The following is a 52,861-nucleotide window of genomic DNA, read 5'->3' as shown; positions in this document are numbered from 1 at the left end:
CCGCCACCCCGCCCCCCGCCGCCGCGCCCCCGATGCCGGCCACGCCCCCGCCCGGCGCCGGCAAGATCAACCTCGACAAGGGCCGCGTCAGCCTCCAGAAGAACCAGACCGTGTCCCTGGTCAAGGGCGGCCGGCCGCTGCTCTCCCAAGTCAAGATGGGCCTCGGCTGGGAGCCGGCCTACCGGGGCCGCGACATCGACCTCGACGCCTCCGTCATCGCCTACGGGGCCCAGCGCAACCACATCGACAGCTGCTACTTCGGCAAGCTGTCGATCCTCAACGGCGCGATCAAGCACTCCGGGGACAACCTCACCGGCGAGGGCGGCGGTGACGACGAGGTCATCGTCGTCGACCTCGGTCGCATCCCCCAGGACGTCTCCGGCCTCGTCTTCACCGTCAACTCCTTCTCCGGCCAGAAGTTCACCGAGGTCGCCAAGGCGTACTGCCGCCTCATCGACGCCGCCAGCGGCGAGGAACTGGTCCGCTTCGACCTGACCGGCGCGGAGGCGCAGACGGGGGTGATGATGGCTAAATTGATCAAGCAGTTCTCCGGGGAGTGGGAGATGACCGCGATGGGCGAGTTCGTGAAGGCACGGACGGTTCGGAACATGGTGAAGCCGGCGAGTCAGGCGCTGTAGCGGACGGGCGGAGCGGCTCCTGCGGGGCGGGCGGGCCGGGGCGGGGAGCTCGGGGTGCCGCCCGCCGGACCCCACCTTGCCGTGGCAGAAGCGGCTCGGCGCGGATGGCGTCCCGGGACAGGGGGCGGCTCCGGCCGGACGGCCCTGCTGGAGGTCGCACACCATGTGACGGCCGTGCCGTTTCCCCTGTTGGCCTTCGCCGCCGAGCGGGGAGGGGCGGTTGGAGCCGCTGCGCGCGGGAGAGCCGTCTCGGGGCCGGAGCACCTCAGGAGACCGGGGGCACGTGTCGGCAGGTGCCTCATGGGCGAGGGCCGTATGGCGGTCGGTGTCTCACCCGCGGAGCCTCACCGGCGTTGGGAGCGGAACGCCGTCCCTCATCCGTGTCGGGCGGGCGCCGTCTCCGTCCGCAGGCCGGCCGTCCCGCCCCGCAGCAACGGGAGGGAGGTCGCCAGCCATACGGCCGCGAGTGCCACCAACACCGGCTGATAGTCGACCAGTTCGACCAGTGCCGCCCCCGCCCCGAGCCCGATCACGTTCGGCGCGAACACGAGCGTGTTCGCCGTGGCGACCGTCCGCCCCAGCAACTCGTCCGGCGTCTCCCGCTGCACGGCCGTCAACGCCGCGATCAGCACGCAGGGCAGGCCGGCGCCGATCAGCGCGCTGGACACGAGCGCGACGGCGTCGTACGGAAGAGCCCGCAGGGCCACCGCGACGGCCGTCACCCCGATGCCCCACGCCGCGAACCGCCGCTCCCCGAGCCGGCGCAGCAGCCGCCCCGACAAGAGCCCGACCGTCACGGACCCGGCGCCCTGTACGGCGTACAGCGCCCCGGCGAACGCGGGGGAGTGCCCGAGGCCGTCGATCACCGCGTAGAGCAGCGCCCCGTTCACGCCCGCGCACAGCATGGTGACGCCTCCGGCGAGGACGAGGGGCCGCAGTCGGGGGTGGGCCCAGAGGTGGCGGGCGCCGGCGAGGGCGGGAGAGAGGAGCCGTCGAAGCCGCTGCGAACGCCCCGGCGTGGCCCTTTCAACACCCTCGTCCTCCACGGCTTCCCCTTCGGACAGCCCTTCCACGGCCCGCCCCGCAGCAGGGAGCCGCCCGGCACCAGGCCGCGCCGACACCGCCGGCCGCCCCTGCACCTGTCCCGCGTGCTCCGGCTGGCCGCTCGCGAGGTGTTCCGGTGTGGCGTCTCCTGGCTCTCCGGTTTCGGTGTGTTCCGACGTCGCAGCCTCTGGTCGTCCGGTCCTGGGGTGTTCCGGTGTGGCGTCTCCCGGCTGTCCGGTTCCGGGATACTCCGGCGCAGCCCCTGGCCGTCCGGCGCCGAGGCGTTCCGGCGCGGCTTCCTCGCGCACTGCCCGCCTCGCGCCTCCGGCTGGCTCAGCCTGCGGCTGTTCTGTTCCTGGCGTCGCGTCCTTCTCCGTTGCCCGCCTCGCGCCTCCGGCTGGCTCAGCCTGCGGCTGCTCTGTTCCCGGTGCCGCGTCCCTCTCCGCTGTTCGGCCCGCGCCCCCGGCCCGCTCAGCCTCCGGCTGCCCCGTTCCCGGTGCCGCGTCCCTCTCCGTCGTTCGCCTCGCGCCCCCCGCCCGCTCGTCCTCCGGTCGGCCTGTCGCCGATGCCTCACTCGCCCCCGTCCCCCGCACCCGCAGCCCCGCGTAGACCCCCGCCGCCAGCACGAACGTCCCCGCGTCCAGCAGTACCACCGCAGGTCCGCCGTACAGCGTGTACAGCCCGGCGCCGGCCAGTGGTGAGACCAGTTTCATGCCCTCGGTGATCGCCATGCGCAGGCCGTTGAAGTCGGGGAGGAGGTGGGCCGGGAGGGTGGTGGCGACGAGGGCGGCTTCGGCGGCGTCGTTGACGACGCCGGTCGCGCCGTAGAGGAAGAGGACCGTGAGGACGAGCCAGACGAGGCCGGGGGAGTCGACGGGGAGGAGGACGGGGAGGAGAGCGGCGAGGAAGAGGCTGGAGGTGATGAGGAGGGGTTTGCGGGGGAAACGGTCGGCGAGGGCGCCGAGGAGAGGGCCCGCGAGGGTCGGCAGCCACATCGCGAGCATGCAGAGCGCGGCGAGCCCGTCGGAGCCGGTGAGGTCCTTGACCCAGACGCCGGAGACGAGCCAGAGCGCGGAGGTCCCGAACCCGGAGATCACGACGCCGGTGAGGTAGAGGGCCGCGTCACGGTCGCGCAGGACGGCCCAGGTGCTTGTCGTCATGCCTGGTCATCGTGGGTCTAAGGGGGTGGGTACGACATCGGGTGAAAGCCTTAGGTATGACGCCGGGGACAGCGCCGCGTCTGAGTACCCCGCGAAATCCCGGCAGATCCCCCCGATCCCCGGACGCCCCACCGCCCTCGCCCGTACCCTCCGACCCATGCCCCTGAGCCTCACCGTCCTCGGCACCGCCTCCCCCTACCCCGGGCCGGATCGCCCCTGTTCGGGCTACCTGCTGCGCGGCGGCGGCGCGGAGGTGTGGATCGACGCGGGACCCGGAACGTTCGCGGAGTTGCAGCGGCACACGGACCCCAGGAAGCTGACGGCGATCTGGCTGTCGCACCTGCACGCCGACCACAGCGCCGACCTCCTCTCGGCGGTGTACGCGTTCGCGTTCGGCGGCATGACCCCGGCCGCCCCCATCCCCGTGTACGCGCCCCGCGACTGCGCCCTGCGCGTGGCCGGCTTCCTCGGCAAGGCGGACGTCCGCTTCCTCAGCGGGATCCTCGACTTCCGGCCCCTGTACGACGGCCTCCTCGTCCGGCACTGGAACCTCCGCCTCGCCGCCCGCGCGGTCCGGCACGACACGGAGGCGTACGGGCTGCGCGCGGAGTGCCAGGGCAGCGTCCTCGCGTACTCGGGGGACACGGCGCCGTGCGACGCGCTCACCGAACTCGCCTCAGGGGCCGACGTGTTGCTGTGCGAGGCGGACCTGGACCGGCATCGCGAAGGCGAACAGGCGCACATGACACCGGAGGACGCGGGGGAGGCGGCGCGCAAGGCGGGTGTACGGGAGCTGGTCGTCACGCACGTCGGACCGGGCCTGACCAGGCAGACGGCGACGGGCCGCGCGGCGCTGGCCTTCGACGGGCCGACCCGGATGGCACGGGAGGGCGACACGCTCCGCTTCTGAACCCCCCCGACTCCCTTGTGCCAGAAGCATTGACGAACCACTCGCCCCCTTCCTACCTTCGACGCGTCGTACTTCGTACGTCATATATGAGACGCGATGTGCGAGATCCGCTCAGTCGAGATCCGAGAGGCGTACATGACCTCTGTGCCCACGCCGATCCCCTCCCGGACGCAGTACGTCCTGGAAGAGATCAAACGCCGCATCCTCACCGGCCGTCTGACGCCGGGTCAGGCACTGGTGGAGGCCGAACTCGCCGCACATTTCGGGGTGTCGAAGACCCCGGTGCGCGAGGCGCTCAAGACCCTGGCCGGCACCGGACTCGTCGTGATGAGCCAGTACAAGGGCGTCACGGTACGGATGGTGGACGCGGACATGGCGCGCGAGGTCTACGACGTACGGCTCCTGCTGGAACCGGAGGCGCTGCGCCGGACGGTGAGCCGGGGCGCCTCCCTCGACGCCGCCCGCGAGGCGCTGACCCGCGCCGACGAGGCCGGCGACACGGCCGAACGCTCCCTCGCCAACCGGGAGTTCCACCGCGCCCTGTACCTGCCGTGCGGCAACCCGCTGCTCGGCCGGATGCTCGACGAGGTCCGTGACCAGGCCGCACTGGTCTCCGCCGTGGCGTGGGCGTCGTCGCCGTCCTGGGAGCGGGAGGCGGGCGAGCACCGGCGGATACTGCGGCTCGCCCTGGCCGGCGACGCGGACGGCGCGGCCCGCGCGCTGCACGCCCACATCGGGTCGTTCGTCGAACGCGCCTTTCCGCAAAGGGAGTCGGACCAGGAAGCGGCGGACGACGGGGGCCGGGCATGAGCGACGTGGCGTTCGAGACCCAGCGCGCGGCCCTGGCCGATGTCGTCGCCGTCCCCGTGACGCCGTTCGCCGAGGACGGCACCCTCGACGGAACCGTCTACCGCGCCTTGCTGCGCCGCCTCCTCGACGGCGGTATCACCACACTCACCCCCAACGGGAACACCGGGGAGTTCTACACGCTCACACCCGAAGAGCGGCGCACGGTAACGGAGTTGACCCTCGACGAGGCCGCCGGCCGCGCCTCGGTGCTCGTCGGCGTCGGCCACGACATCCCGTCGGCCGTCGACGCCGCCCGCCACGCACGGTCGTCCGGCGCCCGGATGGTGATGGTCCATCAGCCGGTGCACCCGTACGTCTCCCAGGACGGCTGGGTCGACTACCACCGTGAAATCGCCGCATCCGTACCGGAGTTGGGTGTCGTCCCGTACATCCGCGACGCGCGGTTGCACGGGGAGCGGCTCGCGCGGCTCGCGGACGACTGCCCGAACGTGATCGGCGTCAAGTACGCCGTCCCGGACGCGGCCCGCTTCGCGGCGTTCGCCCGGGACGCGGGTCTGGAGAGGTTCGCGTGGGTCGCGGGGCTCGCGGAGCCGTACGCGCCCTCGTACTTCTCGGCCGGGGCGACCGGGTTCACCTCGGGGCTCGTGAACGTCGCCCCGGCCGTCTCGCTGAACATGATCGAGGCGCTGCGGTCCGGGGACCACCCGGCCGCGATGAAGGTCTGGGAGCAGATCCGGCGCTTCGAGGAACTGCGCGCCGCGAACGGCTCCGCGAACAACGTCACTGTCGTCAAGGAGGCCCTGGCCTCGCTCGGCCTGTGCCGCCGGGAGGTGCGCCCGCCGAGCCGGACGCTGCCCGAGGACGAGCGCGCCGAGGTCGCCGCCATAGCCGCCGGGTGGTCCCTGTGAACGCACCTCGCAAGACACCGGAAGAGCTGAGAAGCCATCAGTGGTACGGCACCGAGGGCCAGTTACGCACCTGGTCGCACAACGCCCGTATGCACCAGCTCGGTTACGAGTCGCAGGAGTACCGGGGCCGCCCGGTGATCGCCGTCCTCAACACCTGGTCGGACATCAACCCCTGCCACGTCCACCTGCGGGAGCGGGCCGAGGCCGTCAAGCGGGGGGTGTGGCAGGCGGGCGGCTTCCCGCTCGAATTCCCGGTCTCCACCCTCTCGGAGACCTACCAGAAGCCGACCCCGATGCTCTACCGCAACCTCCTCGCCATGGAGACGGAGGAACTGCTGCGGTCCTACCCGGTCGACGCGGCCGTCCTGCTCGGCGGCTGCGACAAGTCGACACCCGCCCTCCTCATGGGCGCCACCTCAGCTGACATACCGTCACTCTTCGTCCCCGCGGGCCCGATGCTGCCCGGACACTGGCGCGGCGAGACCCTCGGGTCCGGCACCGACATGTGGAAATACTGGGACGAGCACCGCGCCGGAAACCTGACGGACTGTGAATTACGGGAATTACAAGGCGGGTTGGCGCGCAGCCCGGGTCACTGCATGACCATGGGGACGGCGTCCACGATGACCGCCGCCGCCGAGGTCCTCGGCATGACGCTGCCGGGCGCCTCCTCGATCCCCGCCGTCGACTCGGCGCACGAGCGGATGGCCGCCGCCTCCGGACGCCGGGCCGTGGAGCTGGCCTGGACGGGCCTCAAGCCCTCGGAGATCGTCACCCGCGAGGCGTTCGAGGACGCCGTCACCACGGTCCTCGGGCTCGGCGGCTCCACCAACGCCGTCATCCACCTCATCGCGATGGCGGGCCGCGCGGGCGTGCGGCTCACGCTGGACGACTTCGACCGCATCGCCCGCACCGTCCCCGTCCTCGCCAACGTCCGTCCCGGCGGCCGGACTTACCTGATGGAGGACTTCTACTTCGCGGGCGGCCTCCCCGCCTTCCTCTCCCGGATCACCGACCTGCTCCACCTGGACAGGCCCACGGTCAACGGCACTCTGGGCAGCCAGCTCGAAGGCGCCGTCGTCCACGACGACGACGTCATCCGCACCCGCGACAACCCGGTCGCCGCCGAGGGCGGAGTCGCCGTCCTGCGCGGCAACCTCTGCCCGGACGGCGCGGTCATCAAGCACATCGCCGCCGAACAGCACCTGTTGAAGCACACCGGCCGCGCGGTCGTCTTCGACGACTACAAGACCATGCAACGCACCATCGACGACCCGGAGTTGGCCATCACCCCGGACAGCGTCCTGGTGCTGCGCGGCTCCGGGCCCAAGGGCGGCCCCGGCATGCCCGAGTACGGCATGCTGCCGATCCCCGACCGCCTGCTCAAGCAGGGCGTCCGCGACATGGTCCGCATCTCCGACGCCCGCATGAGCGGCACGAGTTACGGCGCCTGCGTCCTGCACATCGCGCCCGAGTCGTACGTCGGCGGCCCCCTCGCACTGGTCCGCACCGGCGACACCATCACCCTGGACGTCGCCGCCCGCACCCTCCGACTCGACGTGGACGACGACGAGTTGGCGCTCCGCCGAGCCGACTGGACGCCGCCGCCCACCCGTTACGAGCGCGGCTACGGCGCCCTCTACAACGAGCAGATCACGCAGGCCGACACCGGCTGCGACTTCGAGTTCCTCGCGCGCCCCGGCAAGGTCCAGGACCCGTACGCCGGCTGAACCACCCCGCACGGCACGAACGGGCGGCCGTCCGCCCCGGGGGGAATGCGCTGACCGCGCGCCGCACGTGAACAGGCCCGCCGCACACCGCACTTGAACGGAGAGACAGTCATGGCCCAAGCCGCAGCCGTGGCGAAAACGCCCCCGCCACCCCGGCGGCACCGGGCCTCCGCCACCCCGCGCAGACTCCCGTACCTGCTGATCGCACCGGCGGCCCTGCTGATGCTGGGGTTCATCGCCTACCCCGTGCTCAGCGTCTTCTACTACAGCCTCCAGCACTTCAACCCCACCAAGCCCTGGCGGGACGGCTTCGCCGGACTCGACAACTTCCGGCAGATCTTCACCGACGACCCGCAGTTCTGGGACACGCTGACCTTCAGCGCGAAGTGGGTCTTCGTCGAGGTCGGCCTCCAACTGCTGTTCGGCCTCGCGCTGGCACTGATCGTCAACCAGACGTTCGTGGGGCGGGCGCTCGGCCGCGCGCTGGTCTTCTCCCCGTGGGCCGTCTCCGGTGTGCTGACCTCCGCGATCTGGGTCCTGCTCTACAACTCCCAGACAGGCATCACCCGTTACCTCGCGGACCTGGGCCTCGGCTCCTACGGCACGAGCTGGCTCTCGGACACCTCGACCGTCTTCCCCGCCGCGATCGTCGCCGACCTGTGGCGCGGCGTGCCGTTCTTCGCGATCCTCATCCTCGCCGACCTGCAATCCGTGCCGAAGGACCTGTACGAGGCCGCCGAGGTCGACGGCGCGAGCCGCCTCGAACAGTTCTGGCACATCACGCTGCCGCACCTGAAGGACGCGATCATCCTCTCCACCCTGCTGCGCGCGGTCTGGGAGTTCAACAACGTCGACCTCCTCTACACCCTGACCGGCGGCGGACCCGCGGGCGAGACCACGACCCTCCCGCTCTACATCGCCAACACCAGCGTGGAATCCCACAACTTCGGCTATGCGTCCGCGCTGACCACGGTCGCGTTCGTGATCCTGCTCTTCTGCTCGATGGTCTATCTGCGGCTGAGCAAGTTCGGAGGCGAGTCCAAGTGATCACCGAGGAAACCACCGTGACCGCCCCCACCCCGGCGCACGACGACCCCGAACCCCCGCGCCCCGTCAAACACCGCCGGGCCTGGGACGAAGTCCCCCGCTGGCAGCTCTACCTGCCGCTCTCGGTCTACCTCGTCTTCACGCTGATCCCCTTCTACTGGATCCTCCTCTTCGCACTCCGCCCGGCCGGCTCGACTTCCCTCGTGCCCTGGCCGATCACCTTCGACCACTTCCAAAAGGTGTGGACGGAGCGCGAATTCGGGACCTACTTCGAGAACAGCGTCTACGTCGGCGTCGCCACGCTCCTCGTGACGACCCTCGTCGCCCTCTCCGGCGGCTACGCCCTCGCCCGCTTCGACTTCAGGATCAAGAACGGGTTCATGCTCGCGCTGCTCTGCTCGCAGTTCGTGCCGGGCGCGCTGCTGCTCGTCCCGCTCTTCGAGATCTTCGCCGAACTGAAGATGATCAACTCGCTGGTGAGCGTCATCATCGCCGAGACGGTCTTCCAGTTGCCGCTGTCGATGATTTTGCTCAGCAACTTCATCAAGAACGTGCCTTATTCGCTGGAGGAAGCGGCCTGGGTCGACGGCTGCGACCGTTTCACCGCGTTCCGCATCGTCGTCCTGCCGCTGCTGCGGCCCGGGATCATCGCCGTCGGCTCCTTCGCGTTCGTCCACTCCTGGAACCACTTCCTCTTCGCCCTGATGTTCCTCAGCGACCAGGACAAGCAGACGATCCCCGTCGGCCTCAACACCCTGATGAGCGCCGACAGCGTCGACCTCGGCGCGCTCGCCGCGGGCGGCATCATCGCCGCCGTGCCCGTCGTGATCGTCTTCGCGTTCATCCAGAAGTGGCTCATCACCGGGTTCAGCGCGGGGGCGGTGAAGGGGTGATGCTCCGTCAACTCGTACTGACCGACGCCCTGTTGTCCCTGTCCGCCCTCACCCCTGGACCGACGGCGCCCGCACGGCACACGGGCGCGGAAAGGCTGCCGTGACCCCATGAGCATCGACATCGTCCTCGCCGGGGCACGCGGCCACGGCAGCTGGCACCTCGACAACATCCTCCGCCTCCAGGGCAAGGGCATCGTCCGCCTCACGGGCATCTGCGAACTCACCCCGCTGAGACAGGAGGAGATCCCCGAGGGGTTGGGCACTCTTGAAGCCGCAGCGGGCGCCGGAAGTGGCTCCGTCGCGAGCAGCCCCGCCGGAGAGGCTCACGCCGGGACCAGCCCCGGGGGCCCCGCAGGGAACCGCATCCGGCAGTCCCCCGACCTCGCCGCCCTCCTCGACGCCACCGGCGCCCGGATCGCCGTGATCTGCACCCCCATCCCGACGCACACCGACCTTGCGCTGACCGCCGCCCGCAGAGGCGTCCACCTGCTGCTGGAGAAGCCGCCCGCGCCGTCCCTCGCGGAGTTCCGGAGGATGGCCGACGGGGTCGCCGAGGCGGGCGTCGCCTGTCAGATCGGGTTTCAGTCGCTCGGCTCGCATGCCGTCCCCGCGATCCGGGAGCTGATCGCCGACGGGACGATCGGCGAGGTCACCGGGGTCGGGGGAGCCGGCGCGTGGGCCCGCGCGGAGTCCTACTACCGGCGTGCGCCTTGGGCGGGCAGACGGCGTCTGGGCGGGGTGGACGTCGTCGACGGCGCCCTCACCAACCCGCTCGCCCACGCCGTCGCCACCGCCCTCGCCCTGGACGGCGCCGTCCGCGCCGAGGACGTGGCCCGGGTGGAGACCGAGCTGTTCCACTCCAACGCCATCGAGTCCGACGACACCTCCTGCGTTCGCGTCACCACCTCTCACGGTCGTTCCATCACGGTCGCCGCGACCCTGTGCGCCGAGCGGCCGGGCGAGCCGTACGTCCTCGTCCACGGCAGCCGGGGCCGGATCACCTACTGGTACAAGCAGGACCGCGTCCTCCTCCAGCGCGCCGGGCACGGCCCGGAGGAGTACGAGTACGGCCGTACCGACCTGCTCGAAAACCTCGTCGATCACCTGACAGGCAGCACCACCCTTCTCGTCCCTCCCGACTCCACCGGCGCCTTCATGGCCGTCGTGGAAGCGATCCGCACCGCCCCGGACCCCTCTCCGCTGCCCGAAAGCGCCTGGTACCTCCTGAACGGCGAAGAACGCCGGGTGGTTCCCGGGATCGACGACCTCGTGGACAAGGCCGCCGACTCCCTCGCTCTCTACTCCGAGCTGGGCGCCCCCTGGGCACAGCCGACGGAGGTGAGCCTGTGACGACCGCCCCCGACACCACCGTCCTGCACGGGCGCGCGGGCCCCGCCGTCTTCACCCGCTTCCGGATCAGCTCCCCGCAACTCGTAGGCACAGCCAGCCTGTTGGGAACCCCGCACCGACCCTGCCGGACCACACCACACGAAGAGAGCCGACCGATGACGAACAGAAACCGCAGAAACAACCGGGTGGCCGCAGCCGTCGCCCTGGGGTCCGTGCTCGCCCTCACCGCCACCGCCTGCGGAGACGACGGCAACGGCAGCGGCGCGAAGGGGGCCGAGGGCAGCGGCGCCGGGAAGATCGTCTTCTGGGACAACAACGGCGGCGTCCGCACCGACATCTGGAAGACGATCATCGCCGACTTCGAGAAGGCCAACCCCGACATCGACGTCGAGTACGTCGGGATCGCCGCGACCGAGTACCAGTCCAAGGTGGACACCACGATCCGGGGCGGCGGACTGCCCGACGTCGGCGGGGTCGGCGCGGCCATGCTCGCCGGGTTCGCCGCGCAGGAGGCGCTGGAGCCGCTCGACGGCCGGCTCGCCAAGTCGCCCTTGAACAGCAAGCTCAACAAGGACATGGTCGCTTCCCTCAAGGCCGCCGGCGGTGGCGACGGGACGCTCTACTCCATTCCGACCTCCGCCAACAACGGCGTCCTCTACTACCGGACCGACCTCTTCCAGAAAGCCGGACTCCAGCCGCCCACCACCTGGGACAATTTCTACGCCGCCGCCGAGAAACTCACCGACGCCGGAAAGAACGAATTCGGGTACACCATCCGAGGTGGCGCCGGTTCCATCGCGCAGGCCCTCGACGCGATGTACGGCCAGTCCCAGATCGCCTCTTTCTGGAACGGCGACAAGACCACCCTCAACGATCCGAAGAACGTCACCGCGCTGGAGAAGTACGCCGCGCTGTACAAGAAGGTCACACCCGCCGCCGACCTCAACAACGACTTCACGAAGATGGTCGCGCAGTGGGACTCCGGCACGATCGGGATGCTCAACCACAATCTCGGTTCCTATCAGGACCATGTGAAGGCGTTCGGCGTGGGCAAGTTCCGGGGGATCCCCTCGCCCACCGTCGCCGGTGGAAAGCGGGTTCAGGTCTCCAACCCGGTCGACGGTCTCGGGGTGTTCAAGGCCTCCAAGAACAAGGAGGCCGCCTGGAAGTTCATCGAGTTCGCGGTGTCCGAGGCGGAGAACTCCAAGTTCAACGAGTCCGCCGGGCAGGTGCCGTCCAATACGGAGGCGGCGGGGGATACGTGGGTGCGAAAAGCCGAGCCGACGAAGTTGGCTGCCGCCGCGTTGACGGACGGGTCGACCAGTATTGTGCAGCTGCCGTACTACCTGCCTGACTGGAACACGATCTCCAAGGCGGACAATGAGCCGAACTTCCAGAAGGTGTTGCTGGGGAAGATGAGCGCGAAAGGGTTCCTGGACAAGATGGCCGATGACCTGAACGCGGCTCAGAAGGAATGGAAGCAGCAACGGGGATAAGGGCTGCTGATCGGCGCGGGGTGGCCTGTGCATTGCAGGACACGGGCCACCCCCACCTCCGTCTTCGAAAAGGAGAGCCGCACCATGCACGCACGGAAATGGCATGATCATGACACGTCTATCCTCAACGCCCTCGGGCGCTACGGCACGGTCGGCCCTTCCCGCGTTCGCCCGCCAGTACTTCGCGGACTGCCACATCGAAGGGGACGTCGACGTCGTCTTCGGCCGCGCGACCGCCGTGTCCGACCGCTGCCACTTCCGCACGCTGGGCCGCACCGACCTCACCGGAGCCCCGTACGGCTTCGTCTTCGCGCCCTCGACGGCAGGCGCCAACCCACGCGGATTCCTCGTCACCCGGAGCCGCGTGACCAGCCAAGCACCCGACGCCGCATACAAGTTGGCCCGCCCCTGCGTCCCCAGCTCGGACACCACCGCCCACCCGATGCCGACCGTCCGCCGGAGAACCGGCCTCGACTGACGGACACGGAGGCGGTCGTCCACACTCCGCGTACCTGTCTCGGGGGCCGGCGTCCCCGAGCGCACCACTGAAAGACCCCAACTCCCCACACGACGAAAGGGATCGCACTCCATGTCTCGTCGTACAGCCCTCACCACCGCCGCGGCACTCACCCTCGGCACCGCAGCGGCCCTGGCACTCCCCATCCCCGCCCAGGCCGCGACCGTCGTCGTCGGCAACTCCACCGACCTGGCGAACGCCGTCAAGAACGCCACCGCCGGCACCGTCATCCAGATCCGCGGCGGCACCTACCACCCCACGGCCACACTCCAGTCCACCGCCAACGGCACCTCCTCCTCACCGATCACCCTCACCGCCTACGGCTCGGAGACCGTGAAGATCGACGGCTCCTCGATGGCAGCCGGCTCCTGGATCTTCAAACTGACCGCGTCCTACTGGAACGTCTCCAACATCACGTTCCAGAACGCCAAGGACAGCGCCGTCGTCTGCCAGTCCTGCACCGGCACCAACTGGAACAACATCAAGACCGTCAACGGCGGCGACTCCGGCTTCACCCTCACCGGGGCGAACACCGTCAACAACACCGTGAGGAACCTGGACAGTTACGGCAACTACGACGCCGCCACCCACGGCCAGAACGCCGACGGCGTCGCCGTCAAGTTCGGCTCCGGCACCGGGAATCTGATCACCGGAGCACGTCTCTACAACAACTCGGATGACGGGATCGACCTCTGGTCCTTCTCCTCGCCGGTCACCATCGAGCACACCTGGGCCTTCGGCAACGGCGTCAACCGCTGGGGCGACGCCGCGTTCGAGGGCAACGGCAACGGGTACAAGCTCGGCGGCAACGGGCCCTCCGTCGCCCACGTTGTCAACAACTCGGCGGCCTGGGGCAACGCCGGCAACGGTTTCACCGAGAACAGCAACACCGGCGCGATCACCGTCAACCGCACCACCGCGTACGCCAACAGCAAGTGGGGCTACTACTTCGCGACCGGCTCCGCGAAGCTCGGCAAGAACCTCGCCGTCAGCAACGGCGGCGGCGCGGTCGGCAAGGGGTCGAAGACGACGTCGTCGGGCAACAACTGGGACTCCGGGGTGAGTACACCCCCCTTCCGCTCCACGGACGCGTCCTCGGTGTACAACTCCCGCAGTTCCAGCGGGACTCTGCCGGCGACGACGTTCCTGACGACCGGGTCGACGACCATCGGGGCGACGATGAACTGACGTGCCGCCACACTTCGCCGCCCCCACGAAAGGCATCGAAACTTTCGCGGGGGCGGCAACCTTTTCCGGCCCCGCGACGACTCCTTTCCGACCCCCGTACCAAAGGGGCCCGAGGAAAGGAAACACCCCGTGCGGCTCAGCACCGGACGTCATCGCCGAACCCGTACCCTCTCGATCGCCGCGGCGATTTCCCTCTCGGCCGGAGCCGGGGGATTCTTCCTGGGCCTCTCCGACAACGGCGCCCAGGCGGCGTCCGTGACAGTCACCGTGAACGACGCCACCCAACTCGAAACCGCCGTGAAGAACGCGGTCGCCGGCACCACCATTCTCCTGCGCGGAGGGACATACATTCCGTCCGCCCCTCTCAGGTCGACGGCCGGCGGCACCGCTTCCGCACGGATCACCCTGAAAGCGTACGGAAAGGAAAAGGTGCGCATCGACGGATCGAAACTGCCCGCCGGCTCCTCCCTCGCCGCCATCACCGGCAGCCACTGGACCGTCGAGAACCTCACCTTCCAGAACTCCCCGGGCCAGGGCCTCGTCGTCACCTCCTCCACCGGCGGCGTCTTCAAGAACCTGACCACCGAGGGCAACGGCGACACCGGCCTCACGCTCCGGGGCGACGGCACCGCCGACAACCTCGTACAGAACCTGGACAGCCACGGAAACACCGAGGGAATCGCCGTCAAATTCGGCTCCGGAACCGGAAACAAGGTGACCGGAGCCCGTCTCTACGACAACAAGGGAGACGGGCTCGACCTGTGGCAGTTCTCCTCCCCGGTCACCGTCGAGGAAAGCAGCTCCTACCGCAACCGGAACGGCTTCGAACTCGGCGGCGGGGGAGTCTCCGTGGCACACGAGGTGAACGACAACACCGCCTACGAAAACTCCCGCGACGGCTTCACCGAGGACTCCAACACCGGAGCGATCCGACTGAACCGCAATACTGCCTACGCGAACAAGGGAGCCGCTTTCCACTTTCCCAGCGGAAAGGCCCGCCTCACCGAGAACCGCACATCACGCCAGTAGATCGATGCAGTCGAAAGAAGTCCCCGGGCTCAGAAACGCCTCGCCGCTCGACCCGCTGACGATGTTCAGCGTCAGCACGTTGTCCGTGGACAGCGCGCTCGCCGGGACCGGATAGCTGAACGTGTGGTTGTTGCCCCGGTACGAGCCCGTCGTCAGCGACCGGGTCGACGGCTGGGACGGCGCCGTCGGCACCGCCGAGGTCCAGCCGTTCACCGTCACCCGGGGCCGCCCGCCCGCGAACGCGTCCGTCACCCCGATTCGCAACGTCCGTGCGGCGGAAGCCTGTTCGGCCGTCAGCTTGAAGTGGATCCGCACCCCGTCGTTCACGGCCTTCCACATGTACGCCGGGAACGACCCCGCGTCCCCGGCGCCGATCGTCACGTTCCCCGTCCACTTCGCGGCACGCGCGTCGGAGGGGTGCGCGTACGTCATGAGGGCCGCGTTCTTGAACTCGGACGGCGTGCCGTCCCAGTCCCCGAGCCGCCACAGCGTCCTCGCGGTGGACGGATCGCCGCTGATCGGCAGGGAGTTGAGAGCGTTCGTCGCCCCCGCCGTCACCTTCACGGTCGTCGTGTGGACGGCCAACTCGCCCTTGTAGACGGTCAACGTGTACGTCCCCGGCAGCATCCCCGCGCACGAGAACGCACCGCTCCCGCTCGCGGCCCTCGCCCAGTACTGCGCCTCGGAGTTGGCGAACCCCACGGTGTACGGATGAGCCGAGGACATCCCCTTGAGCCCGACCCCCGCGACCTTCCCCCGCCCCTTCGTGCCGACCCATCCGGTGATCCCGAGCCCGTCGACCCACGACGTGTCGAGGCCCCCGGCGAACAGGGACGACGCCGGCGCGGCACCGCCGGTGAACGCGAGGACGTACGGGCCCTGGAGACCGAAGCGCTCGGGCTCGGTCTGGGCCTGGTTGTAGTGCAGGATCTCGTACAGACCGGCGCCGAGGTCGTTGGAGTGCCGCAGCAACGAGCGGTAGAAGGGGCCGCCGGACGCCTTCTCATGATTGGAACGGACCATCCACAGCGCCGAGTCGGCTCCCTTGAACCCGACGTAGTCGTAGTCGGCGACCCGCTTGCCGGAGTAGTGCTTGGAGTGGGTCGTCCCGTCGCCGCGCCGCCAGACGTCACCCGCCTCGATCACCTTGTCCGACGCCTCGATCCAGGAGTCCGCACCTTCGTTGGGGAAGACACCGGGCTTGAGCCGGACGATGAAACGCGTTGCCGTGAACGACGCGTCGGCCTTGTGCGTCCACAAGTAAACGTTGTCCTGGCCGCTGCGGGCCGCGTACCACTGGGTGACCGGTCCGTGCACCGCCTTGATCAGGATCGTCGACCCCGACTGCCGCACCGTGACGGTCGCGCTGCCGAGGCCCGACTCCACGTGCGAGTGCTTGCCGCCGTACCCCTCGTACTCCTTGCCCTTGTAGACGAGCGAGGTCAGGTCGCCGGTCGTCCTGGACACCCTGAACACCAGGTGCGCACCCGTGTCGACGACGTACTCCTTGCCGTCGTCGGCGTACCCGAACGTCGCGGCGGCGGCCGTCGAGACGAGGCCGAAGGCACCCGCGGTGCCGGCTCCGGCCAGGGCGATGGCGGAGCTGCCGAGGACCCGGCGGCGGGTGAGGGAGGTTCTGCGGTGCGTGCTCAAGGGGGGTGCTCCGGGGGTCAGGGAGGTGGTGCCTCCCTGACGTTGCCGCACGCGGGGAAAAGGTTGCCGCCTTCGCGGAAACTTTTTTCCGTGGTTACCGGGAACTGTCGGCGTTACTGAGAGGTGCCGCCGGAGAAGCCCCCGCCCACCGACCGTCCCTGGCCCTCGGCCGTCCCCGAGATCGCGTACGAGTCGCCCCCGGCGTCCCGCCCGCCCCGGTCGTGGTCGTACTGCCCCGCGAACACCCACTCCCCGGGGTACACGATCCGCCCCTCCTTGAGGACCCACGTGTACACCAGGAACCCGCCCTGCTCGGCGGCCGTGAACGTGAAGTCGTCCTCCGGCAGCGCCCGCCAGGCGCCCGTGTTCGAGACACCGCCGGTCTGCGCGACCTTCAACTGGACGGTGAGCGCGGTGAGTTGCTTCGACGTCTTGAGCGTGACATTGCTCTGCGCCCAGAAGTCGTTGCTGTGCGGATCCACCGAGCCGTCCGACGACAGCGGCCCGTCGGTCCGGCCGCCCGCCGAGGGGGTCCCGCTGCCCGTCGGCGACGGCGAACTCTCCGCCGTGTGCGTCGGGTTCGGGCTCTTCGGTGCCGAAGGACTCGAAGCCGAACCTGAACCGGGTGTCGGCGAAGGCGAGTTCGGCGGACGGCTCGTCGCGTCCGGGGACCTCTCGGGAGAGGGCGAGACCGCGACCGTCTGCTCGGCCGGCGGTTCGCTCTTCACCACCGACGCCACCGCGTATCCGCCGACCGCGAGCATCCCGGCGACCGCCGCCGTCGCGCCCACGATCCGTGCCCAGCCCAGCACCGGGCGTGTCTGGCGATGGCGCTGCGGCTCGGCGTCGGCCATCATGCCGCGCTCCACCCGGGCCAGGATGCGCGCGCGGTCGGGTTCGTGCCGCTCGGTTGCCTCCTGCAGCCGGGCGCGCAGATCGTCGTCCACGTCCCGCCGCATCGTCATCGGTCCCTTCCCGCAGACTCGGAGGCGCGCACCATGACGGAACGCGCCCGCTGCGGAGCTTGACTGGCGCCGAGCAGTTTGCGCAACTCGGCCATCCCCTTCGAGGTCTGGCTCTTCACCGTACCGACCGAGATCCCGAGCGCGAGAGCGGTGTCCTTCTCGGAGAGGTCGAAGGAGTGCCGCAGGACGACACAGGCGCGCTTGCGGAACGGGAGGCTGCGCAGCGCGGTCTGCACGTCCACCACGCCCGCGACGTCCGGATCCTCCGTCTTCTCCTCGCGCTGCGACCAGAACAGCGCGATCCTGCGCCGTTCCCGCACCGCGCTGCGGATCTTCGTCCGGGCCAGGTTGGCGACCACCCCACGGGCGTACGCCACCGGATGGTCGGCCGCGCGGACCCGGTCCCAGCGGTGCCACAGCGCCAGCAGCGCGTCCGCCGCCAGATCGTCAGCGGTGTCCGACTCCCCGGTCAACAAGTAGGCGAGCCGGGACAGTTCGGCGTAGTGGCGGTCGAAGAAGGCATGGAACTCCACGGAGGCGGCGTCGTCCACGACTGTGCCCACGGGCGACCTTTTCTGTGCGGCATGTGAATGACATGGGGGCCCCGAGGAGATCACCGGGACGAGATGCGGAAGCGTAGCAGTGTTCGACTTGCGTGGTTCGTACGGGTCTTCGAACATCGTGCGCAGGACCGGCCGTCACGGGGCCCGATTCCGTAACACGTCGAAGACCCGGAGCGGGTTCACCACAGGAACGATCCACCCGGCATTCACACCGTGAAACGGCGCTACTTGACGGCCGCCTCCATCATCGCCTTCGCGACGGGAGCGGCCAGCCCGTTCCCGCTGACCTCCGAGCGCGCCGCGTCCGACTGCTCGACCATCACCGCGACGGCGACCTCCTTGCCCCCGGCCTTCGCGTACGACGTGAACCAGGCGTACGGCGTCTTGCTGTTGTTCTCGCCGTGCTGCGCGGTACCCGTCTTCCCGCCGACCGTCACCCCGCTGATCTGCGCGTTCGTCCCCGTCCCGGCCTGGACGACCGTCTGCATCGCCGACTGGAGCTGCTCGGCGGTGCGCGAGCTGACGACCTGTGTGGTCGACGCCTTCCCGTCGATGTCCTCCAGGACGTCCCCGCCGCTGTCGGTGACCTGCGCGACCATGTGCGGCGACACCAGCTTGCCGCCGTTCGCGATCGCCGCCGACACCGCCGCCATCTGGAGCGGCGTCGCCGTCACGTCGAACTGGCCGATACCCGTCAGGCCCGTCTGCGCCTTGTCCATGTCCTTCGGGTAGACGCTGGCGTACGCGCGCACCGGCACGTCCTGCGCCTGGTCGTTGAACCCGAACTTCTCCGCCATCGCCCGCACCTTGTCCTGCCCGAGCTGGACGGCCATGTGCGCGAAGACGTTGTTGCAGGAGTACTGGAGCGCCACCCGGATCGACGCGTTCAGGCACGGCGCCGACTTGCTCTCGTTGGCCAGGACCTGCCGCGTCCCCGGGAGGGTGTACGGGTTCTCGCTGTCCGTCCGCGCGTCCACGCTGTCGTACAGCCCGTCCTCCAGTGCGGCGGCGGCCACGACCAGCTTGAACGTCGACCCCGGGGGCAGCGGCTGGCGCAGCGCGCGGTTGACGAGCGGTTTGTCGGAGTCCGCGTTGAGGCTCTTCCACGCGCCGCCGGCCGTGTTCGCGTCGGTCAGCGTCGAGGGGTCGTACGACGGGGTCGAGACGACGGCCAGGATCCGCCCGGTCTTCGGGTCGATCGCGACGGCGGCGCCCTTCTTGTCGCCCAGGGCGTCGTACGCGGCCTTCTGGACGGCCGGGTCGATCGTCGTGATCACGTTGCCCGGGTTCGCGCGCTGGTCCGTGACCGTGTCCATGACGGTCTTCAGGCGGGTGTCCGTGCCGTTCAGGACGTCGGCGTAGATGCCCTCCAACTGCGTCGGCGCGTACGCCTGCGAGGCGTAGCCCGTCACCGCCGCGTACAGCTTGCCGTTCGTGTACGTCCGCTTGTACCTGAGGTCGCCGTCGGTCTTCGCGGAGCCCGTGACCGACTTTCCGGCCACGATGATGTTCCCGAGCGGGTCCGAGTACGTCTGGATCGCGTTCCGTCGGTTGTGCTGGTCGTCCGCGAGCGCCCGGCCCTCGTAGAACTGCACCCAGGTCGCCCGCAGCAGGAGGGCGAACACGAGGAGCAGCGCGAAGACGGCGGTACGCCTGATGGTCCTGTTCATACGAACAAAAGGACGAACGGGACGGGGTCGAGAGTTCCCGTCCCGCCCGTTTTCTCACCAGACGTTCATGTGCGGCCCGTCAGGCGTCCAGGACCAGGACGGCTTCCTCGGTCTCCGCCCCGCGCGCGTTCGCGTACCCGGAGTCCCGCCCGGTCTCCCGGAACCCGCACTTCTCCAGCACCCGCCGCGACCCCGCGTTGTCGAGCGCCACGCGCGCGTGCAGCGGCCTCTCCGCGACCTCCGCGAGAAGCGCCCGCAGCGCGGCCGTCGCGATGCCGCGCCCCCAGAAGTACCGGTCGATCCAGTAGGTGACCTCCCGCTCGCCGGGGTCCCCGTACACCGTCACGTGCCCGACGACGTCCCCGTCGACCAGGACCGTGCGGTGGACGGCGTCGGAGGCGAGGTTGCGCTTCCAGTGGGCGTCGAAGGCGTCCCGGTCGTTCGGGTCCTCGGCGGTGAAGGCGGCCATGTGCAGCGACTCGGGGTCGGACATGTGCCGGAAGAAGACCGGCAGATCGCTGCCGTGCACGGGACGCAGGGCGATGTCCACGGGCTCAGAGCCTCCGGGTCGCGAGGGTCAGGCGGTCACGGGCGTCGAACAGGGCGTCCTTGACGAGCTGTTCGTGCGCCGGGGTGAGGCGGGCCACCGGGACGGAGCAGCTGACCGCGTCCCGCGCGGGCGTGCGGTACGGGATGGCGACGCCGAAGCAGCGCAGGCCCAGCGTGTTCTCCTCGCGGTCCACGGCGAAACCCTGCTCGCGGATGGCGTGCAGCTCCTCGATGAGCTTCTCGCGGTCCGTGATCGTGTGCTCCGTGAGCGCCGGGAGGGTCTCCGGGAGCATCTTGCGGACCTGTTCGTCCGAGTACGTCGACAGGAGGGCCTTGCCGAGGGACGTCGAGTGCGCGGGGAGACGACGCCCCACGCGCGTGAAGGGGCGCAGGTAGTGCTGGGACTGCCGGGTCGCCAGGTAGACGACGTTCGTGCCGTCCAGGCGCGCGAGGTGGATCGTCTCCGTCGTGTCGTCCGACAGCCGGTCCAGGGTCGGGCGGGCCGCCGCGACGACCTCGTCCCCGTCGATGTACGACGTGCCGACCAGCAGCGCGCGCACGCCGATGCCGTACCGGGTGCCCGTCGCGTCCGTCTCGACCCAGCCCAGCTCCACCAGCGTGCGCAGCAGCATGTAGAGGCTCGACTTGGGGTAGCCGACGGCCTCCTGGACCGCCGCGAGGGAGTGCATCCCGGGACGGCCCGCGAAGTACTCCAGCAGCTCGACCGTCCGCACCGCGGACTTGACCTGGGCCCCGCCCCCCGCCTCGCCTGCCGCCATCGACTGTGACCCCTTCGTTCGACGAGAAGCTGAAGTTATAGTCTGCAACAGCATATTCACCATCACGGACAATGTTCAGTATATCGAACAGCTCTGGTGGTGATCAGGAGACCGCAGCGCGACTTGTTGGAGGGACCCCCGGTGGCAGCAGCACCAGTCTGGAGTGTCGACCCCCGAACCGGGAAGCAGCGGGAGCAGGTCGCCGACGAGGCGACGGCCCAGGAGGTCGACGCCGCCGTCCGCGCCGCCCACGGCGCGCGCGCCTCCCTCGCCGACCGCACCGTCCGCGCGGCCTTCCTGCGCGGCGCGGCCGACCAGCTCGAAGCGGCCAAGGAAGCCCTCGTCGAGACCGCCGACGCGGAGACCGCGCTCGGCCCGGTCCGCCTCAACGGCGAGCTGGCCCGCACCTGTTACCAACTGCGTGCGTTCGCGGCCATCGTCGACGAGGGCGCCTTCCTCGACGTCGTCGTCAACCACCCCGACGACACCGCCACCCCGCCGATCCCCGACCTGCGCCGCTACAAGGTGCCGCTCGGCGTCGTCGCCGTCTACTCGGCCTCCAACTTCCCCTTCGCCTTCTCCGTCGCCGGCGGCGACACCGCGAGCGCGCTCGCCGCGGGCAACCCCGTCGTCGTCAAGGCGCACCCCGACCACCCGGCCCTGTCCGAGCTGGTCGCCAAGGTGATCCGCCGCGCCGCCGCCGAGCAGGGCATCCCGGCGGGCGTCCTCGGTCTCGTCCACGGCTTCGAGGCCGGCATCGAGCTGATCAAGCACCCGCTGGTCTCCGCCGCCGGCTTCACCGGCTCCATCCGCGGTGGCCGCGCCCTCTTCGACGCCGCCGCCGCGCGCCCCACCCCGATCCCCTTCCACGGCGAGCTGGGCTCCCTCAACCCCGTCGTCGTCACCGAGGCCGCCGCCACCGAGCGCGCCGAGGCCATCGGCACGGGCCTCGCCGGGTCCATGACCCTCGGCGTCGGCCAGTTCTGCGTCAAGCCGGGCCTCGTCCTCGTGCCGTCCGGCGAGGCGGGTGACGGCCTGGTGAAATCGCTTACCGCCGCTGTCAGCGACACCGACGCCGGTGTCCTCCTCGACCACCGCATGCGCGACAACTTCATCGCCGGTGTCGCCGAGCGCGCGAAGCTCCCCGGCGTCGAGTCCCCCGTCACCCCCGGCGCGGGCGGCGAGCACACCGTCAGCCCCGGCTTCCTCACGGTCCCCGCCGCCCGGCTGGCCACCGAGGGCGAGCACGACCTCCTCCTGGAGGAGTGCTTCGGCCCGGTGACCGTCGTGGTCCGCTACGAGGACGACGACGAGGTCACGTCCGTGTTGTCGCGGCTGCCCGGGAACCTCACGGCGACGGTCCAGCTCTCGGAGTCCGAGGCCGCCGGCGAGGGCCGTGGCGCCGACCTCCTCGCCGAGGTGACGCCGCTGGCCGGACGCGTGCTGGTCAACGGCTGGCCGACCGGGGTCGCCGTCGCCGCCGCCCAGCACCACGGCGGGCCGTACCCGGCCACCACCTCCACCTCGACCTCCGTCGGCGGTACGGCCATCGAGCGCTGGATGCGTCCGGTCGTCTACCAGACGACGCCTGCCGCGCTGCTTCCGGTGGAGCTGCGGGACGAGAACGAGCTGGGGCTGCCTCGGCGGTTCAACGGGGTGCTGGAGCGTTAGACCGTAGGGGGTGCTGTGCGGCTGCGCGAGTACCGGTTCGTCGTGGTTGCTCGCGCCCACGCGGCGGAGCCGCACATAGACACAGCCCCCCGCCCCTTAACGGCGCTGGCCGTGCCCTGAGATGATTCGGACATGGATCTCTCTGTGCCCCAACTCCCCTTCCCCCTAAGGACCTACGGCCCCGACGGCCACTGGTCCTACGACGACGGCGTGCTCAGCGGATGGGCCGGGGCCCGGCAGGATCGCTTCGTCTCGCCGACCGAGGAGTCGTTGGAGCCCGCCTCCGACGCTCCTCGGCTGCTGGGGGCGCCGGAGGGGGACTTCCAGCTCGTCGCACGAGTGACCGTCGGCTTCAAGTCGGCCTTCGACGCAGGGGTGTTGTACGTCCACGTCGGCGACCGCGAGTGGGCGAAACTCTGCCTGGAGCTGTCGCCGAGCGTCCCCACCGTCTGCACGGTCGTCACCCGCGGCCACTCCGACGACGCCAACTCCTTCACCGTGGACGGCAGTTCGGCGTGGCTCCGGGTCAGCCGCACCGGCCGCGCCTTCGCCTTCCACGCCTCCCGCGACGGCGAACACTGGACGTTCGTCAGGCTGTTCACCCTCGGCGACACGGAGGAGACCAGCGCCGCCCTGGTCGGCTTCATGGCGCAGTCGCCGATGGGGGAGCAGTGCGTCGTCACGTACGACCACATCGAGTTCCGCCCGTACTGGCCCAAGGACCTGAGGGACGGCAGTTGATCCGCGAGGCGCTGCCCGAGGACGTCGAGACGATCGCCGCCCTCCACCGCCGGGCCCGCGCCACCTACTACCCCGACGGCCTCCCCGAGGACGGCACGGATTGGCTCGCGGGCTGGCGCGCGGCCATCACGAACCCGGACGGGCGTGTGCTGTGCGCGCTGGCGGACGAGCGCGTCGTCGGCATCGCCTCCTTCCGCCCACCGGGCGACGCACAAGCGGTTGTGAAACTCTTCCAGTTCCACATCGACCCCGACCACTGGCGCACCGGACTCGGCACGGCGCTGCACGCGGAGTGCGTACGGCGCTGGCGTGCCGACGGGCGGGAGAGCGCCGTCCTCGACGTCCACGTCGACAACGAGCGGGCCCAGGCGTTCTACGCCCGCCAGGGGTGGACCCCCGACCCGGAGAACCCGCCGGGGGAGGGGGACCACCACCTGTACCTGCGCTACTCGGTACTCAGCGCTTCAGCGTGAAGGTGAAGTCGCCGGAGAGCTTGCCGCTCAGGCGAACCGCCGAGACGAGCCTGCCCTGCGCGAGCAGGCGCTCGACCTCGGCCCGCGAGAGCCCGCACCCTTCGGCGATCAGCCGCACCGGCCGCACCGGGACCGGCGCCGCGAACCGGACGGAGACGTCGATCGTGTCGCCGTCCGGGTGAGCTGTGCCGCCGGTGTCGAGGCGCCAGGCTCCGGCCCAGTCGAGGGCGATGCGGTTGCGCCGCCGCAGGGCCGGGTCCTGGAGCAACTCGGCTGCCAGGGCAGGGTCGTTGGCGTGGAGGCGGTCCAGCAGCGCGGGCGGCACGGAGCGGACGTTCGCCCGCTCCAGGACCGTCAGCTTCGCCGTCTCCCCGCAGGACGTGCACAGCACGAGGAGCCAGATGTCGAGGAGTTTGTGGTTGGCGTTGACGCGGAACTTGCCGTCCGCCCGGAAGCGGCCGGACGCGCAGGTGCGGCAGCGGCGGAGGACGAGGGGCATGCCGGTGGGCATGACAAGCCAGGTGGTGGCCCAGTTGGTGAGCAAGGAAGTACACCGGTTCCAGTGAGAAGACCGCAGCAGAAAGGAGCGCGGCGCATGAGCGCGACGCGCGACAGATCAGCAATCGGGGGGCTTCACACGGTGTACAAGGGACGTCCTTTGCCTGGGCGACGGGGTTCGGGAGCAGGCTAGGGGGCAGGTGAGAGCGGTTTCCACTGATTTTCCGGGGTGCGGGACCCGGTGGGAATGAACCGGGCTGGTTGAACGTTCACGCAGGTGGCGGAGGCAGTCTCCGTTCCCCGTACGAGACCGGAAAGAGCCGAAGAACATGCGCGTCGAGATCTGGAGCGACATCGCCTGCCCGTGGTGCTACGTGGGCAAGGCCCGCTTCGAGAAGGCGCTGGCGGCCTTCCCGCACAAGGGGGAGGTCGAGGTCGTGCACCGGTCGTTCGAGCTGGACCCGGGGCGGAGCAAGAGCGACATCGGCCCGGTCATCCCGATGATCGCGAAGAAGTACGGGATCAGCGAGACGCAGGCGCAGGCCGCCGAGGACAACGTGGGCGCGCAGGCCGAGGCCGAGGGCCTGGAGTACCGCACGCGCGGCCGGGACCACGGCAGCACCTTCGACATGCACCGCGTCCTGCACTTCGCGAAGGAGCACGGAAAGCAGGGCGAGCTGTTCCAGATCTTCTACCGCGCGAACTTTGCCGAGGAGCGCTCCGTGTACACGGAGGGTGACGAGCGCCTCGTCGAGCTGGCGGTCGAGGCCGGTCTCGACGCCGACGCCGTCCGGGGGGTCCTCGCCGACCCCGACGCGTACGCCGACGCCGTCCGCGCGGACGAGCGCGAAGCCGCCGAACTCGGCGCGAACGGCGTCCCGTTCTTCGTCCTCGACCGGAAGTACGGCGTCTCCGGAGCCCAGCCCGCCGAGGTCTTCACCCAGGCCCTCACCCAGGCATGGGGCGAGCGCTCCCCGCTCACCCTCATCGACCAGAGCGACGCCGAGGCCTGCGGCCCGGACGGCTGCGCGGTGCCGCCGCGCGACTGAGCGGCACGAGGCTTCAAGCGGGGCTTGCGGCGGAGCTTTAAGCGTTCCTTGCTGCTACGACGTAGCAAAACGCGATGGACGACGGCACTCAGGGCCCCCACAGTGGACCCATGGAGACGTCGGAGACCTTCACGAACCTCGTCCGCGCCGAGTTCGCTCCCCGCACCGCCTACCTCAACACCGCCAGCAGTGGCCTCCTCCCCGCCCGTGCCGTCACCGCCGTCCAGGAAGCGGTGACGCTCCGGGCGAGGGGGCTGCCACTGGACCCGCTGTGGGAGGACGTCGAGACGTGCCGCGCCTCCTACGCGCGCCTCGTCGGCGTCCCCGCCACCCGTGTCGCGGCCGGCTCCTCGGTCGCCGCGCACACCGGCGTGATCGCCGCCTCCCTGCCGCCCGGCGCCGAAGTCCTCACCGCCGAGGACGACTTCACGTCCGTACTGAACCCGTTCCACGTCCGGGGCGACCTCAAGGTCCGTACCGTCCCGCTGGAACACCTCGCCGATTCGGTCCGCCCCGGCACCGCGCTCGTCGCGGTCAGCGCCGCACAGTCCGCCGACGGCCGCGTCGCCGACCTGCCCGCGCTGCGGGACGCCGCCCGCACCCACGGCACCCGCACCTACGTCGACTTCTCCCAGGCGGCCGGCTGGCTGCCGTTCAGCGCGGACGACTACGACTTCACCGCGTCCGTCGGCTTCAAGTGGCTGATGGGAGCGCACGGTTCGGCCCTCCTGACCGTCCCCGAGGACTTCGGCGGCCTCGTCCCGCTGCTCGCGGGGTGGTGCGCGGGGGAGCGGCCCTGGGACAGCTGCTACGGACCGGTCACCGAACTCGCCCACTCCGCACGGCGGTTCGACACGACACCGGCGCTCTTCAGCTACGCCGCGCTGCGGGCCTCGCTCCAACTCGTCGAGGAACTCGGGGTGCCGGCGATCCACGCGCACAACCTCACGCTGGCGGACCGGTTCCGTACGGGAGTCGAGTCCCTCGGCCACCGCGTGCTGCCCGCGCCGGGGTCGGCGATCGTGTCCGTGCCGGAACTGGGGAGCCGTCAGCCGGAGTTGGGGGAGGCGGGGATCCAGGTCTCCAACCGGGAGGGGAACTTGAGGGCGGCGTTCCATCTCCACAACACGGACGACGATGTCGAGCGGCTGCTGGAGGCGCTGGCCTAACAGCCCTGAGGGCCCTCACCCGCGCAGAGGTTCCCCTCCACGCGCCGCAGCAACGACATGAACTGCCCCCGTTCCTCGCCGCTGAGCCCGGCGAGGGACCGCTCCTCCAGCTCCGTCCACACCCGCTCGATCTCCTCCAGGAGGTGCGAGCTGGTGTCCGTGGCCTCGACGAGGACCGCGCGGCCGTCCGCCGGGTCGGGCAGCCGGCGGACATGACCGGCCTGCTCCAGGCGCTGGAGCATCTTCGTCACCGTGGAGGGGTCCAGGTCGAGCAGTTTCACCAGGTCGGACTGGCGTGCCGCGCCGCAGCCCCAGAGGTGCATCATCACCAGTTCCTGGCCCGGATGCAGGCCGAGTCCGCGCAGCAGGCGGGCGGCGGTGTGGCGGTGCAGGCGGGCGGTGCGGATCAGGGCGTGGTTCATCGGGCCGGAAGGCCGCCGTGCCCCGCCGGTGTCCCGCTGCTCTGCGGCCTCCATCGGTCACTCCCCGCGTCGTCTTCCGCTGCCGGAAGTCTACTGCCGGACCCTCCGGTGATATGTGGCCGACCAAGTAAGTGGAGTAGAGTGGTGTCCGTCGACTTGATTGGTCGGCCACATAAGTTTGCCTCCTGGAGGTTCCCATGACCACCGCGTTCGATCCGATCGACCTCTCCGGCACCCCGCTCGCCAACCGCATCGCCATGGCCCCGATGACCCGCAGCCGGGCCGCGGAGGGCGGACTGCCCACCGCGCTCACCGCCGAGTACTACGCCCAGAGAGCCACGGCCGGGCTGATCGTCACCGAGGGCATTCAGCCGTCCGTGGTAGGTCAGGGGTACCCCAGTACCCCCGGGCTGCACTCCGCCGAGCAGGTCGCCGCGTGGCGCACGGTCACCGACGCCGTGCACGCCGCCGGGGGACGGATCTTCGCCCAGCTCATGCACACCGGGCGCGTCGGCCATCCCTCGCTGCTGCCCGACGGCCTCGTCCCGGTAGGCGCCTCACCCGTCGCCGCGAACGGGCGGGTCTTCACCCACGAGGGGCCCAAGGACTTCGTCACGCCGCGCGAACTGACCGGCGACGAGATCCTCGCGACCGTCGCGGACTTCGCCACGGCCGCCCGCAACGCCATGGCCGCGGGCTTCGACGGCGTCGAACTCCACGGCGCGAACGGCTACTTGATCCACCAGTTCCTCGCGCCGGGGTCGAACCTGCGCACCGACGACTGGGGAGGCTCGCCGCAGAAGCGCATCCGGTTCGCCGTCGAGGTCGCCCGCGCGGTCGCCGCCGAGATCGGCGCGGCCCACACGGCCATGCGCCTCTCGCCGGGCAACCCCCTCAACGACATCGCGGAACCCGACCCCGAGCCCGCGTACACCGCCCTCGTCACCGAACTGGACCGGCTGGACCTCGCCTACGTCCACGTCATGGAGGTCGGCGACGTCCGCCCCCTGACCCTGACCCTCCGCAAGCTCTTCTCCAACGCGTTCGTCCTCAGCCCCGCCACCGACGGCCCCACTGACGCCGACTCCCTCACCCTCGTGGAGGACGGCACCACCGACCTGGTCGCCTTCGGCCAGCTCTTCCTGGCCAACCCCGACCTCCCCGTACGCCTCAGGTCCGGGGGCCCGTACAACCAGCCCGACGGGACGACGTACTACGGCGGGGGTGCGAAGGGCTACACCGACTATCCGGCGCTGAGCTGACGGGGAGCTCCGCTCAGGCCCCGGTCGTCCCGTCGATCGCCTCCCGCAGGATGTCCGCGTGGCCGTTGTGCCGGGCGTACTCCTCGACCATGTGGACGAGGATCCAGCGCAGGCTGACGGTCGTCCCGTCGAGCGGGCCGTCCACGATGTGACCGAGGTCGTCGAGCGAGCGGCCGGTGATCAGCTCCCGGCCGCGCGCGATCTCCTTGCGCCACACGGCGAGCGCCTCGTCCAGGCCACGGTCGGGCGAGAGGCGGTACCCGGTCGCCTCGCCGTACACGTACGGCACGTCCAGGCCCGCGAACGACCGCTGGAACCAGTTCCGTTCGACCTCCGCCATGTGCTGGACCAGACCGAGCAACGTCAACTCCGACGGCTTCGCGGCGGCCCGCCTGACCTGCTCGTCGTCCAACCCCGCGCACTTCAGCTCCAGGGTCGCCCGGTGGAAGTCGAGCCAGTTCGCCAGCATGGTCGGCTCGTCAGCGGTCCACTGGGGGACGGGGCGGCCGTCGGGGAGGGTGGACGGGGGGTTCGGGGTGGGGGAGTCGGTCGTCATAGGGGGAGCATGGCGCAGTGGGCGGGAGGGCGCAGGGGTTTCGCTCGGGGAGGAACGGGCGAGGGGTAGGGCTAGGGAGGGGAGGGGTCCGTAGTACCGGTGGGTGTTCCTCGGGGATACCCGTAGTACTGGCCGGGCCGGCTGTTCTCGTGCGCCCCGTAGTACCCGCGAGGGCCCTGTCGGGGGACTCGGGGATACCCGTAGTACTGGCCAGCCGACCCCTCAGGTGCGCCCCGTAGTACCTGCCAGGGCCCTGTCGGGGGGGGGGGCTCAGGGATACCCGTAATACCTGCTGAGCCGGCCTCTCCCGTACGCCCCGTAGTACCCCCGAGATCCTCTCAGGGATACCCGTAATACCCGCCCGCTCGATACCCGCCCGCTCGCCCCCGCCCGCAGCCTCGCCCTCGCCCCCGTGACACCCCGGCCCCCTACTTCCCCCAGCCCGCCTCAGCCGCCCGCAGCGCCCCCTCCACCGGGCCCACCTCGACCCCGCGCTCCCCGAGTGCCTCCGCCAGTGCCGACAGGCACCCCCGCACGGTCTCCAGCGTCGCGTACGCCCCGTAGTGGTTCACCCGGATCATCTCGGCCGCCAGCGCACCCCCGCCGGCGGCCAGTGGGAGGGAGGGGTCGATCTCCAGGGCGCGGGAGACCAGCTCGGAGGCGGGCGCTCCCGAGGGCGCCCGGAGAGTCGTGGCGACGGGAGCGGCCTCGGCGGCGTCGTACACGTACGGCTCCAGGCCACCGCCCAGGGCGGACGCCCCCGCGCGGGTCGCGGCGGCGGCGCGGGCGTGGCGGGACATGACCTCGTCCAGCCCCTCCGCGTCGATACGGTCCAGGCACGCCTCCAGGGCGAGCATCTCCAGCTGCGCCGGGGCGTGGAGGAGGGTCGTGCGGCCGGCGTCGACCCAGCGGGCCTTCCAGTCCAGCAGGGACAGGTACGAGTGACGCGGCGCCCCCGGGTTCGCGGCCATCCGCGCCCATGCCCGCTCGCTCACCGACACCGCCGACACCCCGGCGGGCCCGCCCATCGCCTTCTGCGCGCCGATGACGCACAGATCGACGCCCCACTCCTCAGGTACTACGGGTTCCGCCCCCACGGAGGCCACCGCGTCGAGGTAGAACAGCGCCCCGTACTCCCGTACGACCTCCCCGATCTCCCCTACGGGATTCGTGTTGCCGGTCGCCGCCTCCGCATGGACCAGCGACACGAAGTCGATCGCCGGATGCTCGACGAACGCCTCCCTGACCTGCGCCGCCGTGACCGCCGTGTGGAACGGCACCGCCAGGTCGACCACCGTTGCCCCGCAGTCCCGCAGCCAGTTCCCGAACGTCTGCCCGTAGGGGCCGGTGATCAGGTTCAGGGCCGTCGTCCCCGGCCCGGCGGTCGCCCGGATCGCCCCCTCCAGCGGCAGCAGCGCCTCGCCCTGCATGATCACGACATCCTGCGAGGTGCCCAGCAGCTTCGCCACCCGGTCCTCGATCGCGGCGAAGTGCGCGGCGCTCAGCGGGGGGAGGTCGAGGAGGGGATGGGTGGTCACGGCGCTGCTCTTTTCGCTTCTTTTCGCTGCTCACGAACGGTCGACGCACACGAGGGTAAACCCGCCCCCGTTCATCCGTACGGCCCCCACCGCCCCCGGCCCGATTTGAGAGACGGCCCGGCCTCCCCGATCGTCGACACAGGACGACGCATTTCATGCATCAGGGAAATATCAGGGCAACCCCTACGGAGGTCCACGTGCACCCGCTCCCCGGCCGCCGCACCCCCCTCCCGGCCCTCACCCTCACCGCCGCCCTCCTCCTCGCGGCCACCACCGCCTGCACCTCCAGCGGCGACGGCGGCAGCGGCTCCAAGACGGCGGCGGGCGGCGTGCGGCTCGCCAAGGCCGGACACCTCACCACCTGCACCCACCTGCCCTACCCCCCGTTCCAGTCGGAGATCGACGGCAAGGTGCAGGGCTTCGACGTCTCCCTGATCGACCTCGTCGCCAAGGACCTCGGCGTCAAGCAGCAGATCCTCGACACCCCCTTCGAGAACTTCAAGACCGGCGCCTTCCTCAACTCCGGGGAGTGCGACGTCGCCGCCGCCGGCATGACCATCACCGCCGAACGCAAGAAGAACGTCGACTTCTCCGACCCCTACTTCGACGCCACCCAAGCCGTTCTGGTCGACAGGAACAGCGGCCTGACCTCGCTCGCCGACGTGAAGGCGAAGAACGCGAAACTCGGCGCGCAGGCCCAGACGACCGGCGAGGACTACGCGAAGAAACAGGGCCTCGACCCGGTCTCCTTCGAGTCCTCCGACGCCGTCCTCAACGGCCTGCGCACCGGCCAGGTCAAGGCCGTCATCATCGACTACCCCGTCGTCCAAGGGTGGTTGAAGACCAAGGCCAACGCCGACGCCTTCAAGGTCGTCGACAACCTCAACACCGGCGAGCAGTACGGCTTCACGGTCGAGAAGGGCAACACGAAACTCCTCGCCGCCATCAACAAGGCGCTGAAAAAGGCCCGTTCGGACGGCACGTACAAGACGCTGTACGAGAAGTGGATCGGCCCGTACCCGTCATGACGACGAAACTGAAACGGCGTCAGAAGCAGCGGCTGTCCAGGGCCGCCCAGTACGCCGTGTTCGTCGCCGCCGTCCTCGCCTTCGCGTTCGGCGCCGACTGGAACCGGCTGCGCAACCAGTTCGCGCAGGGCGACATCGCCCGCCGGATGTTCCCCGACGTCATCACGCTGGCCCTCAAGAACACGGTGCTGTACACGCTTTCGGGGTTCGCGCTCGGCCTCGTCCTCGGCCTGGTCATCGCGCTGATGAGACTGTCCTCCGTCGGCCCCTACCGCTGGGTCGCCGGCGTCTACATCGAGATCTTCCGGGGCCTGCCCGCCCTGCTCATCTTCGTCTTCATCGGCGTCGCCGTCCCGCTCGCCTTCCCCGGCACCGAGATCGTCGGCGGTACCTACGGCAAGGCCGCCCTCGCCCTCGGTCTCGTCGGTGCCGCCTACATGGCGGAGACGTTCCGCGCCGGGATCCAGGCGGTGCCCAAGGGGCAGACGGAGGCGGCCCGTTCACTCGGGTTCAGTCCGGCTCGCGCGATGCTCTCCGTCGTCATCCCGCAGGCCGTCCGCATCATCCTGCCGCCCCTCACCAACGAGCTGATCATCCTCTTCAAGGACTCCTCCCTCGTCCTTCTCCTCGGCGTCACCCTGGAGGAACGCGAACTCTCCAAATACGGGCGCGATCTGGCGAGTACGACGGCCAACTCCACGCCGATCCTGGTCGCCGGGCTGTGCTATCTGCTGGTGACCGTGCCGCTCGGGTTCGTGGTCCGGCGGATGGAGGCGAAGTGAGCCGCTCGGCGGGGCATTTCGTGGCCCCCGAGATCCAAGTCACCGGCTTGCACAAGGCGTTCGGCGACAACGAGGTGCTGCGCGGCATCGACCTGGAGGTCGCCCGGGGTGAGGTCGTCTGCGTCATCGGCCCCTCCGGCTCCGGCAAGTCGACGCTCCTGCGCTGCGTCAACCTGCTGGAACAGCCGACGAGCGGAAAAGTCGTCGTCCGTGGCGTCGAACTCACCGACCCCGACGTCGACATCGACGCCGCCCGCCGTGAAATCGGCATGGTCTTCCAGCAGTTCAACCTCTTCCCGCACCTCACCGTCACCGAGAACCTCACCCTCCCGCAACGCCGCGTCCTCAAACGGGACAAGAAGACCGCCGAACGCGTCGCCCACGAGAACCTCATCCGCGTCGGCCTCCAGGACAAGGCCCACGCCCGCCCCGCCTCCCTCTCCGGAGGCCAACAACAACGCGTCGCCATTGCACGGGCGTTGGCGATGGGCCCCGAGGTCATGCTCTTCGACGAACCCACCTCCGCCCTCGACCCGGAACTCGTCGGCGACGTCCTCGCGGTGATGCGCATGCTCGCCGACGACGGCATGACGATGATGGTCGTCACCCACGAGATGACGTTCGCGAGCGAGGTGGCCGACCGGGTGGTGTTCATGGACGGGGGAGTGGTCGTCGAGGAGGGCACCCCGGCCCAGGTGATCGGCGCCCCCAGCCACGAACGCACCCGCCACTTCCTGTCCCGCCTGCTCGACCCGGCGAGGGCGGATGTCGAAGAAGACACCTAGGGTGCCTTCCATGAACGATCACGCGGTGCTGCACGTCAAGGGCCGAATCCTCGTCGGACCGGAGGACATCCGCGACGACCTCTGGATCATCGACGGCCGCGTCACCTACGACCGACCGGCAACCGCCCGCGACATCAGCACAGTTGACGGATGGGCCCTCCCCGGCCTCGTCGACGCCCACTGCCACGTCGGACTCGGCCCCCACGGCCCCGTGGACAAGGACGTCGCCGAACAGCAGGCCCTCACCGACCGCGAAGCCGGCACCCTCCTGATCCGCGACGCGGGCTCCCCCTCGGACACCCGCTGGACCGACGCCCGCGACGACCTCCCGAAGATCATCAGGGCCGGCCGCCACATCGCCCGCACCCGCCGCTACATCCGGGGCTACGCCCACGAGATCGAACCCGAGGACCTCACCGCGTACGTCGCTCGGGAGGCTCAACGAGGCGACGGCTGGGTCAAGTTGGTCGGCGACTGGATCGACCGCGAGGTCGGTGACCTCGCCCCCACCTGGCCGAGGGAAGCGGTGGAGTCCGCGATCGCCGAGGCCCACCGACTCGGTGCCCGGGTCACCGCCCACTGCTTCTCCGAGGACTCCCTCGCAGACCTCGTCGAGGCCGGCATCGACTGCGTCGAACACGCCACCGGACTCACCGACGCCACCATCCCCCTCTTCGCGGAACGCGGCGTCGCGATCGTCCCCACCCTCGTCAACATCGCCACCTTCCCCACCCTCGCGGCAGGCGGCGAGGCCAAGTTCCCGAGTTGGGCCGCCCACCTGCGCCGCCTCCACGAACGCCGCTACGACACCGTCCGCAACGCGTACGACGCCGGCATCCCCGTCTACGTCGGCACCGACGCCGGCGGCACCCTCCCGCACGGCCTCGTCGCCGACGAGGTCACCGAACTCGTCACCGCAGGCATCCCGCCCGTCGAGGCGCTCGCGGCGACGACCTGGAAGGCCCGCGAGTGGCTCGGCCGCCCCGGCCTCACCGAGGGCGCCCCCGCCGACCTCGTCGTCTACGCGCAGGACCCACGAACGGACGTCCGGGTACTGGCCGATCCGTCACACGTCGTGCTGAACGGCCGTGCCGTGAGGTGACGTTGTGTCGAACGTGTGAGTGACGTACCCACGATCGTGTGAACTCGCCCAGGTTTGCTGCTCGTTCGCTCGTACTGCGTAATTCTTTCGGGGTCCCGAGCAATCACTACTGGGGGTCCCACCACAGTGACAGGCACCAACTTCCGTATGCCCGCACGCCGTTTCGCCACCCTTGCGACGGCCGTCGCCCTGACCGCAGGTCCCGCGGTCCTCGTCGGCGCACCCGCCGCCCACGCGACCGGCGACCAGGGGCGCGCGAGCGCCGTCGTCCTCCGGACCGGGCTCGACGTCTCCCTCCTCAACAAGACGGTCCAAGTCCCCCTGGCCGTCTCGCTGAACGAGGTCGAGGCGCCGGCGTCCGCCGAGAAGACGGCACTCACCGCGACGCTGGACGGGGTCGACAAGGGGCAGCCGTTCAACGTCCTCCGGGCGGACGTCGCGTCGGCCAAGGCGGATGTCTCCGACGGGAAGGCCGAGGCGTCGAGTCGGCTGGCCCACGCGAAACTCCACGTTCCCGGGCTGCCGTTGCTGTCCGTCATCGAGGTCGAGACCGTCACGTCCAAGGCGGTCTGCGAGGTCGGCAAGGCGCCCGTCGCCGAGGCGAATCTGCTGGGGGCGGTGACTGTTCTCGGCAAGAAGGTGACGGTGTCCGCCGGGGGGTCGACCGAGGTCGAGGTGCCCGGGGTGGGGGAGGTGCGGCTCGATCTCTCCAAGAAGGAGACGACGTCGAAGACCGCAGCGGCCACCGCGCTCGAACTCTCCGTCAGCGTCAATCCGTTGAAGCTCAACGTGGCGGAGGTGAACGGGACGGTGACGCTGGTCAAGTCGACCTGTGAGACGCCGGAGGCGCCGCAGAAGGCTGCTCCGCAGGGGGAGGCCGAGCAGACCGCCGTTGAGCCGAAGGGGGCTCCCGTCGAGGCGAACCTCGCGGAGACCGGGGGGAGTTCGAACACCCCGTACATCGCGGGTGGAGCTGCCGCGCTGCTTGTGGTGGGTGGGGGTGCGGTGTTCTTGGCTCGGCGGGGGCGTAGGGGGTAGCGCCTAACGGGGGAGGGGTGCGGGGAGTTCGGCGGGTGCGGCAGCATCGTGGCTGGTCGCGCCCACGCGGCGGTAGCCGCACATCGATACAGCCCCGCGCCCCTGAAAGCCTGGTCCGCACCGGCGATTAGCAGGACGCCCCCATCACCTTCTCCAACACCCTCAGAAAGCCGTTCACCGTTTCACGGTCTCGCACCGCCAGCCTCAACCACTCCCCACCCAGCCCCGGAAACGTATCCCCCCTCCGCACCGCGAACCCCGCCTCCCGCAGCCGCGCCCGAACCCCCTCCGCCCCCGTCAGCCGGACGAGAACAAACGGCCCCTCCGCCGGCCCCACGACCCGCACCCCCAACTCCCGCAGCCCGGCCACCAGATGAGCCCGATCCACCGCGACCCGGCAGGCGAACTCCTCCGCCTCCTCCACCGCCCGCGCAGACACACACGCCTCCGCAGCCGCCAACGCGGGCGTCGACACCGGCCACAACGGCTGAGCCCGCTCCAACTCCCGTACGACATCAGGCTCGGCCAGCACGTACCCGATCCGCAGCCCGGCGAGACCCCACGTCTTCGTCAGGCTCCGCAACACCACCAACCCCGGCACATCGGTCCGCCCCGCCAACGCCTCCCGCTCACCCGGCACGGCGTCCATGAACGCCTCGTCGACCACCAACACCCGCCCAGGACGGGCGAGTCCGGTGACGACGGAAGCCGGATGCAGCACGGACGTCGGGTTCGTCGGATTGCCGATCACCACCAGGTCGGCGTCCTCGGGCACCAGCGAGGGATCCAGCCGGAACCCGTCCGCCTCCCGCAACAGCACCCGCCCCACGGAGTGCCCCGCATCCCGCAGCGCCGCCTCCGGCTCCGTGAACTGCGGGTGGACGACGACAGGTTGACGGACCTTCAGAGCCCGCGCCAGCAGGACGAACGCCTCCGCCGCCCCCGCGGTCAACAGCACCCGCTCCACCGGCAGCCCGTGCCGGGCGGCCACCGCCTCCCGGGCGGCCCGGCCGTCGGGGTAGGCGGCCAGGCCGGTCAGAGAGTCGGCGATGACGGACCGCAGCCACGAAGGCGGCGTGTCCGCACGGACGTTGACCGCGAGGTCGACGAGGTCCGCGCCGTCGTCGCGGACCTCGGCGTCGCCGTGGTGGCGCAGGTCGTGGCTGTCAGTGGGCATGGGAGTGCGCGTGGCCGTGGTGATGGTGGTGGTGATGGCCGTCGTCGTCGGGGTGGAAGTGTGGCTGCTGCGGCGCCCCCACCTTGTCCTCGAAGCCGGGCAGCGCGATGCGGTACACGCACGAGTCGCAGTTCATCCGCAGATCACCCTTGACGGCCTCCGCGTAGCGCTCCATCACCAGATCGAGCAACTCCGGCTCGGGACCGATGACATCGGCCGAGAACACCTCGACCTCGGGATGCGCGGCGGCCCACCCCTCGGTCTGCTGCCGCACCCGGTCCGGGAGGATCCCGGTGAACAGGAAGTAGGGCAGGACGACGATCCGCCGCGCACCCAGCTTCACGCACCGGTCGAGCCCGCTCGGCACGTCGGGCGCCGCGAGCGACACGAACGCCGTCTCGACACCGGCGTACCCACGCCCCTCCCACAGCAGCCGGGCCGCCTTGTACACCTCGGCGTTGGCGTCCGGGTCGGTCGAACCCCGCCCGACCAGCAGCACCATCACGTCGGCGCGGTCGTCGGGGGTACGCGTGGAGGAACCGCCGAGCGCGTCCTCCAACCGCCTTTCCAGGACGGACAGCAGAGCCGGGTGCGGGCCCAGCGGACGGCCGTAGGTGTACGAGATCCCGGGGTGGCGCTCCTTCTCGCGGGCCAGCGCGGCCGGGATGTCGCCCTTCGCGTGACCGGCGGACACCAGCATCAGCGGTACGGCGGCGAACCGCCGGACCCCCTGGTCCACCAACTCGGTCACGGCGTCGCCGAGCGGCGGCGGGGACAGCTCGATGAAGCCGCCCGCGACGGGCAGTTGAGGGTTACGGCGCCCCAACTCCCGTACGAAGTCGCGGAACGCCTCGGCACCGGCGTCGTCCCGGGTGCCGTGGCCGGCGATGAGCAGGGCGGGCGGCGGGGTGGTCACTTTTTCTCCTCGTGAGCGGAACTCGGTTGATACAGCAGTGCGTTGAGCGCGGCGGCGGCGACCGCCGAACCGCCCTTCTCGGACACGTTGGACACAGCGGGCAGCCCGCTATCGCGCAGCGCGGCCTTCGACTCGGCCGCCCCGACGAACCCGACGGGCAGCCCGATGACGAGCGCGGGGGAGGCGTCCAGCGTCAGCAACTCCTCCAGGGCGGTCGGCGCACAGCCGATCACCCAGATCGCCCCCGGCCCGACCTCCTCGTACGCCAGCCGGACCGCCTGGGCCGAACGGGTCAGCCCAGGCCCCGACTTGGCGTCCTTCAGCCGGCAGACGGTCTCCCGCCGGGTGATGCCGGCCGCGACCATCTCCACATCGACGACGACGGGCGCACCGGCGTGCAGCGCGGCATGCGCCTTCACCAACTCGCCCTCGTCCATCACGAGATCGGCCGCGTACTCCAGATCGGCGGCGGAGTGGATGACCCGCTCCACCACCGCCCGCGTCAACAGCGGGAAGTGCGAGGTGTCCAGCCGGGCACGCAGCCGGCGGAAGGACTCCTGCTCGATGGGGTGGACCACACGGTTCACTTCGCCTCCTCCTGCCAGCGGTAGCCACGCGGCGTCACCATGCGCCCCGCGATGATCCTGGTGGCCGTGTTGCCCACGGTCACGACGGTCATCATGTCGACCGTCGCCGGGTCGAGTTCACCCAGGGTCGACACCCGGCTCGACTCGTCGGCCCGCGAGGCGTTCCGCACGACACCGACGGGCGTCGCAGCCGACCGGTGCTCGGACAGCAGCGCGAGCGCCTTCGGCAACTGCCAATCACGGCCCCGCGAACGGGGGTTGTAGAACGTGACGACCAAGTCGGCCTCGGCGGCGGCCCGTACGCGCCGCTCGATGACCTCCCACGGCGTGTGCAGGTCGGACAGGCTGATCGAGACGTGGTCGTGCCCGAGCGGCGCCCCGAGGATCGCCCCGGCGGCCAGCGCGGCCGTCACCCCGGGCACCCCGATCACGTCGATGTCGTCGGACGCCTCGGCCAGCGCGGGCGACGCCATCGCGTACACCCCCGCGTCCCCGCTCCCGATCAGCGCGACGGCCCGCCCGAGCCGCGCCTCGGCGACAGCGGTCCGCGCCCGCTCCTCCTCGGCCCCGAGCCCCGACTCCAGGACGACCGTCCCCGGCATCAGCAGATCCCGGATCTGGTCGACGTACTGATCGAGCCCCACGACGACGGACGCCCGCCGCAACTCCGCCTGGGCACGCGGCGTGAGCAGATCCCGGGCGCCGGGACCGAGCCCGACGACAGCGAGCCGCCCCCGCGAGGGACGCCGTACGACAGCACAGGTCGCCATCGCCGGGGAGCCCCCCGACTTCCGCTTCGGCACGAGGAGTTCACCCCCGCCGACCAGCGCGGCGGCCTCCGCGACCGACGGCGTCCCCACGGCAGCGAGCGGCGCGTCCGACGGGTTCGGCACCTCGACGAGAGCCAATTCCTCGGCGGAGTACGTCACCACGGGCACCCCGAGCCGCGCGGCGGCCTCCAGGATGCCGGGCTCCTCCGACTTGGCGTCCACGGTGGCGAGTCGAGCGACACTGCGCGCCGAGAGCCCCGCGTCCCGCAAGGCGTCCTCGATCACCGACAGCACCTCGTCGACCGGCGCACCTCTGGAGGCACCGACCCCGACGACGAGGGACGGGGGACGCAACAGGACCTCACCGGACGCCGGTTCGGCGACACGGTCGGTCAACCGCACGGTGGCCACGCCCTCTTGGCCCGAGGCGAACGGAACCGGCGGCAGCGGCCACGCCACCTCCACCTCCAGCCCGACCGGCTCCCCGTCCAGCAGCGCCCGCGACACCCCGGCCACATCCCCCTCGACCGGCACCCCGAGCGTGTCGAGCCCCGCCACCCCGACGGAGTCCGTAGCCGTCGTCACCACAGGCAGCGCCCCCAGCAACTCCCCGACCTCCACGGCCAGTTCGTTCGCCCCGCCGCCATGCCCCCCGACCAGCGACACGGCGAACCGCCCGCCCTCGTCGACACACACCACCCCGGGATCGGCCCCCTTGTCCGACAGCAACGGCGCGAGGATCCGCACGGTCGCCCCGGTCGCCAGGAAGCACACGAGCTGCTCGCACTCCGCGAACGCGGCCCGCACCGCGTCTCCCACAGGCCCGTCGTACACCCGCGTACGCTCCGGCGAGGCCGCGGCCAGCCGGTCCCGCGCCGCCGCCCCCGCCGACGTGGCGGAAATGAGGCCGATCACTGAGCAACTCCTTTGTCAGAAAAGGACGTTCGCACGCCCCACAACAGAAACACGGGATTGGCCGCGGCGAGCCGCGTCACATCCCCGGGCAACGGCGCGAGCCGCGACGACTGCAACAGCACCCCGTCACAGGAGAACCCGGCAGCGCCGAGCGCCGCCCGCACCCCTGGCACCCGGTCGACGGCGGCCATCGCGACGACGACCACCCGCCGGGCCCGCCGCGCGCACTCCGCGACGATGGCGGGCAGCTCACCGCCCCCACCCCCCACGAACACGGCGTCAGGATCGTCGAGTCGGGCCAGCGCGCCAGGAGCCTCGCCATGCACGACATGGACGTCGACCCCGTGCGCGGCGGCGTTCGCCCGCACCCGCTCCACCCCGTCCGCCGCCTTCTCGACGGCCGACACGGCAGCCCCGAACCGCGCGCACTCCACGGCCACGGACCCCGACCCCGACCCCACGTCCCACACCAACTCCCCGACCCGGGGCCCGAGTCGGGCCAGCGCGAGCGCCCGCACCTCGAACTTCGTGATCATCGAGTCCCGGTGGGCGAAGTCACCCTCCTCAAGAGCCCAGCGATCAGGGGAGACGCCCCCTCCGGCAACGGTCCGCATCCCCGAACCCCTCTGCCCCGCACCCAGACACAGCACGACGCTCACCGCCGAACCCCAGTCCCGCCCCGCCGCCTCCTCCGGCGTCACCCGCTCGACCCGCTCCAACACGGGATCACCCAGCGAAGTCCCGACGACCAACTCCCGCGCATACCCCACCAGTCCGGCCCCCAACTCCGCAGGCCCACCCCCCGGCCCCGTCAACACGGCCACCTTGGGAAACGCCCGGCACACGTTCACGGCGACCCGAGCCGCCCGCCCGTGCGCGCTCACCACGACCGCGTCGTCCCAGGCAACTCCCAGCCGAGCGAAGGCCGTCGCCACCGACGACACCCCCGGCCGCACATCCAGCACCCCCGGCCCGAACCGCTCCGCGAGCGCCCGCACCACCCCGAAGAACCCCGGATCCCCCGATGCGAGCACGACGACGCGCCGCCCCTCACCGAGGTACTTCTCGACGACGTCGAACGCGGGCGCCAGCGGCCCGAGCACAACGGAGTCAGCCCCGGGGGGAAGCGTCACGGCGGCCAGATGCCGCCGCCCCCCGACGACCAACTCGGCGCCGTCCAGCACCTCTTGGGGAACCGGCGCCCCGGTCCCCGTACCGACGACGGTGATCACGTACCCGCCCCCCGCTCCTGCCTGAGCGCCCTGCGTGCCTCCGGGTCCGCCCTGCGGAACCCGTGGAAGTGACCGGGGTGGTAGAGGTGCGAGCGGGTGCCGCGCGCGCCGAGCGCCGGGCCGATCAGGAACAGCGTGTGCTTCCACAGCTTGTGCTCCTTGACCGTCTCCTCCAGCGTCTCGATCGTGCACCGCACGACCAACTCCTCGGGCCACGTGGCCTGGTAGGCGATCACGACCGGCGTCGTCGTCGGATACCCGCCCTCCAGCAGCTCCCGCACGAGCTGCCCGCTGCGCGCCGCCGACAGGAACACCGCCATCGTCGTCCCGTGCCGCGCGAACTCCCGCACCTCCTCACCCGGCGGCATCGGCGTCTTGCCGCCACCGAGCCGGGTCAGGACGACGGACTGCGCGACCTCCGGGATCGTCAGCTCACGCCCGGCGATCGCCGCGACCGCCGAGAACGACGACACCCCGGGCACGATCTCCGTCTCGATGCCGAGCTCCTCGCACCGATCGAACTGCTCCTGCGTGCCACCCCACAGCGCCGGGTCACCCGAGTGGATGCGGGCCACCTTCAGCCCCTCGCGCCGCGCCCGCTCGTACACAGCGACGACGTCCTCCAGCGACATCGTCGCCGAGTCGAGGATCTCCGCCCCCTCGCGCGCATGTTCCAGCACGTCCGCCTGGACCAGGCTCGCCGCCCAGATCACCACGTCCGCGTCGGCGATGGCCCGCGCGGCCCGGAACGTCAGCAGATCCGCGGCGCCGGGGCCGGCACCGACGAACGTCACCTTGCCGGTGGAGGCATCGGACATGGGGGAGAGTCCTTTCAGAAAGGGGTTTCAGAGCGTTACCGGACACCGACGGCCACCCGGGCCGCCGATCCGCGGACATGCGCGAACAAGGGGAGATCGGATACGAAGGCCTCATGGCGGTCTTCGTCGCGCTCGGCGCGTTCCTGATGACGCTGGCCGGCGGCTGGACGGCACAGCGCGTGACCGACCGCCGCCATCTCGTCCTGGGCCTGGCCGGCGGCCTGATGCTGGGGGTCGTCGGCCTCGACCTGCTGCCCGAGGCCCTCCACGCGGCGGGCACCGAGGTGTTCGGCGTCCCCGCCGCCCTCCTGCTGTTCGTCGCCGGGTTCCTGCTGGCCCATTTGGTCGAACGCCTCCTCGCCGCCCGCCAGGCCGCGCACGGCGCCGAGGAGAACGACGGCCGCGTCCCGGAAGTCGGCCTCACGGCCGCCGCCGCGATGGTCGGCCACAGCGCCATGGACGGCGTCGCCATCGGCGCGGCCTTCCAGGTCGGCGGCGGCATGGGGACGGCCGTCGCGCTCGCCGTCATCGCCCACGACTTCGCCGACGGCTTCAACACGTACACGATCACAAGCGTTTACGGAAACGCCCGACGCAAGGCCCTCGCGATGCTCTTCGCCGACGCGGCGGCGCCCGTCGTCGGCGCGCTCTCCACGGCGTTCGTCACCATCCCGGAGCAACTGCTCGGCGGCTATCTCGGCTTCTTCGGCGGCGCCCTGCTCTACCTCGCCGCGGCCGAGATCCTCCCCGAGGCCCACCACGACCACCCCGCCCGCTCGACCGTCCTGTGCACGATCGCGGGCGCCGCCTTCATCTGGCTGGTGGTGGGGCTGGCGGGCTGAGTGACGTATGCCGGAAACCGGTCTCACAACTTCCCACCCCGACCACTGTCCCGCCGGGCGGGCGAGATCAGCGTCGACAGATACGGCAGCGGCGACCCGTCCAACTCGGCCGCACCCCCCACGGTCTCCCCGTCGAGCCCCAGCGCAGCCCCCCACACGGCCCCCTCGATCCGCCCGGTCTCCCGCAACGCCTCGACGACCTCACCGGCCTGCCGCCCGAACTTGTACGCCACAACCGTCCCCGGCCCGCCCAACGCGTCCTTCAACACCGCGGACCCGGCCGTCACCGGCACCAACGTCAACGGCTCGGTCCCCTCGGTCAGCACCGCCCCCGACCGCGCGGCCAGATCCTGCATCGCCGTGATCCCCGGCACGGTCTCGACGACCGTCCCCGGCACCAGCTCCACGATCGTCTGCGCGAGATACGTGAACGTCGAATACACGTTCGGATCGCCGATGGTCGCGAACGCAACAGACCCGTACTCCCGCAGCAGCCCGGCCACCCGCTCCCCGGCGGCATCCCAGGCAGCCTCCCGCCGCCCCCGGTCACTGCGCTCGTTCAGCGCGAACACGACCCGGACGACCTTCTCCCCGCCGACGTAGTGCAGCACCGTCGCCTCCGCCCGCCCCCGCTCCCCGCTGTCCATCACGGGTACGACGACGACATCGGCGTCCCGCAGAGCGTTGACCCCCTTGACGGTCACCAGCTCCGGGTCCCCCGGCCCCACCCCGACCCCGATCAGCCTGCTGCTCATGACGTCCGGCACCTCTCCACGAACCGACGGGCCACACCAGGCTCACTCGCCCAATGCGTGTGCAAATAACTCGCATGCACATTACGTCCCACGAACCCCTCCACACGACTCCGAGCCCCCCGAAACCCCCAGGCAGGCGCGCTCCCGGCCCCCGGCTCCACCACAGTCCGATGAAACTCGTGCCCCCGCATCCGCGTCCCCACCCCCGCCAGCACGCTCTCACTGACGGCAACGGCATCCCGATACCCGAGCGTCAGCCGCTCACTCATCCGAGCGGAGGCATCGATGACCCCACACATCGGACGCCCGTCAAGTTCCCGGCACAGATAGAGCAACCCCGCACACTCGGCGGCAACGGGCGCCCCCGCCTCGGCAAGCGACGTAACCGCTTTCAGCAACGGGATGTTGGCGGCCAGCTCAGCCCCGTACACCTCGGGAAACCCACCCCCGATGACGAGCCCGGCGGTCCCTTCGGGCAGCGCTTCGTCTCGCAACGGATCAAAGGTGACGACATCAGCTCCGGCGGCGGCAAGCAACTCGGCATGCTCGGCGTAGGAGAAGGTGAAAGCAGCCCCACCGGCAACGGCGACAACGGGCCTCGCCTTGAAACGCTGCTCGCCTTTCAGCCCGTCCGGCGTTTGAGGACGAGGCCCGTCCAGGGCCGAAGCGGGGGTCTGGGGGCGGCAGCCCCCAGGGTCGGGAATGGGAAGGGGCGGCGGGGGCGAAAACCTCAAAGCAGCACCCGCATCCCACCCAGCCACCCCCAACTCCCCAGCCCCCCGGGCAACTTCCATCAACCCCTCAAGATCACACCCAGCAGAAACCTGCGCAGCCATAGCCGCCACAGCCTCCACAGCCGCCCCCCGCCGCTCGGCAACCGGCACCAACCCGAGATGCCGAGAAGGTGTATCCACCTGAGCCACCCTCCGCAACACCCCCAACACCGGCACCCCCGCCGACTCCAACGCCTCCCGCAACAACTCCTCATGCCGATCGGAGGCCACCTTGTTGAGGATCACCCCCGCCACCCGAACCTCGGGATCCCAGGACACGAACCCGTGCACCAACGCGGCCACCGACCGAGACTGCGACGACGCGTCCACGACCAACACCACCGGCGCCCGCAACAACTTCGCGACATGAGCCGTGGACGCCAACTCCCCTTCCCCCGCAGCCCCGTCGAACATCCCCATGACACCTTCGACGACCGCGAGATCACACCCCTGAGCCCCATGCAGGAACAGGGGCGCGACCAACTCCGGCCCACACAGATACGCGTCGAGATTCCGCCCCACCCGCCCGGTCGCGAGCGAGTGATACCCGGGATCGATATAGTCCGGCCCCACCTTGTGCGCAGACACGACAAGCCCCCGCGAGGCGAACGCGGCCATCAACCCCGTGGCAACAGTGGTCTTCCCGCTCCCGGACGACGGCGCGGCAATGACCAACCGAGGAACGGAACTCACCACTCGATCCCCTTCTGCCCCTTCTGCCCCGCGTCCATCGGATGCTTGACCTTGGACATGTCGGTGACGAGATCGGCGAACTCCACCAACTTCTCAGGCGCGTTCCGCCCGGTGATCACAACATGCTGAGTACCAGGCCGATTCCGCAGCACCTCGATCACCTCGTCGGTGTCGATCCACCCCCAGTGCATCGGATACGCGAACTCGTCCAGCACGTACAGCTGATACGTCTCAGCTGCGAGATCCCGCTTGACCTGCTCCCAACCCTCCCGAGCCTTCTCCTCGTTGTCCATCTGGGCATCCCGCTGCACCCAGGACCACCCCTCACCCATCTTGTGCCAGTCGACGGACCCGCCCTCCCCGGACGCCCCCAGCACCCGCAGCGCGTTCTCCTCCCCGACCTTCCACTTCGCCGACTTCACGAACTGGAACACCCCGATCGGCCACCCCTGATTCCAGGCCCGCAGCGCGAGCCCGAACGCGGCGGTCGACTTCCCCTTCCCGACTCCCGTATGGACGACGACCAGTGGCCGATTACGCCGCTGACGCGTCGTCAACCCGTCGTCCGGCACCACACTCGGCTGCCCCTGAGGCATTACGCGGCCCTCCTCTGACCCTGAACGTCCTTGACCAACCCGGCGATCGAATCCGCCCGCAACTCGTCCAACGTCACGGCGGTACCCCCCAGTTCACCCGCGAGCTGCCCCGCCAGCCCCAGCCGCACCGGCCCCGACTCACAGTCGACGACCACGGAGGCAACCCCGTCGGCGGCGAACAGCCGAGCCGCCCGCCCGGCGAGAGCCACCGGCTCCGGCCCCCCGGTCGCCCGCCCGTCCGTCACGACGACGACCAGCGCCCGCCGGGCCGCATCCCGCAACCGCTCCACCCGCAGCACGTCATGCGCCCTGAGCAGCCCGGCGGCCAGCGGCGTACGCCCCCCGGTCGGCAGCGACTCCAGCCGGGCGGCGGCGGCATCCACGGACGACGTCGGAGGCAGCACGACCTCCCCGGAGGCCCCCCGGAACGTCACCATCCCGACCTTGTCCCGCCGCTGATACGCGTCCAGCAGCAACGACAACACCGCCCCCTTCACCGCACTCATCCGCTGCCGAGCGGCCATCGACCCGGAGGCGTCGACGACGAACAACACCAAGTTGGACTCGCGGCCCTCTTGCAGGGCCTGCCGAAGATCGTCCCGCCGCACCACGAGCCCACGCCCAACTCGCCCCCGCGCCAGCTGATGCGGCGCGGCGGCCTGCACAGTAGCCGCCAAGTGCAGCTTGGTCAGCGCCCCTTGAGGCCGCCGGGCCCCCGTGGTCCGCCCCTGCTCGGTCCGCGCCCGAGACCGCCGCCCGGCAGCCCCCTGCCCGACTCCCGGCACACTCAACACCTTGGCCCGAAACGGCTCGGCAGCCCGCACGGCCGACTGCTCCCCGCCACCCCCGGCAGGCTCCCCGCCTTCCCCGGCCTCAGGCTGAGCGGCAGCACCACCACCGTCCCCCTGCCCACCCTCGGGCGCCGGCTGCCCACCACCCCCACCGGGCCCGTCCGGATCCGGATCGTCCTCCGGGGACTCCCCGGAGAATTCCTCCAGCGTCTCGTCGAGCTTGCTTTCATCAAGTCCCGGCGCGTCGAACGGATTACGCCGACGACGATGAGGCAACGCCAGCAGTGCCGCCTGCCGCACATCCTCGGCCAACACCTCGGTCCGTCCAGCCCAGGCGGCCAACGCGGTAGCGGTACGCGCCATCACGATGTCGGCCCGCATCCCGTCCACCTCGAACGCCGCACAAGTCGCCGCGATCTGCCGCAACGCCCCGTCCCCGAGCCGCACCGACGACAACAACGCCCGCGCTGCGACGATCCGTTGCCGTACGGAGGCCTCCTCGGACGCCCAAGTCTCCACAAAGGCGGCCGGATTGTCGTCGTACGCCAGCCTCCGCCGCACGACCTCCACCCGCTGATCCGGCTCCCGAGAGGCGGCCACCTCGACAGTCAGCCCGAACCGGTCGAGCAACTGCGGCCTCAACTCGCCTTCTTCAGGGTTCATGGTCCCGACGAGCAAGAACCGAGCGGCGTGCCGCACGGACACACCCTCACGCTCGACGTACGACGCCCCCATCGCGGCGGCGTCGAGCAGCAGGTCGACGAGGTGGTCGTGCAGCAGGTTGACCTCGTCGACGTACAGAATCCCGCGATGCGCATCGGCCAGCAGCCCAGGCTCGAACGCCTTCACGCCTTCAGCGAGCGCCCGCTCGATGTCGAGCGCACCGACAAGTCGGTCCTCGGACGCCCCGACAGGCAACTCGACCATCCGAGCGGCCCGTTGAGTCTCGCCGCCGACCTCATGCGGCCCATCAGGGCAAGCAGGATCGGGCGAGGCGGGATCACAGGAGAACCGGCACCCCGCGACCACCGGCACCTCCGGCAACAACGCCGAAAGCGCGCGCACGGCGGTGCTCTTCGCGGTGCCTTTCTCGCCACGCACCAACACCCCGCCGACAGCGGGCGACACGGCGTTCAGCAGCAACGCGAGCCGCAGATCGTCCTGCCCGACAACGGCCGTGAACGGAAACGGAGTACTCACTGGTCGCCCTCCAAGTCGCCCTCAAGCTCCAGATAGGTGGCACGCAGCCGCTCCAGCGTGTCCGCGTCGGGCTCCGCCCACAGCCCACGGTCGGCGGCCTCAAGAAGCCGCTCGGTGATCCCGCGCAGCGCCCACGGGTTGGACTTCTTCATGAAATCCCGGTTCTCCGGGTCGAAGACGTACTCGGCCGACAGCTTCTCGTACATCCAGTCGTCGACCACCCCCGCCGTAGCGTCGTACCCGAACAGGTAGTCCACGGTCGCGGCCATCTCGAAAGCGCCCTTGTACCCGTGCCGCCGCATGGCCGCCATCCAGCGCGGGTTGACCACCCGAGCCCGGAACACGCGATGCGTTTCCTCGCCGAGCGTCCGCGTCTTCACCTGGTCCGGCGTGGCCGAATCCCCCACGTACGCCTCGGGGTTGGCGCCGGTGAGGTGGCGGACCATGGCGACCATGCCGCCGTGGTACTGGAAATAGTCGTCCGCGTCGACGAGGTCATGCTCCCTCGTGTCCACGTTTTTCGCCGCGACAGCGATCCGCTTGAACGCCGTCTCCATGTCCCCCCGAGCCGCCCGCCCGTCCAGCCCCCGCCCGTACGCGTAACCACCCCACACCGCGTACACCTCGGCGAGATCCGCGTCGGAGCGCCAGTTGCGCGCGTCGATCAGCGGCAGCAACCCGGCGCCGTAGGCACCCGGCTTGGAGCCGAAGATGCGGGCGGTGGCCCGGCGTCGGTCGCCGTGCTCGGCCGTGTCCTCATCCGCGTGTGCGCGCACGAAGTTGCCAGAAGAGGGCTCGTCCAGCTCGGCCACCGCGCGGACTGCGTCGTCGATCAACCCCACGACGTGCGGGAACGCGTCCCGGAAGAAGCCGGAGATACGGACGGTCACGTCGATGCGGGGACGGGCCAGCTCCTCCAGGGGGACGACCTCGAACCCGGTGACGCGGCGGGACGCGTCGTCCCAGACCGGCCGGCAGCCCAGCAGCGCGAGGATCTCGGCGATGTCGTCACCCTGGGTCCGCATCGCGGAGGTGCCCCAGACGGTGAGGCCGACGGACTGCGGATACTCCCCGGTGTCCGCGAGATACCGCTGCACGAGCGAGTCGGCGAGCGCCTGCCCGACCTCCCAACTCAGCCGGGAGGGAATGGCCTTGGGGTCGACGGAGTAGAAGTTCCGGCCGGTCGGCAGGACGTTGACGAGACCGCGCGTCGGCGACCCGGAGGGACCGGCGGGCACGTAACCCCCGTCCAGCGCACGCAGGATGTGCCCGATCTCGTCCGTCGTACGGGCCAGCCGGGGCACGACCTCCTCACAGGCGAACGTCAACACGGCCACGGCGTCCGGCAGTTCGGTACCGAGCACCTCACGCACCAGCGCGGGCACGCCGTCCACCGACCAGCCCCGCTCCTCCATCCCGACGGCGACCCGCCGGCACAACTGCTCCAGCAGGTCGATCGCGTCGGCGGCGGTCCGCGCGGGCCCCTCCACCAGCGCGCTCAGCTCCACCGGCACCTTCAGCGAGGCCCCCGGCTCGGCGAGCAACTCCTTCTCCACCAGCCCGAAATGGGCCGCGAAGGCGGACCGCAGACCCGGCAGCGCGTTCGCCTTCCCGCCCCACACCTGGGAGGCCCGCAGCACCGCGAGGACCAGGTTCACCCGGGCCTCGTCGACCGGCCCGCCGCCGAGGATGTGCAGCCCGTCCCGGATCTGCACGTCCTTGATCTCACAGAGGTAGCCGTCGATGTGCATGACGAACTCGTCGAAGTCACCGTCGTCCGGCTGCTCGTCGACATGCAGGTCGTGATGCAGCTCGGCGGCCTTCACCAGCGTCCAGATCTGCGCCCGCACGGCAGGCGCCTTCACCGGGTCCAGATCGCTCACGAGGGCGTATTCGTCGAGGAGTTGCTCCAGCTTCGCCAGATCCCCGTACGTGTCCGCGCGGGCCATCGGCGGCACCAGGTGGTCGACGACGGTCGCGTGCCCACGCCGCTTCGCCTGCGTCCCCTCGCCGGGGTCGTTCACGATGAACGGGTAGATCAGCGGCAGCTCACCGAGCACGGCGTCCGGCGCACAACCCCCGCTGAGACCGAGGCCCTTGCCCGGCAGCCACTCCATCGTGCCGTGCTTGCCCATGTGGACGATCGCGTCGGCACCGAAAGAGTTGTCCAGCCAGCGGTACGCGGCCATGTAGTGGTGCGACGGCGGCATGTCCGGGTCGTGGTAGATCGCGATCGGGTTCTCCCCGAACCCGCGCGGCGGCTGGATCATCACGACGACGTTCCCGAACTGCAAGGAGGCCAGGACGATGTCGTCCCCGTCGACGTACAGCGACCCCGGCGGCTCGCCCCACGCCTCGGTCATCGCGTCCCGCAGCTCCGGGTCCAGCTTGTCGAACCACGCCTGGTAGTCGGCCAGCGGCACCCGCGCGGGCGCCGACGCCAACTGCTCCTCGGTCAGCCACTCCACGTCGTGCCCGCCGGCCTCGATGAGCCGGTGGATCAACTCGTCGCCCTCGGACGGGTATCCGCTCACCCCGTACCCGGCGTCCCGCAGCGCGTCCAGCACCCGCACCGCCGAAGCGGGCGTGTCCAGACCGACCGCGTTGCCCACCCGGGAGTGCTTCGTCGGGTATGCCGTGAAGACCAGCGCGACCTTCTTCTCCGCGTTCGGCTTGTGCCTCAACCGCGCGTGCCTGACGGCGATTCCGGCGACCCGCCCGGCCCGCTCGGGGTCGGCGACGTACACCGGGACGTCGTCCGGACCCTGCTCCTTGAAGGAGAACGGGACGGTGATGATGCGCCCGTCGAACTCGGGGATCGCGACCTGCATCGCCGCGTCCATCGGAGAGAGCGCGGCGTCACTGGCGTCCCACGTCTCCCGCGACGACGTGAGGCAGAGCCCTTGCAGCACCGGGATGTTGAGATCGGCGAGCGCGCCGATGTCCCACGCCTCCTCGTCACCGCCCGCCGACGCCTCCGAGGCGTGCGTGCCGCCCGCCGCGAGGACGGTCGCGACCAGCGCGTCCGCGTCGCCGAGGATCTCGTACAGCCCGGCGTCCGCGCCGCGCAGCGAACCGCAGTACACGGGAAGGGCGTTGGCCCCGCGTGCCTCGATCGCGTCGCACAGGGTGTCGACGAAGGAGGTGTTGCCGCTCAACTCGTGGGCCCGGTAGAAGAGGACGCCGACCGTCGGGCGGCCGTCCCGCACCTCGTACGAGCCGTGGACCCCGAACTCCGGCATCTTCAGCGGCTCGTCGAAGCCCTCACCGGTCAACAGCACGGTGTCGGACAGGAATCGGGCCATCTCCACCAGGTTCGCCGGACCGCCCTCGACGAGGTAGCGCAGCGCCTCCGCCACGACCCCGGCCGGCACCGACGACTCGGCCATCAGCTCCGCGTCCGGCACGGCCTCGCCGCCCAGCAACACGGTAGGGATACCGGCCGACTTGAGCGCCGCGAGCCCGTCCTCCCAGGCCCGCTTGCCGCCGAGGAGGCGGACGACAGCGATGTCGGCGCCCTCGATCAGGGCCGGAAGCTCCCCGGCGACGTCCACCCGTGTCGGGTTCCCGATCCGGTACGGGGCGCCGGAGGCGCGGGCCGCCAGCAGGTCCGTATCGGCGGTCGACAACAACAACACTGTGCTCATGCGGGCGCTCCCGGGGGGATGAAAGGCAGTCCTTGTGGCGCTCCCGACTCGATGAGCCTCAGAAGAGCGCCGGTGTCCGCGTGCTGTTCGATCAAGTCGCCGAGCAGATCGAGCTGTCGCTCGCGCAGCTCGGCGAAAGAGGTGTCCTCGGCGGGCACGAAACGGCGGCCCGCGGTGGCCGCCACCTCCCGCAGAAAGGCCCGCCGGAAGCCGTCCGACTCCAGCGAACCGTGCCAGTGCGTACCCCAGACGGCGCCGTCCCGGCAGCCGTCCAAGAAGGGTTCCCCCCCGTCGACAGAGGCGACCCCGTGGTGGATCTCGTACCCCTCGACCCGTTCCCCGAGGGCCTCGCCCACCGGCCGGGTCAAGGTCTTCTCGCGGGCGAACCGCACCCGCACGGGCAGCAGCCCGAGCCCGTCGACGACTCCGGCGCGCGACTCGACGTCGTCCTCGATCCGCTCGCCGAGCAGCTGAAAACCGCCGCAGATCCCGAGAGTCGGCCGCCCGGCCGCAGCTCGGCGCCCCAACTCGTCGGCCAGGCCCCGCTCCCGGAGCCACTCAAGTGCCTTCACCGTGCCGCGAGTTCCGGGGACGACGACCAGATCCGCGTCGGCGAGTTCCTCGGGCCGGTCCACGAACCGCACCACGACGCCGGGTTCGGCGGCGAGGGCGTCGACGTCCGTGAAGTTGGACATCAACGGCACCGCGCAGACGGCGACGCGCAGCACGTCGTCCCCGACCGGCGGGGTGAGCGACGACTCCCGGACGGCGCCCCGCAGGGACACCGCCATACCGTCCTCCTCGTCGATCCCGAGGCCGTGCTGGAACGGCAGCACCCCGTACGTCGGCCGCCCGGTCAGACCGCGCAGCATCTCCAGCCCCGGTTCCAGCAGCGACACATCGCCCCGGAACTTGTTCACGAGGAACCCGGCGACCAGCGCCTGGTCCTCGGGGGAGAGGAGCGCGACCGTCCCGAAGAACGAGGCGAAGACGCCACCCCGGTCGATGTCCCCGACCACCAGCACCGGCAGCCCCGCGTTGCGCGCGATGCCCATGTTGACGATGTCGGTGCGCCGCAGGTTGATCTCGGCGGGTGAGCCGGCGCCCTCGCAGATCACCGCGTCGTGCGTGGACCGGAGTTCGGAAAGACAGTCGAGAACGGTTCCGAGGAGTTGCTCCTGCCGCCCCCCGTGGTACCGGCGGGCGTCCATCTCACCGACCGGCCTGCCCATCAGGACGACCTGGCTGGACCGGTCCCCGCCCGGCTTCAGCAGCACGGGGTTCATCAGCGCCGTCGGCTCGATCCGGCACGCCTGCGCCTGCATGGCCTGCGCCCGCCCGATCTCGGCGCCCTCCCGGGTCACGAACGAGTTCAGCGACATGTTCTGCGCCTTGAACGGCGCCACCTTCACACCCTGCCGCACCAGCCACCGGCAGATCCCCGCCGTGACGACACTCTTCCCGGCGTCGGAGGTGGTCCCGGCGACCAACAGCCCGCCACTCATACCCCGGCCCCCCATTTCAGCAACCGTTTGCACAACACGCGCCCGGCGACCGTCGCCCCCAGCGCCAGCCAGCTCACCCGCCGCGACAACCGCACCGCCCGCTCGATGTCCCCCACGACAACCCCTCGCCCGCCCCCGTTCAGCACAGGCCGGTGCTCCACCCGCCCCGCGTACGACAACGTCCCGCCCATCCGCACCCCGAGCGCCCCGGCGAACGACGCCTCCACGGGCCCGGCGTTGGGGCTCGGATGCTTCCCGGCGTCCGCCCGCCAAGCCCGTACGGCACCCCGGGGATCGTCCCCGGCGGCGCAGGCCAGCACGCCCGTCAGCCGCGCCCCCGGCCACCCGGCGACGTCGTCGAGGCGCGCGGACGCCCAGCCGAACCGCCTGAGGCGGGGCGACTTGTGCCCGACCATCGCGTCCAGCGTGTTGACGGCCCGGAACCCGAGCAGCCCCGGCACCCCGGCCGCAGCGCCCCACACGAGCGCGCCGACGACCGCGTCGGACGTGTTCTCCGCAACCGATTCCACAACGGCCCGCGCGATCCCGTCCGCGTCCAGCGCCTGCGGATCCCGCCCGCACAGGTGCGGCAGCCGCGCCCGCGCCGCCTCGATGTCCCCGGCCTCCAGCG

At 70.6% G+C, this 52,861-nt stretch carries 46 protein-coding genes and 3 pseudogenes; 24 read left to right on the top strand and 25 right to left on the bottom strand.

Annotated elements, in window-relative coordinates:
- Positions 1-638: TerD family protein (locus ACVNF4_RS02905; RefSeq protein WP_461801037.1), on the top strand; the 638-nt coding region annotated here is incomplete at its 5' end.
- A gap of 374 nt (positions 639-1,012) precedes the next feature.
- On the opposite strand, the pseudogene ACVNF4_RS02900 reads toward ACVNF4_RS02905, so the two are convergent.
- A pseudogene (locus ACVNF4_RS02900) lies at positions 1,013-1,606 on the bottom strand (MFS transporter); the annotation flags it as partial.
- Between the two features lie 597 nt (positions 1,607-2,203).
- Positions 2,204-2,842 (bottom strand): annotated as a pseudogene (locus tag ACVNF4_RS02895) (MFS transporter); the annotation flags it as partial.
- A 157-nt stretch (positions 2,843-2,999) separates the two neighbouring features.
- Between ACVNF4_RS02895 and ACVNF4_RS02890 the strand changes: the two are divergent.
- From ACVNF4_RS02890 to ACVNF4_RS02840, 11 genes and pseudogenes are all read left to right on the top strand, one after another.
- Entirely contained in the window at positions 3,000-3,752 is a 753-nt protein-coding gene (locus ACVNF4_RS02890) for an MBL fold metallo-hydrolase (protein ID WP_461801036.1), read from the top strand.
- A gap of 135 nt (positions 3,753-3,887) precedes the next feature.
- Positions 3,888-4,562, top strand: a complete 675-nt coding sequence (locus ACVNF4_RS02885) for a GntR family transcriptional regulator (RefSeq protein ID WP_461801035.1) — start codon at positions 3,888-3,890, stop codon at positions 4,560-4,562.
- Complete coding sequence (locus ACVNF4_RS02880) at positions 4,559-5,470, top strand: dihydrodipicolinate synthase family protein (RefSeq protein ID WP_461801034.1); 912 nt, start codon at positions 4,559-4,561, stop codon at positions 5,468-5,470. Before ACVNF4_RS02885 ends, ACVNF4_RS02880 begins: the two co-directional genes overlap by 4 nt.
- Entirely contained in the window at positions 5,467-7,200 is a 1,734-nt protein-coding gene (araD, locus tag ACVNF4_RS02875) for an L-arabinonate dehydratase (RefSeq protein ID WP_461801033.1), read from the top strand. Before ACVNF4_RS02880 ends, araD begins: the two co-directional genes overlap by 4 nt.
- A 111-nt stretch (positions 7,201-7,311) precedes the next feature.
- Positions 7,312-8,247 (top strand): carbohydrate ABC transporter permease, encoded by a 936-nt coding sequence (locus ACVNF4_RS02870; protein WP_461801032.1) that lies wholly within the window; start codon positions 7,312-7,314, stop codon positions 8,245-8,247.
- Positions 8,244-9,140: a carbohydrate ABC transporter permease gene (locus ACVNF4_RS02865; protein ID WP_461801031.1), complete on the top strand. Its 897-nt coding sequence runs from the start codon at positions 8,244-8,246 to the stop codon at positions 9,138-9,140. The genes ACVNF4_RS02870 and ACVNF4_RS02865 overlap by 4 nt, the downstream gene beginning before the upstream one ends.
- A 108-nt stretch (positions 9,141-9,248) precedes the next feature.
- Positions 9,249-10,490, top strand: a complete 1,242-nt coding sequence (locus tag ACVNF4_RS02860; RefSeq protein WP_461801030.1) for a Gfo/Idh/MocA family protein — start codon at positions 9,249-9,251, stop codon at positions 10,488-10,490.
- 155 nt (positions 10,491-10,645) lie between these two features.
- Positions 10,646-11,986, top strand: a complete 1,341-nt coding sequence (locus ACVNF4_RS02855; protein WP_461801029.1) for an ABC transporter substrate-binding protein — start codon at positions 10,646-10,648, stop codon at positions 11,984-11,986.
- A gap of 154 nt (positions 11,987-12,140) precedes the next feature.
- Positions 12,141-12,443, top strand: a pseudogene (locus ACVNF4_RS02850) (pectinesterase family protein); the annotation flags it as partial.
- A 132-nt stretch (positions 12,444-12,575) separates the two neighbouring features.
- Positions 12,576-13,691, top strand: a complete 1,116-nt coding sequence (locus tag ACVNF4_RS02845) for a right-handed parallel beta-helix repeat-containing protein (RefSeq protein WP_461801028.1) — start codon at positions 12,576-12,578, stop codon at positions 13,689-13,691.
- 129 nt (positions 13,692-13,820) lie between these two features.
- Entirely contained in the window at positions 13,821-14,720 is a 900-nt protein-coding gene (locus ACVNF4_RS02840) for a right-handed parallel beta-helix repeat-containing protein (protein ID WP_461801027.1), read from the top strand.
- Here the strand turns inward: ACVNF4_RS02840 and ACVNF4_RS02835 are convergent.
- From ACVNF4_RS02835 to ACVNF4_RS02810, 6 genes are all read right to left on the bottom strand, one after another.
- Positions 14,709-16,373 (bottom strand): rhamnogalacturonan lyase B N-terminal domain-containing protein, encoded by a 1,665-nt coding sequence (locus ACVNF4_RS02835; protein WP_461801026.1) that lies wholly within the window; start codon positions 16,371-16,373, stop codon positions 14,709-14,711. The genes ACVNF4_RS02840 and ACVNF4_RS02835 overlap by 12 nt on opposite strands.
- A gap of 113 nt (positions 16,374-16,486) precedes the next feature.
- A complete protein-coding gene (locus ACVNF4_RS02830; RefSeq protein ID WP_461801025.1) occupies positions 16,487-17,338 on the bottom strand; it encodes a hypothetical protein in 852 nt (283 codons plus the stop codon).
- On the bottom strand, positions 17,335-17,901 hold the full coding sequence (locus ACVNF4_RS02825; RefSeq protein ID WP_461801024.1) for a SigE family RNA polymerase sigma factor: 567 nt from the start codon (positions 17,899-17,901) through the stop codon (positions 17,335-17,337). Before ACVNF4_RS02825 ends, ACVNF4_RS02830 begins: the two co-directional genes overlap by 4 nt.
- 224 nt (positions 17,902-18,125) lie before the next feature.
- Positions 18,126-19,571: a peptidoglycan D,D-transpeptidase FtsI family protein gene (locus tag ACVNF4_RS02820; protein ID WP_461801023.1), complete on the bottom strand. Its 1,446-nt coding sequence runs from the start codon at positions 19,569-19,571 to the stop codon at positions 18,126-18,128.
- A 79-nt stretch (positions 19,572-19,650) separates the two neighbouring features.
- Complete coding sequence (locus ACVNF4_RS02815; protein ID WP_461801022.1) at positions 19,651-20,121, bottom strand: GNAT family N-acetyltransferase; 471 nt, start codon at positions 20,119-20,121, stop codon at positions 19,651-19,653.
- A 4-nt stretch (positions 20,122-20,125) separates the two neighbouring features.
- The gene (locus ACVNF4_RS02810; RefSeq protein ID WP_461801021.1) at positions 20,126-20,899 is read right to left on the bottom strand and encodes an IclR family transcriptional regulator; all 774 of its coding nucleotides are present in this window, start codon (positions 20,897-20,899) and stop codon (positions 20,126-20,128) included.
- Between the two features lie 141 nt (positions 20,900-21,040).
- Between ACVNF4_RS02810 and ACVNF4_RS02805 the strand changes: the two genes are divergently transcribed.
- The 3 genes from ACVNF4_RS02805 to ACVNF4_RS02795 all read left to right on the top strand — a co-directional run bounded on the left by ACVNF4_RS02805 (position 21,041) and on the right by ACVNF4_RS02795 (position 23,784).
- Positions 21,041-22,570 carry an aldehyde dehydrogenase (NADP(+)) gene (locus ACVNF4_RS02805; RefSeq protein ID WP_461801020.1) on the top strand — a complete coding sequence of 510 codons (1,530 nt, stop codon included), beginning with the start codon at positions 21,041-21,043 and terminating at the stop codon, positions 22,568-22,570.
- A 132-nt stretch (positions 22,571-22,702) separates the two neighbouring features.
- The gene (locus ACVNF4_RS02800) at positions 22,703-23,311 is read left to right on the top strand and encodes a DUF1349 domain-containing protein (protein WP_461801019.1); all 609 of its coding nucleotides are present in this window, start codon (positions 22,703-22,705) and stop codon (positions 23,309-23,311) included.
- On the top strand, positions 23,308-23,784 hold the full coding sequence (locus tag ACVNF4_RS02795; RefSeq protein ID WP_461801018.1) for a GNAT family N-acetyltransferase: 477 nt from the start codon (positions 23,308-23,310) through the stop codon (positions 23,782-23,784). Before ACVNF4_RS02800 ends, ACVNF4_RS02795 begins: the two co-directional genes overlap by 4 nt.
- On the opposite strand, the gene ACVNF4_RS02790 is transcribed toward ACVNF4_RS02795, so the two are convergent.
- Positions 23,768-24,295 (bottom strand): DUF1062 domain-containing protein, encoded by a 528-nt coding sequence (locus tag ACVNF4_RS02790; protein ID WP_461801038.1) that lies wholly within the window; start codon positions 24,293-24,295, stop codon positions 23,768-23,770. The two genes, ACVNF4_RS02795 and ACVNF4_RS02790, sit on opposite strands and share 17 nt — an antisense overlap.
- A 316-nt stretch (positions 24,296-24,611) precedes the next feature.
- On the opposite strand from ACVNF4_RS02790, the gene ACVNF4_RS02785 reads away from it, so the two are divergent.
- Entirely contained in the window at positions 24,612-25,331 is a 720-nt protein-coding gene (locus ACVNF4_RS02785) for a DsbA family oxidoreductase (RefSeq protein WP_461801017.1), read from the top strand.
- A 110-nt stretch (positions 25,332-25,441) separates the two neighbouring features.
- A complete protein-coding gene (locus tag ACVNF4_RS02780) occupies positions 25,442-26,500 on the top strand; it encodes an aminotransferase class V-fold PLP-dependent enzyme (protein WP_461801016.1) in 1,059 nt (352 codons plus the stop codon).
- Here the strand turns inward: ACVNF4_RS02780 and ACVNF4_RS02775 are convergent.
- Positions 26,497-26,976 (bottom strand): MarR family winged helix-turn-helix transcriptional regulator, encoded by a 480-nt coding sequence (locus tag ACVNF4_RS02775; protein WP_461801015.1) that lies wholly within the window; start codon positions 26,974-26,976, stop codon positions 26,497-26,499. The two genes, ACVNF4_RS02780 and ACVNF4_RS02775, sit on opposite strands and share 4 nt — an antisense overlap.
- A 143-nt stretch (positions 26,977-27,119) precedes the next feature.
- On the opposite strand from ACVNF4_RS02775, the gene ACVNF4_RS02770 reads away from it, so the two are divergent.
- Positions 27,120-28,184 (top strand): alkene reductase, encoded by a 1,065-nt coding sequence (locus ACVNF4_RS02770; protein WP_461801014.1) that lies wholly within the window; start codon positions 27,120-27,122, stop codon positions 28,182-28,184.
- A gap of 13 nt (positions 28,185-28,197) precedes the next feature.
- On the opposite strand, the gene ACVNF4_RS02765 is transcribed toward ACVNF4_RS02770, so the two are convergent.
- Positions 28,198-28,740, bottom strand: coding sequence for a DinB family protein (locus ACVNF4_RS02765; protein WP_461801013.1), 543 nt, complete (start codon positions 28,738-28,740; stop codon positions 28,198-28,200).
- Positions 28,741-29,168: 428 nt separating this feature from the next.
- Complete coding sequence (locus ACVNF4_RS02760) at positions 29,169-30,278, bottom strand: pyridoxal-phosphate-dependent aminotransferase family protein (protein WP_461801012.1); 1,110 nt, start codon at positions 30,276-30,278, stop codon at positions 29,169-29,171.
- A 197-nt stretch (positions 30,279-30,475) separates the two neighbouring features.
- On the opposite strand from ACVNF4_RS02760, the gene ACVNF4_RS02755 reads away from it, so the two are divergent.
- The 5 genes from ACVNF4_RS02755 (at position 30,476) to ACVNF4_RS02735 (ending at position 35,013) form a co-directional block, all read left to right on the top strand.
- Positions 30,476-31,306, top strand: coding sequence for a transporter substrate-binding domain-containing protein (locus ACVNF4_RS02755; RefSeq protein WP_461801011.1), 831 nt, complete (start codon positions 30,476-30,478; stop codon positions 31,304-31,306).
- Positions 31,303-32,088, top strand: a complete 786-nt coding sequence (locus ACVNF4_RS02750; protein WP_461801010.1) for an amino acid ABC transporter permease — start codon at positions 31,303-31,305, stop codon at positions 32,086-32,088. The genes ACVNF4_RS02755 and ACVNF4_RS02750 overlap by 4 nt, the downstream gene beginning before the upstream one ends.
- Positions 32,085-32,873 (top strand): amino acid ABC transporter ATP-binding protein, encoded by a 789-nt coding sequence (locus ACVNF4_RS02745; RefSeq protein ID WP_461801009.1) that lies wholly within the window; start codon positions 32,085-32,087, stop codon positions 32,871-32,873. The genes ACVNF4_RS02750 and ACVNF4_RS02745 overlap by 4 nt, the downstream gene beginning before the upstream one ends.
- A gap of 10 nt (positions 32,874-32,883) precedes the next feature.
- A complete protein-coding gene (locus tag ACVNF4_RS02740) occupies positions 32,884-33,975 on the top strand; it encodes an amidohydrolase family protein (RefSeq protein ID WP_461801008.1) in 1,092 nt (363 codons plus the stop codon).
- Positions 33,976-34,101: 126 nt separating this feature from the next.
- A complete protein-coding gene (locus ACVNF4_RS02735) occupies positions 34,102-35,013 on the top strand; it encodes an SCO1860 family LAETG-anchored protein (RefSeq protein WP_461801007.1) in 912 nt (303 codons plus the stop codon).
- Positions 35,014-35,140: 127 nt separating this feature from the next.
- Here ACVNF4_RS02735 and cobC read toward each other — a convergent pair whose 3' ends face one another.
- Genes cobC through cobM form a run of 6 tightly spaced genes read right to left on the bottom strand, consistent with a single transcriptional unit; the run spans position 35,141 to position 41,428 of the window.
- The gene (gene cobC, locus ACVNF4_RS02730; RefSeq protein WP_461801006.1) at positions 35,141-36,190 is read right to left on the bottom strand and encodes an Rv2231c family pyridoxal phosphate-dependent protein CobC; all 1,050 of its coding nucleotides are present in this window, start codon (positions 36,188-36,190) and stop codon (positions 35,141-35,143) included.
- Positions 36,180-37,106, bottom strand: coding sequence for a sirohydrochlorin chelatase (locus ACVNF4_RS02725; protein ID WP_461801005.1), 927 nt, complete (start codon positions 37,104-37,106; stop codon positions 36,180-36,182). The genes cobC and ACVNF4_RS02725 overlap by 11 nt, the downstream gene beginning before the upstream one ends.
- Positions 37,103-37,693, bottom strand: coding sequence for a precorrin-8X methylmutase (locus ACVNF4_RS02720; RefSeq protein ID WP_461801004.1), 591 nt, complete (start codon positions 37,691-37,693; stop codon positions 37,103-37,105). The genes ACVNF4_RS02725 and ACVNF4_RS02720 overlap by 4 nt, the downstream gene beginning before the upstream one ends.
- Positions 37,690-39,378, bottom strand: coding sequence for a precorrin-3B C(17)-methyltransferase (gene cobJ / locus ACVNF4_RS02715; RefSeq protein ID WP_461801003.1), 1,689 nt, complete (start codon positions 39,376-39,378; stop codon positions 37,690-37,692). The genes ACVNF4_RS02720 and cobJ overlap by 4 nt, the downstream gene beginning before the upstream one ends.
- Positions 39,375-40,610: a precorrin-6y C5,15-methyltransferase (decarboxylating) subunit CbiE gene (gene cbiE / locus ACVNF4_RS02710; protein ID WP_461801002.1), complete on the bottom strand. Its 1,236-nt coding sequence runs from the start codon at positions 40,608-40,610 to the stop codon at positions 39,375-39,377. Before cbiE ends, cobJ begins: the two co-directional genes overlap by 4 nt.
- Positions 40,607-41,428: a precorrin-4 C(11)-methyltransferase gene (gene cobM / locus ACVNF4_RS02705; RefSeq protein WP_461801001.1), complete on the bottom strand. Its 822-nt coding sequence runs from the start codon at positions 41,426-41,428 to the stop codon at positions 40,607-40,609. Before cobM ends, cbiE begins: the two co-directional genes overlap by 4 nt.
- Before the next feature lie 113 nt (positions 41,429-41,541).
- On the opposite strand from cobM, the gene ACVNF4_RS02700 reads away from it, so the two are divergent.
- Complete coding sequence (locus ACVNF4_RS02700; RefSeq protein WP_461801000.1) at positions 41,542-42,270, top strand: ZIP family metal transporter; 729 nt, start codon at positions 41,542-41,544, stop codon at positions 42,268-42,270.
- Positions 42,271-42,293: 23 nt separating this feature from the next.
- On the opposite strand, the gene cobI is transcribed toward ACVNF4_RS02700, so the two are convergent.
- The 7 genes from cobI to ACVNF4_RS02665 all read right to left on the bottom strand — a co-directional run.
- Positions 42,294-43,025, bottom strand: a complete 732-nt coding sequence (cobI, locus tag ACVNF4_RS02695) for a precorrin-2 C(20)-methyltransferase (protein ID WP_461800999.1) — start codon at positions 43,023-43,025, stop codon at positions 42,294-42,296.
- On the bottom strand, positions 43,022-44,494 hold the full coding sequence (locus tag ACVNF4_RS02690) for a cobyrinate a,c-diamide synthase (RefSeq protein ID WP_461800998.1): 1,473 nt from the start codon (positions 44,492-44,494) through the stop codon (positions 43,022-43,024). Before ACVNF4_RS02690 ends, cobI begins: the two co-directional genes overlap by 4 nt.
- Positions 44,488-45,087 carry a cob(I)yrinic acid a,c-diamide adenosyltransferase gene (gene cobO, locus ACVNF4_RS02685; RefSeq protein WP_461800997.1) on the bottom strand — a complete coding sequence of 200 codons (600 nt, stop codon included), beginning with the start codon at positions 45,085-45,087 and terminating at the stop codon, positions 44,488-44,490. Before cobO ends, ACVNF4_RS02690 begins: the two co-directional genes overlap by 7 nt.
- Entirely contained in the window at positions 45,087-47,078 is a 1,992-nt protein-coding gene (locus tag ACVNF4_RS02680) for a putative cobaltochelatase (RefSeq protein ID WP_461800996.1), read from the bottom strand. The genes cobO and ACVNF4_RS02680 overlap by 1 nt, the downstream gene beginning before the upstream one ends.
- Positions 47,075-50,725: a cobaltochelatase subunit CobN gene (cobN, locus tag ACVNF4_RS02675; RefSeq protein ID WP_461800995.1), complete on the bottom strand. Its 3,651-nt coding sequence runs from the start codon at positions 50,723-50,725 to the stop codon at positions 47,075-47,077. The genes ACVNF4_RS02680 and cobN overlap by 4 nt, the downstream gene beginning before the upstream one ends.
- Complete coding sequence (locus tag ACVNF4_RS02670; RefSeq protein ID WP_461800994.1) at positions 50,722-52,230, bottom strand: cobyric acid synthase; 1,509 nt, start codon at positions 52,228-52,230, stop codon at positions 50,722-50,724. The genes cobN and ACVNF4_RS02670 overlap by 4 nt, the downstream gene beginning before the upstream one ends.
- The coding region (locus ACVNF4_RS02665) for a CobD/CbiB family cobalamin biosynthesis protein (RefSeq protein ID WP_461800993.1) at positions 52,227-52,861 on the bottom strand (635 nt) is incomplete at its 5' end. The genes ACVNF4_RS02670 and ACVNF4_RS02665, both read right to left, overlap by 4 nt.

It is taken from the genome of Streptomyces sp. S6, assembly GCF_054880855.1.
This window is presented reverse-complemented; position numbering and strand designations above follow the sequence as displayed.

Bases quoted from the DNA above. Each gene is read 5' to 3' on its own strand.
- ACVNF4_RS02890 (WP_461801036.1), top strand. From the start codon at position 3,000: ATGCCCCTGAGCCTCACCGTCCTCGGCACCGCCTCCCCCTACCCCGGG.
- ACVNF4_RS02885 (WP_461801035.1), top strand. From the start codon at position 3,888: ATGACCTCTGTGCCCACGCCGATCCCCTCCCGGACGCAGTACGTCCTG.
- ACVNF4_RS02880 (WP_461801034.1), top strand. From the start codon at position 4,559: ATGAGCGACGTGGCGTTCGAGACCCAGCGCGCGGCCCTGGCCGATGTC.
- ACVNF4_RS02870 (WP_461801032.1), top strand. From the start codon at position 7,312: ATGGCCCAAGCCGCAGCCGTGGCGAAAACGCCCCCGCCACCCCGGCGG.
- ACVNF4_RS02860 (WP_461801030.1), top strand. From the start codon at position 9,249: ATGAGCATCGACATCGTCCTCGCCGGGGCACGCGGCCACGGCAGCTGG.
- ACVNF4_RS02855 (WP_461801029.1), top strand. From the start codon at position 10,646: ATGACGAACAGAAACCGCAGAAACAACCGGGTGGCCGCAGCCGTCGCC.
- ACVNF4_RS02845 (WP_461801028.1), top strand. From the start codon at position 12,576: ATGTCTCGTCGTACAGCCCTCACCACCGCCGCGGCACTCACCCTCGGC.
- ACVNF4_RS02830 (WP_461801025.1), bottom strand. From the start codon at position 17,338: ATGACGATGCGGCGGGACGTGGACGACGATCTGCGCGCCCGGCTGCAG.
- ACVNF4_RS02820 (WP_461801023.1), bottom strand. From the start codon at position 19,571: ATGAACAGGACCATCAGGCGTACCGCCGTCTTCGCGCTGCTCCTCGTG.
- ACVNF4_RS02810 (WP_461801021.1), bottom strand. From the start codon at position 20,899: ATGGCGGCAGGCGAGGCGGGGGGCGGGGCCCAGGTCAAGTCCGCGGTG.
- ACVNF4_RS02800 (WP_461801019.1), top strand. From the start codon at position 22,703: ATGGATCTCTCTGTGCCCCAACTCCCCTTCCCCCTAAGGACCTACGGC.
- ACVNF4_RS02790 (WP_461801038.1), bottom strand. From the start codon at position 24,295: ATGCCCACCGGCATGCCCCTCGTCCTCCGCCGCTGCCGCACCTGCGCG.
- ACVNF4_RS02785 (WP_461801017.1), top strand. From the start codon at position 24,612: ATGCGCGTCGAGATCTGGAGCGACATCGCCTGCCCGTGGTGCTACGTG.
- ACVNF4_RS02780 (WP_461801016.1), top strand. From the start codon at position 25,442: ATGGAGACGTCGGAGACCTTCACGAACCTCGTCCGCGCCGAGTTCGCT.
- ACVNF4_RS02775 (WP_461801015.1), bottom strand. From the start codon at position 26,976: ATGGAGGCCGCAGAGCAGCGGGACACCGGCGGGGCACGGCGGCCTTCC.
- ACVNF4_RS02770 (WP_461801014.1), top strand. From the start codon at position 27,120: ATGACCACCGCGTTCGATCCGATCGACCTCTCCGGCACCCCGCTCGCC.
- ACVNF4_RS02765 (WP_461801013.1), bottom strand. From the start codon at position 28,740: ATGACGACCGACTCCCCCACCCCGAACCCCCCGTCCACCCTCCCCGAC.
- ACVNF4_RS02750 (WP_461801010.1), top strand. From the start codon at position 31,303: ATGACGACGAAACTGAAACGGCGTCAGAAGCAGCGGCTGTCCAGGGCC.
- ACVNF4_RS02740 (WP_461801008.1), top strand. From the start codon at position 32,884: ATGAACGATCACGCGGTGCTGCACGTCAAGGGCCGAATCCTCGTCGGA.
- cobC (WP_461801006.1), bottom strand. From the start codon at position 36,190: ATGCCCACTGACAGCCACGACCTGCGCCACCACGGCGACGCCGAGGTC.
- cobM (WP_461801001.1), bottom strand. From the start codon at position 41,428: ATGTCCGATGCCTCCACCGGCAAGGTGACGTTCGTCGGTGCCGGCCCC.
- ACVNF4_RS02700 (WP_461801000.1), top strand. From the start codon at position 41,542: ATGGCGGTCTTCGTCGCGCTCGGCGCGTTCCTGATGACGCTGGCCGGC.
- cobI (WP_461800999.1), bottom strand. From the start codon at position 43,025: ATGAGCAGCAGGCTGATCGGGGTCGGGGTGGGGCCGGGGGACCCGGAG.
- cobO (WP_461800997.1), bottom strand. From the start codon at position 45,087: ATGCCTCAGGGGCAGCCGAGTGTGGTGCCGGACGACGGGTTGACGACG.
- cobN (WP_461800995.1), bottom strand. From the start codon at position 50,725: ATGAGCACAGTGTTGTTGTTGTCGACCGCCGATACGGACCTGCTGGCG.
- ACVNF4_RS02670 (WP_461800994.1), bottom strand. From the start codon at position 52,230: ATGAGTGGCGGGCTGTTGGTCGCCGGGACCACCTCCGACGCCGGGAAG.